Raw genomic sequence first — 53,292 nt, forward strand, 5'->3', positions numbered from 1 at the left:
CAGCCAGACCGTGATCGGGTACCACCAGCCGGACCGGCGCTTCCGCCGGGATGGACTGGATGGCCTTGTAGACCAGGGTCGGCTGGCTGAGTCGCAGGGTGTCGCGGAAGGTCGCGCCCTGAATCAGACGCAGGGGTACACAGGCCGGCTGCATGGCTGGCTTCTCCAGTGGCAATTGGTCAGGGGGTGATCAGGGGTAGTAGTACTGGCCGATATCGACGATTTCGATGGTCGCCGCCCACGGGGAGCCGCGCAGGCGCAGCCGGTAGGTCGTTTCACCGGGCAGGGTCACAATGTAGGGCGACTGCTCAGGACGCTCCGCAGTGGCGCCATCCGGGAGCAGGAAGGCCCATGCGCCCGCCACGTCGATGTTCAGCACCTGAGGCGCCCAGCTGCAGTCCAGCTCGATGTCGGTGTCGTAGGCGCGCTGCGGGCGATCCAGGAACGAGAAGGCCTGCATCTGTAGCGTGCAGGTATCCGAATCCGGCTCCCAGCGCCAGGTGATGCCCTGCTCATCCACCACCAGCAGGTTCTCCTCAACGCGCACAACCCCGCGCGGGGAGGTGGCAGCAGCCGTGGCAGCGGCGGCCGTGAAACGGGCCGCGATGCGCGTACCCGCCGGCCAGTCGAGCGGCTGGCTATTCACGCCGCGCTGCACGGTGCCGTCGCCGAACACACGCACGATCTCCCAGGCCGTTTCCACGCCACCCCCCACGGCGGCCAGCGTCAGCTCCATGTAGAGCTCGTCCCGGCTGAGCAGGTCCGTGATCTCGGCCAGGCGCTCCGGCGAGGCCAGGTCCTCGATCACGCCGCCCCCCGAGGCCGACAGCGGCGCTACCGTGGCGGCGTTCCAGTTATCGATGAATCGCTGGGTCATGGGGTCTCCTCAAATCCAGCAGGGGCCATCGAACGCCCCGGAGGCGTCGGTGACGATGATTTTCTTCTTCGGTTCGTAGGTCGAGACACGGGTGTAGATCTCGTTCTGCCCCTCTCCATCCCAGGAAGCACCGGTCGCCAGAACACGTGTCGTGTAGGCCTCGAATACCTGGGTCGACTCATTCCTGAGGCTGACACCAACGGCCACCACCTGATTGCAGTGACGCTGGACCGAGAACACTGCGTCCTCCCAGCCAGTCAGGCTGTCCAGCCTCCAGATCCATCGACCGTTGTAGAGGTGCGAGTTAGGCCGCGACGCGCTCGTTAACAGAGGCCCCGAGAACGCCCGCGGACCGAACTGGCTCCCGCCCGGATAGTCCACCGTGTGCTCCAGTGTTTGAGCACCACGGATCTCCAGCCTCGCCGTCGTGGTCAGTGTCCAGTGATCCTCGGCGGCAACGTCGCTGCCACGCCGCTCAGTGCCGGACTGGGCCGCGCTCCATGTCACGCGCTCCACCTCTACGCCATCCAGGCGAATCACCCAGTCCACCGTCGTGTAGGAGTTGGTCGGCCTGCTCATCTCCCAGACCAGCGTGCTCGGCGTGCTGTCGCTGTAGAGGTACCCACTGGACGTGAAGGTGAATTCGGGGAAGCTCCCGGTGCAGGAGCTCTCGGCCGACAGCGTGAAGGTGCGAATCTCGTCGAGCTCATCGAACACCACCGTGATGATCCGCCCCGCCCAACGCTCAACCACGTCAGGGCTGCCGATCGACACATCCTCGCGGCCTTCGCCGGCGCCGACGTAGTTCAGGCCGGTGTACCAGGTTCGGGTGACCATGTTCCCGCTTCCCGGGGGCAGCTCGATGACGTCGGATTCCGCCTCAAACACCCATCCCTTCAGCTCGCTGCGCGGCCCCTCCTCCTCCCATTTCGGGAAACAGTCCGCACGGGTGTAGAGAACCTCCAGCACCGGCGTGAACGTCGGCCCATTGCCCTCCAGGGTCAGGAGCAGGTAGCCAATGGGAAACGCCGATCGGGTACCCGTGAAGTTCCAACGGTTGCGGATGTAGACGATGACCCGCCGACCGTCGCTGGAAATGGAATTGATCCCCAACTGAAACAGCGAATTGACGGGCGGCTCATATGTCGGTATCGCAGCCTGGCCGATATCCTCCAGAGTGCCGGAGAACTCCACCGGCGCCGATGGCGCCTCATCAAGGTAGCCGAACGGAAGCACTCGAAAGTTGAAGGTGGCGGCCTCGCCGGGGGTCACCTCGCCACCGGTAAAGCTGGTAGCGCCATACGTCCGCACCAGCCAGCGCTTGCCGGCCGGGTCGATACAAACCCACCCACCCAAGGCCTGACCGAACAGATGCAAGCTACCGCCAGAGATCAGCGCATAGTTCTGCCAGGCCCGACCCTCGGCCAGCTCCGCCGCCAGCTGCTCCTCAGTCAGTGGTACCGCACCGATGCCGGGGGCCTGCAGCAGGTGGGTATCGCCCAGCGAGTCGATATCCCCGCCGAGGGGTGTCGACGGTGCACTGAAAGGCAATGTGCGCTTCACACCATTGATGGTGATCTTCGGATTGTACGATCCGCCCTCTGCCAGGCCGTGCCAGGTGAAACCGAACGTCTCGATCTCATCCAGGGGGTGAAAGTGGCTTTCGATCATGGCGTCACCGACGGGTCTGCAAACACCTGTTTCACCTCAGCGTCGTTCGCATCACGCTGGGTGATTTCCTTGATCGGCTGCACCCGGAAGGACAGCAGTCCGTCGGAGCTGAGCAGCGTCCGCTCCGCCCAGTGCGTCCGGTCGTAGTAGGAGGTTTCCGTCAGCGGGCTGGCGATGCCGCCGCCTCCACTGGAAACCGGTACCAGGCTCACGGTGCCCCGGCCCAGCGTTGCCGGGCGGGCGCCGCGCTGCTCGACCCGGGCCAGGGCCTGGCGCTTGCGCTGGGTGGTCTCCAGCGAATTCAGGTCTCGCTGCAGGGTTTCGCCGCGCCGGGCGGCCTCCATGGCCGTGCCGATGGCGCGCCGGGCGGCCTCGTTGTTCTTGCCGATCGCGCGGCGCGACTCTTCCATGGCCCGGCCGCTCGCGCGCCGGGCGTCTCCGAGTGCCATAGGGTCAGCTCCTGGTCAGGTTGGATCAGAACTCCACCAGGTCCTCAGGGATGGCTACCCGGTAGGCGGCCGCCTGGGTCACCGCGTACTCGTCGCGGTGCTCCGCCGGAATCTCCGGGGACATCAGGTTGAACCGAACCTCGAAGGGATCCTGGCTGGAGTTGTAGTTCGCATAGTTGCCGCTGAAGCCCAGCAGCTCCTCGTCGTAAGGTGGGCTGTCGAGGTGCCCACTGAACTGGCTGGGCAAGATAATCAGCGACGGCGGAGAGCCCGGTGGCGTGCTGGGCGGAATAGCGGGCGGCAACAGTGGATCTACCTCGGTACCTCCGCCCTGGCTGACCGCCAGCACAACGGTGGTAATGGCCGCGCCACTGTCGAGGTCCCACTCGTCGGTGATGCTGAACACCTTCGCCCGGCACTGCACCGGATAGCCGAGGACCACGTCCTGTACGTGCAATGTCTGGTCAAGCTGGAACCCCAGCGCATCCGAGGTAGGCAACTGGAACGGCACCCTGTCACCGCGGTGAGCAGCGAGAATCGCCGTCGCCGCCATATTCAGTCTGCAGGTGATGGCAGCAGCGCGCCGGCCCTCTTCGCGGAGATCCACCACCCAATCCTCCAGGGCATCCTGAGTGGCATCCGGCTCCGGGGTAGTGAAGTCCGCATCCAGGAACTCAGCCTCCCGATCGCTCTCAGTCTCGATCGCCAACCGATCCCGCTCCGTCACCTCGCCGGCCTGGGCCACGCTGGACGGAGCTTCCACGCGCAGCTTGTATTGCTCCGTCACTCGCTGAGCCCAGCGCGTCGCGCCAGTCCAGTCAGCGCCCAGCAGCAGGTCTTCATACTCGTTCTGCCAACTCACGGGCGGCGTGCAATAAATGCCATTCGGCGGCAGGGTGAGCCAGAAGGCGCCGTCGAGGATGGATTCGAATCCTCCGTTCTGGGTGGCTTCGCGAATGGTCTCCTTGTTCGGCAGGTCGCCGGTATCGGTGTGCCAAATGCAGAAGCTGTTGTCGATCGACTCCCCGGCGATGTCCGGATGCCGCCAGGAGAAAGCCTGGTGCCGTTCGCGCAGCCGAATGAAGCGGTAGTCCGCCTCAATCTCGACCACGTTGGTGCGGTCGCTGAGTTCCACCGGCAGGTACTCCAGGCTTCCATCCAGCACCGCCCCCGGCGGGATGATGAAAGCAGCCGACCCGGACGCCCAAAGCGTCTTCTGCAGTTCGCCCTCGACACTGAGTTGCAGACTGGCCGGCTGGGTGCTCATGCGCTCGGCGGCATAATCCCAGCGGGAGCGGCCGTCGATGGGTTCGAACACATCCTCGGACCACATACCGCCCGTCAGGGCGTTGATCGCCGCGACCTCCATCGCCTCTACCTTCTCCTGCAGCTGGTCGCTGCACTCGCAGGAGAGCAGACGCGACTGCAGGCTGAAGCCCGGCTTGACGATCTTGCCTTTGAATTTAAGGGTCTCGCGCCAGCTACCCAGGAAACGGTCGCGGTAGTAGATCTCCACGTCCTGGCCGGTGTAGCTGGACGGGTTCACCGCGCCGGCATCGAGCAGCAGCGTAAAGTCCGCCAGCCGGCGCACACCTTCCTGGGCAACGATGCGCACACCGCCCGTCAGCAGATGGCTCATGTTGACGCCATTGAGCATCAGGCGCGGCGCCCAGATCACCGAGACCACCGGCACGATGGTGACGGACTCGTCCCCACCAGCCGCCGCACCGTTCAACTCGACGGCGTTCAGCTCGGAACCATTGAGCTCCATCAGACTTCCTCGGCGGTAAACGACCAGGTGTGAGTGTTGTTGGACGGATCCATGGCCCGGCGCGGCGGCCTGCAGAACACCGTGAATACCGGCATCCAACAGACCTGGTACTGCAGCGCCCCAGGCACTGCGGTGATGGTGAAGTCGAGGCCGTCCATGGCTACAGGGGTCGCCACCCAATCACCGTCGACGTAGGCCAGGGCCCAAGGTGCCTTGTCCGGTCGCGGGGTGCCCGGGAGGGTTCCCGTCAGCGACGAGGTCGTGAGGGCGTCCTGCTGGGTGCAACGCAGCTCAAGGGGCTCGCTGAAATCCAGCCCCTCGAACCCCGCCCCCATCCAGCCGGTGCCGCTGATGGCGATCACCGCCTTCGTGTAGTGCGTCATCTTCACGGCTGCGCCGCCGGAACGACGCAAGACCGTGGAGCCCGACTCCAGCACGTCGTACTCCTGCTGGGGCGGGCCGCTGTGCAAACGTATGGGAATCCCGCCGAGCATTACGTCCATCAGGGTTTTCTCCTACTGTTTCGGCCTGCCTGGCGAGCGCGCAGATGCGTCAGATCCTCGAAGGTGGAGCGCTGCATCAGTGCGGGGAACTCACTACCGCCATCGCTGATGGTCACCATGCCCAGGTCGTCCCAGCCGGCGAACGGCTCAGCAGCCGCTACCACCGCTGGCGACGGCGTGGGGATCGAAGGAAGCGAGCCCCCTCGAACCAGCCCACCATTGGCATAGCCCGGGGCTTTGTTCCTGATCATGGAGGACAGTTCAAGCATCGTGTTGCGAAAGCCGAAGTGGCGGATCCGCTCCAGGAACTGCAGGGCCCCCGGCTCGTTCACCACTTCCTTTGGCTGGACGTGCTCGTCGGCATGTACCACCCCGGCTGGCATGTACTTGCTGCCAGGCCCTGTCCAGCCGCCGCCGGAGAAGCCAGGGGCAGCTGCATCCGAGGCGGCAACGCCAACAGGGACCACCGGGACCGGAATGGTCATCTGCTGACGGAACTGGGCAGACATCGCCTTGATCGTCTCGGCAGCAATCGCCGCGGCCTTCTCGTCGACCTTCATCGTCACATCGACGGGCGGCAGACTGGTGGAGGTATCGCTGTCCTGCTGGATGGCCTTCGGCCGGATGGTCACGTCCACCGGCGGGAGATTGGTCCAGCTGTTCTCCCCCTCCTGACGAATACCCTTCGGAGCAATGTCAGCCTCCACGGGCGGCAGGTTGGTAAAGCTGTTCTTCCCATCCTGGCGAATGCCCTTCGGCTTGATGTCGGCGTCCACAGCCGGCAGGTTCGTGAAGCTGGCTGGGCCTTCCTTCAGGATCTCGTTGGGCTTGATATTCGCCTCAACCGTTGGCAGTGCGCTGGGATCCTGGGCGACCTTAGCCGGTTTCAGCGCCATCGGTACCTGGACCTGGGTCTGCGGACGAACCTTGGCGCCAGTGGTGCTCTCGGGCGCCAGCAGCGGCGCGTGCCAGGCCGCAGGCGTGAGGGTGCGAGGATCGATCTTGATGTCCTTGCCGATCATCTTCGCCCACTTCTGCATCTTCGCCGTGGCATCTGCCAGGGCCTTGTCGTCGATGGTGGGCGTGATCTTGAAGTCCTTGAGCTCCTCGAACTCCTCCTTCCACTCACGGGTCTTGGCGCGCGCCTCGTCCCGGGCTTTCTGCTTCTGGTCGACGACCTTCTGGTCGGCCTCCTGCTCGATCGCCTGCAGGCCCTTGATGATGCCGGCGAAGCCGTAGGTGTTCCCGCCCTCCTCGCCGATCTTGATCAGCATGTCCAGGGCGGCCTGGGCGTTCTTCTTCGCGCGCTCGAAGTCGCCCTGCTTCAATGCCGACCGGGCGGCGGTCTGCAGCGCCTGGGCATTGCCGAAGCTGGCCGGCCCGAGCGCGCCGATACGCAGTTTCTCCAGCGCATCCTTGTAGCGTTTCGCGGTCTTGAGCTGCTCGTCGCGAGCCTTCGACAGTTCACTGTTGGCCTTGGTCTGAGCGGCGACCTGGTCCGCCAGGGCCTGCTTGAAGTCCTTGGCCAGGCTCTTCTGGATGTCGTTGAAGTTGGTGGCATAGGCGCGCATCTCCGACAGGCGCTTCTCGCCAATGGAATGAGCATCATTCGTTGCCTTGTCCTGGGCTTGCGTCTGCTCATCCAGGGACTTCTCGGTTTCGTCGCTCAGCCACCGCCAAAGGTCGACTGCCTTGCCCCAAGTCACCATCCACCCAGTGACTGGATTGAACAGCTGCCAATCCTCGCCGACCTTCGATAGAGCGTCTGCCGCCCTCCCCTCCGCAAGGTGATCCAGGGCAACGGAGAGGCGGTCGATATGCTCGACCGCATAAGCCGATGCACCAGTTAGCGAGTCGATCGCGCCGACCAGCTTGCCCATCTTGTCGTAGAAGGTGTTCTGCGCATCACCGACAGTGACTCGCATGTTATCGGCCAGCCTCAGCAACTCGTCTGACTGGCTGGACAGGGCCGTTACGAACTTCTCAGTGGTGATTTCGCCGGCTTCAGCCATGCTGATCAGTTCCGCCCTGGAGACCCCCAGTCCCCGTGTTAACGCATTGATCAGAGACTGAGAGTTCTCCAACACCGCCCCGAAGGCGTTACCTCGGATGACTCCAGTCTGCAAACCCTTGTTGAGCTGATCCAGAACAGCGACTGCCCGCTCTCCGGTAACCCGATCCGCCACCAGACCAGCCGCCAGGGCGGCCGTCATATCCGCCGCAGACTTGGCGGAGAAACCCATCTCGCGCAACGGGCTGACAGATCCGAGAAACGACTCGGTGACAGCCGCAATGGGGACGCGAACCCGCTCCGAGATCTCTTCCAGGCGAGCCTGGGCGCGCTCGTAATCCTCTTGGACTGGCAGCGCATTGCGCATCCGGTCCTCGATCTCACCAACAGCATCCGCGGTACTGAAGAAGCGCGTGGCCAATTCCTTCGCTGTATAGGATGCAGCCAGCAGTCCGGCCATGCGGCTCTGAAGTCCGCCCCAGCCGGCCGCGCCACCCTCAAGCTCTCCGTCTTCCAGGTTGGCAATTGCCTTCCTGGTCCTGGCCAACTGGGCTTGGTAGTGAACCTCGGCCGAAGCTCGCTCAGTGGCAGACAGAACGCCCGCCTGCTGCACGCGCTTGTAGTCCGACTGCAGTGCCACCAGTTGGGCACGCAGCTCGCGCAGCCGGGTGATCCCGAAGCGATCGACCAACTGGCTGATACCGGCGTCCGCCTGGCCGCGACTCACCGCCGAAGAGAGGGACTTCTGCAGGCGCTCCTGCTCGGTGGCGAGATTGCGAGTGTCGACGCCGGCTGCCTTCAGTTCGGCGCGCTGATCGCGGACCTGGGCTTTCTGGCGCTCGAACTGCCGAGTGGCTGCCGCCAGCGCCTGCTGGGCCTTGGCATACTCCCGACTCAACCCCTTGACCGGCTGACCAGCTTGCTCAATGGCGCGCTTGAGATCATCAACCCGCTTCTTCGCTTCGAAGTAGGTGGTGCTTGCAGCCTTGGCGGATTCCTGGGTTTTCCGGAAGGCGTCGATCTGGCGGAGCGGGCGCTCAATGGCCTTGACCAGTTCGACGTACTCCTTGCGGAATTCCTTGGTGGCGCTGGTTGCCCCGGAAGTGTCGGCAGTCAGTTTGATTTCGTACTCGGCCACGGTCACTCCTTAAGGCATCTCAGAAAGAGCCGCCACGGATAGTTGATTGCATTGGGGTGTCCTATTCGGCCAAGCAGGGCCAGACACTTTTCAAGTTCTCTCAGGACTTCGGACGCGCTTCGGCCATCCTGGCCATCGCGCCGAAAAAATCCGGATTAAGCTCCTTCGCCTTGGCGAGAATCTTGCGAAGTTGGCTGGGTGGAATCTCATCGAAGTCCGAGACTTTCAAGCCAGTAAAAATCGCCAGATCCGTCAGGCGGCAATCGGGGAAAAGATGGCTGTCGATCTGGTAGCCGGCGAAGGCCTCAGGGTCGCCGTCCTCACCGGGCCAGGGGTTCGCGAGGATCACTTGCCGCATCTGCGCGGGCGTCAGCTCGGACACAACGATGTCGCGCTTGGAGTCACCCTCCCCAATGGTGACAACACCCTTTGCCGCCATATCGCTCATACTTTTCTCCAGAAAATAAAAAACCCGCCGAAGCGGGTCTATTGAAAAATAAAAAACTAGAAGAGGCTCATATCTGACCCAACCCAGTCATTACCATTTCCATCACGCCGAACTGTTATATAGAAATTCGTTCGCAACATAGCACCGAAAGAATTCTGCGAGTCGACATGACTCGCCACCCTAAACCTACAACCACCCAAGGGCTGAATGCTTACTTGGTCAACCCCATCGACTGCAAACTTTGCAGAAGAAGGTGATTTCAGGTGCTTCTTAATTATTAACTTTGCAGCCTCATACGCCTGATAATCGCGACATTCGTTATCTGGCTTATCAAAATAAATGACGGCAGCAATGAAAAACAGAACAGGTGTCACGGTCATCCAGATTTTTCTGTTGACTCTCCGTTCCTTCTCTTCTGGCGTTTCCTTCCTTTCTGACATGGCATTCCCTCCCAACTGAATGGGAGGGAATGTAGCCCACGCGGGCCCAGGCGGTCACGCGGCCGGCAGTTCCTTCTTGATGCGGAAGTACTTCGAGGTACCGGCGCCAACCTTGGTGTTGTCGCGCAGCACCTTGGCCGTGGCCTCGAAGCCGCCGAAGTCCTCGGTGTTGAGCCAGTCCATCTGAGTGGCCGGGTTCAGGCGGCACTGCCAGAAACGAGCCTCGACGCGTTTCTGGGTACCGGCCGCGTTCTCGCCCTCGAAGAGGAACTCGAACACCTTGCCGCTGTTGGTCAGGGCCTCGATCACGTCCACTGCGGCGGAGCTGTAGTCGACACTGACCTTGTACGGCGTACCCGGGGCGGCCGCGAGGATCGCAGCCTCCAGGGCACCGCCGGACACCACCTCGATGCCGGAGCCGGTCATCACCCAGTCGTCGAACTCGTCGAAGTCAACATCGCCGGCCTCGTTGGAGACACCGGAGATGGACAGCGGCATCTTGTCCAGGGCGATGGTCCCATCCACCGCGGCAACCTGCAGCTCGCCCGTTACAGTGGTGGCAGCCACGCTGGTGGCGTCACCCCATACCAGGGCAGCCAGAACCCAGGTGAAGATCTCGCGGAAGTTGATGCTCAGGGTCACGCCAGTCACCCGATCCAGCGAGTCGTACTCACCACCCTGCGGCGTCGTGGTATCGGCCAGGGTCAGGGTGTTGGTTTCAGTGGCGTGCTGAATGGTGGAGACCAGGCCGACCTTCTGGAACGGCACATTGGTACCGGCGAGGCGTGCCTTCAGGTGGCCGCCGATGACGACCGTTTCTTTCTTGATGCCCATGGCTTATTTCTCCTCGGCGGGCTGATCGACACGAACAGCAGGCTTGCGCAGCGCGCCGGCCTCCTCGAGGAAGGCCCTCTGCTTCGCAGTCACTTCGATGGTGTCGCCGGCCTGGTAGTCCTTGCCGGCATGGGTATGGGGCTTCGCCAGAACGACGGCGACCCGCTCGACGGCTTTCGCGGTCGAGTTCTCGTTGGGCTTGGTCATGATTTGTCCTGGATGATGGTGTGGACGTGAACGGGGATCAGGACGCCGGCGTACTTCTGGCCGCTGCCTGGGGGAAAGTGCTCCGGGGCGCCAATGGTGATGCCGCTGAAACCACTGGAGCGCGGCAACCATTTGCAGGGCTGACTATCGGGAGGTACCAGCGACTCCAGAAGGTCGAGTTCCATGTCATCGAGCATGTCCTGGTAGTTGTCGAGACCGACACTGGCCAGGCCGATGACATAGAACCCCTTGAACACCTTCAGGGCATGCGGCCCTTTCTGCGGCGGCAAACCAGAAGCCATCTGGATAACGCTCAGGGCGGAAGGTAGCCCCTTGGTACCGAGGATCTCGCTCAGCCAGCCGATGCAGAGGTTGGTGCCGATATCCGTGCGGCTCCCGTTGGCCAGGGTGACTGTCTGGATCCGCGCCTCAATGGCCTTCCGAGCCCGGGTGAGAGGGTTGGTGGATAGACTCATTCGTCCTCCATGCAGGCAGCAGTTACCAGCGATCCGTCGTCAGACACGATTTCTTCTACCGTGTAGCGCTTCGCGCCGATGAAGAAAATTCCGCCTCGCACATCTGCACAGGGCACCGCGGTCTTACTCCACGTAATGCCCACGGCATCCGTGATCAGCATTCCTTCCGGCCCTGCCCTCACTACGCTGTGATCGATGATCAGCGGAATATTTGACGCCACATGGAGACCGGTGGCGTCGTGGTAATCGCCGCAACCATCGCTGAAGGTGTCGAGGAGGATGGAATCCACCTCCTCGGCCTGGTCGGCGAAGGAGACCATGGTCAGTCTCCGGTCGCGCCGGCGTCACCGCCGACCTCGTCGCCACCATCACCACCCTCGTCGCCGGCGCCGCCTGCGCCATCATCACCACCAGCGGGCGGGGTGAGCAGGTCCGTGGCCGCAGGAGCCTGGGGCTTGCGGCCCTCCGCAGCGCGAATGGCCGCCTGCGCCGCAGGGTCCTTCACCGGGGCGATCACGCCGGCTTTCAGCAGTTCGTCGAGCAGCTTGGTGGTGGGCGGGGCGTAGACCGAGCCAGGCAGGAAGGTCTCGCGACCCTCCTGAATGCAGCCGTCGATGACGATGAACTCGCCTTTCTTGGCCATGTCACACCACCTTCGCATAGACGAATGCGTCGGGTTCCAGGAAGCCAGCCAATGCGGCAGCCTGCAGTTTCAGCCAGCGAGCACTCGGCTCCGGAGTCACCCAGGATTTCGGGAAGCGGCGCGCCTCCACCAGGCCGCTCTCGATGGCGTCCAGGTCTTGGATCGCACCGTAGAGCATGGCGTTCTGGGTATTGGTGGAACCGAGGATCAGCCCGCCGTCCGGGATCATGGGCTGCTCGACACCGCTATCGTCCAGGTACCACTCGTCGTAGCTGTACAGGTCGATGCCCGGGTCGTTGAGGTAGCCGAGGTAGGTGACACCATCCGGCAGCTCTTCCGGCTTGATGATGCCCAGGTCGACGCGGCGGGTGTTGAGCTGCTTCATCACCAGCTCGTTGGCCTGGAAGGCATCCACCGCAGCGCCACTCAGCACGCCAACGTTGGCAGTGCGACCGGAGTCCTTGGCGATCAGGCCGCGCTTCCACTGACGCAGGTTACCGATGGGGTCGGAACCCGAGGCATCCCACTTACCGGTGCTCAGGGTGATCTTGTGGCTGGCTTCCATCAGGAAGTTGATGGTGTCGTCGACGCCCTCGCCCAGCACACGCACGCTGCCGGTGGTCAGCGCCTGGGCGCACATCCACTCCTCGCGGCGGGTGATCTCGTCATCGAGATCCGCCAGGTCACGTCCCAGGCGCTCGCCGGCACGCTGGGCCGGCGTCTTGGCGGCATACGGGTTTTCGCCAGCACTGCGCTTCAGGATCAGCTCAGCGGTGGTCTCGCGCTTGGGCTGAATGTACGGCGGCTTGTAGGTGTCGGCGCGGAATCCCTCGCGCAGCGACACGCTGCCCGGCAGGGTCGGATGGACAAAGGGGGCCATCTTGCGCTTGCCCTTCACGATGTCGATGTCGACGCTGGTGGTGGCGAAGGTGCGCGGGTTGGCGCCATTGAAGAAGGTATTGAGCAGGAAGCGGCGCGCCGGCTTCATCTGCTCAACGGCGTCGAGCATGGTGCGGGTATCGAACAGATCCATGGAGAGTCGCTCCTATCAGCGCACGAAGATGGACAGGGGGCGCAGCGCCTTACGAACCGCTGCCAGGGTGTGACCAGTGCCGAGGGTCAGGGCCGAACCCAGCACCTCGCCGGTCAGGAGCAGCGGAGCCGGAGCCGCGCCAGCGGTGGTGTCGATGTCCTCGTCGAGGATCACGGACGGAGTCTCGGAGCCGTCGCTCGCGGCGCTGGCCGACAGCTTGTACTCGCCGGAGGCGGTGACCTCGCCCATCACGGAGCCACGGACAAGCTGCTGGCCCGCAGCGATCACGCCGGAGCGTTTTACGACCGGGAAGTGGCCGGCCATCAACTGATCCGGCACGTAAGTGTTGCGTTCGGGGTTCGGCATCTCGGCTCTCCTCAGCGGGCGTTAGCGCCGGCCACGATGTAGCTGGTGGCGGCTTGGCGGTCTTGTTCGGCCTTGTCACCGGCCGGCGGGGTGGTAGTGGTGGCACCGGTGCTGTCCAGCTTGATGCCGGCCAGGGTGATGCCGCGCTCGCCGGCCGCCTTGATCAGTTGCAGGGCGGTGGCTTCGACGGAGGCGCCACTGTCGATGGCTGCTTCGATTTCCTTCTCGAAGCCCTTGGACGCCAGGGCGTTGATGCCCTTCAGGCGCTCGCGCTCGGTCTTCGCACCTTCGGCGCGAGCCTCGCTGCGGATTTCGTCCAGGTTGGGCTGAGCCGCGATCTCGATGGTGTTGGGATCGGTGCCGGCAGCAATGGCGGCACGCAACTCCGCCGTGGTAGTGACGGTGGTCATGCTGGGTTTCCTCAGGGTGGTTGCGGCCGGTTTGGCCAGTTCAGTGATCAGGGATTCGAGCGAGCCGAGGCGGTGGGCCAGGCCGTGTTCGATGGCGGCGACGCCGACGCGCAGGCCGCCCATGTCGCCCATCTCGGGGAGCTTGGCGACTTCCACGCCGAGGTTTCGGGCCACCTTGGCCTCGAACACATCGGACAGGGCATCCACTGTTTCGGCGACCTTGGCGCGGCCTTCCTCGGTGCGGAGGTCGGGACGCTTGTTCGGGGCATTGCGGCTGACGATCTGGTAGCGCTTGCGTCCACCGGCATCCTCGCCCTCCACGACGGCCTCGATGACCGTGCCAATGCTGCCGGCGACCGCCGTGGCATCAATCACGATCTCGTTGGCGGCCGAGGCGATCCAGTAGGCCGCACTGGCCACCGTGCCGCCGCCGTAGGCCACGATGCGCTTGCGCGCCCGGCCCTCGTAGATCATCTCGGCCAACTCGTTGATGCCGGAGGCAATGCCGCCAGGGCTGTCGATGTTGAGGATGATGGCCTTGATGTTCGGGTCATCGAGGGCGGCGCGAATGTCGGTGGCCAGCACCTGGGTGCTGGTGGCGCCGCTGATCTCGGTGAAGAGGTTGGCGTAACGGAAGATCGGCCCGACCACCGGCACGATGGCCACGCCATCGCGAACGGACACGGTACGGGCCGACTCCAAGCGCTGCCCTTGCTTGGTCACCAGCGCCGCCGGATCGCCCATGCGATCAGCAATGGCCAGCAGGTTATCCAGGGCGTGGGGCAGCATCAGCCAGGGCTGCGACGCAGCCAGCTCGAATGCGCGGGGCATGGTTATTCCTCGTCGGGTTGTTTCGGCTCAGGGGGCGCCGACTCGGCACCCTTGGGCGGGGTATACAGACCGGCCTGGCGCCGTTGCTCGACCTCACGGGCGCGCTGGCGGAACACGACCTGCCAGGGCTCGCCCGTCATCGCCGCCGTCTCCAGGTGCTCGTTGCTGACGCCAATCTCGATGCGTTTGCCGGCGGCATTGGCCTCCTTCAGCTCGTCGATGGCGCCGCGAGCCGGGCCGATCCAGAGCGCCTGCAGGTAGGCCCTGCGCTTGGCTGGGTCACCATAGCCCGGCAGGTCGATCAGCCCCCGGGCCACCGCCTCGTCGATCACCAGTTCGCGACCGGGCTGGCAGAAGTCGCAGGTCAGCCACCAGCGACGCAGGCTGTAGAAGCGCCAGGCCTGCAACATCGCCGCGCGGGCAGCGCTGTAGCTGGTGTTGTAGAGCAGCAACAGCTCGTCGCGCGGCAACTCCAGCGCCGCACCAATCTGGGTGACGACAGAGAGGAAGAACGGGTCGAACTGCGCATTCGGCCGCGCCGGGTTGGCGATGACCGGTTCCTCGCCCTGCCCCAGGTCGACGATGGCGCCCTCGCCCAGCTCGATGTCGCCGGAGCCGACGTCGTCGGTACTGGCACCTGCGCCCTCATTCACCAGAGCGGACAGCGGCAGGTTGCCGGTCTGGAAGTCCCCGGTCTTCTTGATGAACACCGTGAACATCGCCGAGACCACCGCCGCCATCAGCTCGGCGCTGCTGTAGCGCTCCAGCTTTTGCAGCGGCTCAAGGATCGGCGCCAGGTAGGGCGCGCCACGCTTCTGCCCTGGCCGCGTCTTGTCGGCCATCACATGCAGAACCCGGCGCCGCCCCGTGACCGCGCCGAATACCGGCAACCGATCCCAGATCATTTCGTTGCCGGCAGTCAGGTCTCCGGGGTAACCGCGGCAGACATGGAAGGCCACCGGAGCGCCGAGCCGGTCGAACTCCACCCCATCCACCAGCCCCTCGCGGTCTGGGGCGAAGTTGGGGTTGCTTACCCGGTCGCCCTCGATCAGCTGCAACCTGGTGCTGAACAGGCAGCCGGGACGTTCCACATCCGGGGTGGCCACCAGCAGGTCACCGCTGACCATGGACGAGACCAGCGCCAGAGCCTGGAGCTGGTAGTGGTTGAGCTGCCCCTCGGCATCACACTCCAGCGGGTTGTCGGCGTAGATATTCCACACCCAATCCAGCTGGGCATTGAGCCGTTCGGCTTCGGCCTCGCTGATGCCAAGCGCCATCTGATCGACCTGCGCCCGGCAGACCAGGCCGGTGCCCACCACGTTGGTACGCAGCCGGGACATCACGCCCTTGGCCAGCAGGTGGTTACGCATGGCGTCGTGCGAGCGGGCGATCAACATCCGGCGCTCGTTGCTCGGCAGATCACGGCGCGGGCTGCCCAGGCCGGGAATCCAGCTGGCCATGCTGCGCAGCACCCGGGAGGCACCCCGCCAGCGGGTCTCGACACCGCCACCGCCGCCCTGGGCGACGACCTGGCCCGGCGATGCGGTGGCCTTCGCCAAGCGCAGTGCCTCCCGCATGAGCAGCTCAGCGGGGTCCTTCTTGAACAGGCCCATGGTCAGATCCTGGCGTAGTTGATGCGATTGCGGCCCTTGCCGGCCAATGCTGCCCTCTCGCGGGCGACTTCTTCCTGAGCCTGGGCCAGCAGCATGCGCAGGCTGGCCAGTTCGGCGCGGTCGAGCTGGCGGTCACCCTTGCGGAACCGCTGGCCCTTGCTCAGCACCTCGTCGATGGAGGCCTGGATGCGCGCCACGCGTTGTTCTGCTTCTGTCGTCATGGTGTACCTCTATCGGCCTGCGCGGCTGCGGGTGCCACGGCGACCGACCGCGCGGGCCGGCACCGGGGCAGTGGGTTGATCGCCAGCGAACAGCGTGGGCTGAAGCAGTTGCCGCTCCAGTTGGTCCCATTCGTTGTCGCGCAGCAGGTGGGTTTTCAGGCTTCTCGCGGCGTGCAGGGCATACACCTCACAGTCGAGCGCCTCGTTGCGCCGGCCGGCCTTCTTCTGCCAGACCATCTTGCTGGGGGTACGCGGGTGCGGCGCCAGCACCTCGTTGGTGAGCTGCTCGTAGTAGTCCGCGCGGATCTCGCTGTACCAGTGCATCCGCCCAGGCCCCGAGCCCTTCAGGCGCAGGCGCCCGTCGATCAGGGTCTTCGCCTTGTGCGTACCCACGATGTAGACGCGCAGCCCGTACTTAGCCGCCTTGGTGTTGTCCTGGGTGGTGTCGGCGGTGGCCGGCGGCTTGGTGAAGATTTCCTTGTCGCGGTTGTCCACCGAGGCGCCCTTGATCGCCATGATGTTGAACTGCTTGCGATCACGGACGTAGGTGTACACCGCGTGGTTGGTGTTGCCGTCCGAGCTGTCGATGCTCATGCCGGCGATGGCCAGGCTGTAACCGGTCTCGCAGGGGATTGGCTGGGCCAACAGCTTGTCCAGGTCGGTCCATACCGGGTCGTTGGGGTCGATGGGGTTGCCGGGCAACTCACCCCAGTACAACCGCCAGGACTCCTCTCCCCTGCCCCAGCCCACGATGACGACAGCCAGGCGGTCGCCCTGCACGTCGACACCCGCCGTCACCAGCAGGACGCCCTTGGGCGCCGTCAGCTCGGCATACGGCTCGGCGCGCTTCTCCAGCTCGTCGGTCTTCGGCGCATCGCTCTTGTAGGCGTAGCTCTCGCCCTTCGAGCTGTTGACGTAGGCGATCATCGGGCCGATGTTGCCCCGCGCTGCCGCGTACTCGGCCTGCAGCTTCTTCTCCATCAGCACGGCGAATCGCGAGCCGTAGAAGGTGGCGTAGAGCTCGTTGAGGATGTACCCGGCAATCCCGCGAAACTCGGCGGTCGCCAGCCAGCGGCCACGCTGCAGGTTCGCGTTCTTCTGGTTGTCATCCCAGCAGGAACCACAGTGCGGGCAGGCGTAGTAGGCCGACTCCGGGCGCTTGTGGCCGTAGACCTCGTGGTTGTAGTCCGGGTCATCCGGGCACATCAAGTTGTCGAAGCTGAGCGCGTGTTCTTCGCCGCAGTCATGACAAGGCACCAGGCCAATGCGCTTGTCCGACAGCTCCAGCTCGGCGTCGATGGCCGAGAGGCCCTCGATGGTCGGCGTGCCGCCGATGATGATCTTGGAGCGGCGGAAGGTCTTCAGGCGCTCCTTCGCCAACTTGATGCTGTCGCCCTGCCCCCGCAGGTTCAGGTTGCAGTCGTCCGGCTCCTCCACCGCCACGCGTGGCACCGGAGTGGATTTCACGCTGGCCGGGCTGTTCGAGCCGACCAGCTTGAGGAAGCCCCCCGGAAACTTCTTGAAGTCCTGTCGCTGCTGCAGCTTGCGGCTGCGCAGGTCGACCTTCTTCTTCAACCGAGGCGTGGCCTCGATCATCGGCTCCAACTTTTCGGCCACGTACTGCTTGGCCGCCTCGGCCTTGGGGAACAGGACCAGGATCGGTGACGGATCGATGTCGATCCACTTGCCGAGGGCGTTGCCGAGTACGCCGGAGGTCCAGGCCACCTGGGCCGACTTGCGGCAAACGATCTCGCTCACTTTCGGATCGTCCAGTGCCTCGAGCGGACCGCCAGGCCACACCAGGTGCGGTGTCACATGGAAGCGGTACTTGCCAGGGCGCGCCGCCTCTTCAGGGGCCAGCCACCGATACTTCTCCGCCCATTCGATGATCGTCATCCTGGGGGGCGGTGCCCACTTCTTGGCAGCGCGCCGAATGGCCTTAATCGCTGTCTTCTTCAGCTGCCTCCGGATCGTCCGGCTCGTCAGCGTCCCCGGCTGACGGGTCATCGTCATCAGGGTCATAGTTGGAGAGCTCCGTGAGGATCGCCGCAATGGGTTCGCGGATCAGTTCCACGTCCACCTCAACGCCATAGCGGGCGGACAATTCCGTGGCGAGGTTTTCGGGGAAGGTGTTCAGCAGCTCGAGCTTGGCGGCGGTGATCATCGCTTCGAAACGCTCGATCATTTCCGCGGCGACCACGACCTCTTCCAGGTCCTTCGCCAGCGCCACCTCTTCGCGGTCGCCACGCAACCGGTCGAGCCGATCCCGGGCACTTTCTTTCTTGCCGTTGAGCGCCGCGACTTGGACCAGCCAGTTGATCACCTCCTCGGTGTCGTACCGGTTTTCGTTGCCACGCCCCAGACCGAACTCCTGCACCGGCATCCCTTCGTTCTGCCAGCGGCTCAAGGTGCGCTCGTCTCGGCCAACAATTTCGCCAAGCTCGGCCTTCGTAACTTGCTTACCCATGACCAACCTCAGGAAAGACGGACATCCCTGCCCAGACCTCAGCTAGAGAGAAAACGTGGCTCGAATTACCCGTACCCCCTGCCGGCCCCGGGGGAGGACCCGCCACTGGCCGGCCCTATAGGCGGCGCGTGGCCAGCGCCTGGGCCATCGCCTTCTCGAACTCGATCGGCAAGGCATCCTCGGCTACCCGCTCGGCGATCTCGAAGAAGTCCAGGGTCTTGCGGTAGGTAGGTTGACGCGCGAAGGCCAGCACGATGCGCAAGCCAGCCCGGCCCTTGCCCGTCCGCTCCGCCACCGCGAAGGGTTGCCGGTTGGTGTCATGCATGACGAAGTAGCGCTTGGCGTTTCCCTTCTTGGTGCTGCGGTCGCTGTCCGTCGCGTTGGCGTTGTAGCCTTCTTCAGTGAAGAGACCAGCGCCAGACAGGATCTTGTTGAGCAGGCCGCGATCCAAGTTGCCGTACGCGTCCAGATTCATCTTCTCGCCGGGCACGATGTACTGGCCTGGCTTGAGCACGCCCTTGCGCAGAAGCATCGCCTCGATGCCCTTCTCGCTGCGCGGGCCGCCATAGATCTGGGGCGTCAGCCACTTCGACGCAGCCCGTCCTTTCCCCCAGCGCCCAGCCTGCCCAACCACTCGGCCGCCCGCCGAAACGCTGCGCCCATCCTTGATCCACACGCGAGCCTCCATCCGCTGCTTGGTCGCAGGCTGAATGTAGAGGCTGTTGAGGGTCGCAGGAGTGGGCCGATCGAACACCACTTCCATCTCTTCACGAATCCGGCCAGCGACTACCTGCGCGGTTCGGGTCAGGGCCAGCGCTGCCGCGAACGGCAATTGCTCACGCTCCAGGCGGTCCAGCGTCTGCAGTCGCTCCCGGAGGCCGCGGAATGTGACCTTGATCATTTCCGCTTCTCCATCGGGCGTCAGCTGTCCTGCTCGGCAGAGTCGTTGAGGCGGCGGCGCTCGAGATCTTCGAGGCCCGCGCGCTTTGCCAGGTAGCGGGTGTAGAACGCACCAGCGATGTCCGCGCCCAGCAGGCCGGTAATGATCCCGCCTGCCCCCGCCATGTATGCCGGCTGGTCCAGTGCCAACAGGATCAGCAGCGTAGCCATGCCAAACAGTGTCGAGCTACCGAAGCGCAGAGTGATCCGCTTGAGTATTTCGGCCAGGGCGACACCAGGCACATCCGCCTGGCGCATCTCGCCCACCAGGCCAGCAAGCGCCACCAGGATCAGCACGAAGGTGGGCACATCCGCCAATGCCTGCGGGGTATCACTCATCGCATCACCTCGAAGAAAAAAGCCCGCTGCCCGCGGGCGGAGCGCTTCGGGCATTCGCAGACCCTAGGCGGAAAAGAAAAGCCCCGCCGAGGGCGGGGCTTGGGGTGAGGCGTGACCGGTGGAGCGGCCTACCTCTGTGGTGCACAGCACGTGCTCTGTTGGGCGCCTCGTCTAGGCGCAACTCTCAAATCGTGATGACTTTCTACAGCCGGAACGCAATGGCGACAACCGGGAAAAAACGCCATGTCTATTCGCTGCCGGTTCGCTGTCTGTTCGCTGCCGGTTCACTGCATCGCACTCCGACGAACGGTCATGCCGCGCGGGCCTCGGCACGCACTTTCAGCCCATCCCGCACCCGCTCGTGCAGCTCCTGCACCCGCAGGTCATAGGTGCGCCGGCCATCGATCTTCACCCGGCGCATCTGCTGCTCCACCAGCGGCATGGGGTCGGTCAGGTAGCGCACCCGGGCCAGCAGCACCAGTTGGGTCTCCAGGCAGAACGGAGGCCGCCCACTGTTCCCTGCCTCCACCCAGGCCGCTGCCAGTTGTGCGTCCTTCTGCTCGCCCTGACGCCCCAGCTCTGCCAGCACCGCATCCACCTCAGCAGCCGCCAGGTCGACACCCGCACTGCTGATCAACGACTTCGAGCCGTAGCCAGAACGCGGCGGCGCACCCTGCCATTCCATCAGCGCGCCCAGGGTGCTGGCCAGGCCGCAGCCCATGCCAGAACGACGGCATTGTTCGCCCCAGTGCTGAAGCAGCCCCTCAATCTGCTTATTCATCCCCACTCCCTCCGGCCAGAACGCCAACCCAACACAAAACAGCCCTACCCAACACAAACCCAACACACACAAAACCCTTTAAAAACAAGCTATTGCTTGATCCTGTGTTGAGTGTGTTGGGTGTGTTGGGTTTTCCGGGGCTCGCGTAGAGAAAAAAGCAGTCGCCGGATGCCGCTACGGCAATCATGTATGCACACGCCTGCGCGCACGGGGAAACCCAACACACCCCACACACACCGCCACAAGCCACGCCGCACGCGGCCTCCGGCTGTGTTGACTGCGAAAAACCAACCCAACACAACCCAACACAACCCAACACACTTTCGAGCGGATTCATGCGGCGGCTCCCTTCAGGTGCTCCCAGGCGTCCACGTCCCACCCCGCCAGCCGGGCAGCCGCACGCCACGCTGTGACCTGCTTGCCCAGGTCGGCCGAGCTGAGGGAAGGCGGCAAGGCGGCGCCAGGGTCACGCGGGAAGAAGAAGGCGGCGAAGCGTCGATTGTTGCCATCGGTCCAGGGGATGGCCCGCGTCTTCTCGACCTCGGCACTGATGAACAGGCTGAACTTCGTCTGGCTCATGGCGTGCTCCTTGTTGCGCTGGCACCACTCGAGGAACAAGGCGTACAGGTCAGTCGACAGGCAGCAGCCCCACAAGCCACTGCCCAGCTCGCCGGCCTGCCAGAGATGCAGGAAGGTCTGCCAGCCTGCCCGGCTCAGCGCCACCAGCCGTTCACGGGCGTCCGTCTTGGGCGGGCGGGTGCGCTCATTGAAGTCGCCGAGGTCCACGTCGCGCAGCCAGGCATAGAACGCCTCCAGGCCACCGTTCTTCAACTCCCGCTCGATGGCCACCTGGCGCTCCGGCGGCAACGTTGCCAGCGGCCACACCACCAGCAGGCGCCGGTCGTTCTCGCTGATCGGCCACGGCAGGATCTCGTTGGAGAGGAAGACCGCGTTCATGTGGTTCGACTCTTCCCAGCCATTGATGAACTTCGACTCCATGCGCACCGTCTTGCCGGTGATCAGGTGCTTGATCTTGCCCACCTGGTTATAACGCTGGTCCCGCGAGACGACCTCTTCGAACACCGCCCACAGCTTCCGGCTCTGCCAGGCGTTAAAGTTGCTCTCCAGCTGGGTCTGGCCGACGGTGGCCGCGTACTGCCCATAGATGCCGCCCATCACGTCGGAGAACAGCCAGCTCTTGCCCGAGCCCTCCATGGTCGAGTGCATGAGCACCGCCGTATCCATCTTCGCGCCCAGGTGCTGCAGGGGGTACGCCAGCCAGCGCGTCAACCACTCGGTGGCCGCCGCGTCTTCGTTGCACAGGAACGGCAACAGCCAGCGCAGGTTCTCGCAGGCCGCATCGTTGCGCACTGGCTCCAGGGGCAACCCCTCGAAGGTATTGATGTAGATGGACGGGTCCTTGCGCATGGTCGGGTCGAACACAATGTGATCAACATCCACCACGCGCCGCTCCGGGCTGTTCAGCCATAGCGAATAGGCATCCCCCAGCGCCATCTTCACCGCACCCTCGGCGATGCGCCGCTTCTTCTCGCGGTCCCACACGTCCTTGGTGCCGTCGATGTAGACGTAACGCTCGGTCGGCGGCATGCCCAGCGCACCGCCCTTCTTCCCGGCAATCCGCTTGGCGTGCTCGTAATCGCGCACCGCCTCAGCGGAGATCAGGCCCTTGTCCGGGTGGTCCATCCACGTCTTGGCCAACGCCTTGCCCACGCGCGCTTCGAACGCCGACTTCTTCATCACCAGGAACTTGTCTTGGTCCCAGATCTGCGTGGTGCCTTCCACCAACACATAGCGCCTACGCAGCTGGTCAAGCGTCAGGCCCTCCCCCGCCCCCCCGGTTTCGGAGGAGTTGCCGCCGGCGGGCTCCAGGTCAGATGGGGCTGGGGGAAGATCGGCCTCGCCCAGCGCCGGACGCACCGCCGGTTCCATATCGAGCGCCAACAGCAGCAGCTCGCGCACCGCGTTCAGCCCGGCAGCCTGGTGCAGGTCATTCCAATCCTTGCCATCGGCGCCGACGGGGAACACCGCCACGCCACCGACTTCCAGTGCCGCCGACTCGGCCTTGGTGCGACCGGGGTTGCCAGCCACCGCAGGGTCATCATCCCCGCACAGCACCAAGCGCGCGGCGGGGTGCAGGGCACGCACGGCCCGCGCCACGGCGGCCAGGTTGCCCGAATCCACCGCCATCACCATCGGCCAGCCGACCGCCTCGCGGCAGCTGGCCGCCGTGGCGTAACCCTCGGCCAGGCCGATTACCGCTGCTCCAGCGGCATCGCCCAGCACGTGGAAGCATCCGCTCTTGCGGCCGTACTTCGGAAACAGCTTGGTGCCAGAGCCGCTGATCAGCTGCAGGGAGTGGATCTGCCCGGCCTCATCGCGCAGCGGAATCACCAGCTCGCCGCGCCGCAACACCAGCATCGACAGGTGCGCCGGGCGCGGCTTCGGCAGGTTCCTCAGGTAGGTCTGCGCATCGGCGCCGGCCCATAGCTGGCAGCGTTCGGCCTGGTCGTCGATCTCCAGCACCACGGTGCGGCGCATGAAGCCCACGCCATGAGCCTGCACGCCCTTGCGCTGCAGGTACTCGCTCGCGCCGTCCGCCTGCACATGCTGCGCCCACACCGTGGCGCAGGCATCAGCCACCGCCGTGCGCATTTTCACCGCGCGCGCCTCGTCGGCTTCGATTTCAGCCTGGCGGGCACGACGGCGGGCTTCGTGTTGTTCGGCCAGACGGCGGCGATCCTCACGGCTCAGCTCACGCTGCTCGGGCTTCCAACCGTTGTCCTGGGCCATCTTGATCACCGTGCCCAGGCCTACGCCGCCCTTCTTGAAGCCGCGCCACACGGTCTTGGCGTCCCGCAGGTTGTAGCCGGTACCGGTCTGGCTCCAGGTGTCCCACGCATCGAAACCGTTCTGGCCGAACTCGGCCTTGATGCCCATGCCGACCCGCCACCACGTCTCACGGTCGGAGGCCGGGATATAGCTCAGCAGCAGGGGCAGGTCGGACAGTTCCAGGGGAATGCGTTCATGCACGACGCACCTCCCGCCGTCCCTGGCATTCGATACAGGTCTGCACCCCGGGAACCGCCACACGGCGCGCCTCGGGGATGGGTTCATCGCAGTCTTCGCAGAACTCGGCACTCACGGCCGACAGGTTGCCCTTCTGCAGCTGACGCTCTAGGGCTTCGTTCAGGCGCAGCTCGACCAACTCACTGGCCATTTCCACCAGGTCAACCATGGGCCTGGCCCTCCAGCGCCTGACGGGCCCCGGCGACGATGCCCATCAGCTTGCCGATCAGGGCATGGGCCTGGCGCTCCAGCTTGGCCACCTCGTGTTCGTCCCACTGGCCATCGGCAGCGCCGTCCACCAACGACTCGACGAAATCGCCGTTGCAGCCCATGACGCGGGCCACTTCGCGCAGCGTATCGGCACTGGCCTCGACGGCCGCCGGCTGATAGCAGACCACGGCGTAGAGCTGCTGGAACCACTCACGCACGGCGTCGCCCTGGACCAGCTCGACCACGCGCTCGAAGTCGTTCAGATACAGATGGTGTTCAGGGTAGGAAACGGAAAGGCGTTTCTGGAAACCGTCATACGGCTCGCCGAGGATGGCGCAAACCGCCTTCAGGCCGCCCCGGTAGTCGCGGCAATCGCGATCCAGGGCCTGTTCAAGGGTACGGGTGGGACCAATGTCCCGGGTTGGATCGATTCGCATGGCGTTAAAACTCCCGCCACGCCATAGCCAAGACCGGGACGCTGTCCTAGTATTGGGCTACGACGTGGTGCACGTGCTGTGGTACGGCGTCGAGCCGGCGGGGGAACCGTGGAGGGGGAACCCGTCGGCACCTTCTCAACTTGCTTTGAGGGAAACCCCGTCAAGCAAGCCGTAATGCTCCAAGACCTCATTCATAGAGACGCGCCCTTCACTTCCCTGTGCCAGAGCCCTGATGAGCTTCACGCTCGGCTCTTTCGTTGCATAGCGGATATGGGTGTTTAGGTAGTTGGCAGTGGTGCCACAGCGGGCCGCATACTCTTCGACCTGCTCCGGCGACAGGGAACCGATGTAGTCGCGCAGCTTCATGATGGATACCTCCGGAACAAAAGATACCTATGAGGTAGGTTGCCCGCAATACCTAACAGGAAATTTACCTGACAGGTATGCCACCAGCAAAATAGCTGGCATGACGATCTATCAAACACGCCACGCCAAAGTCCGGCGCCTCCTAGGTGAACGCAAACTGCTGCTGAAGGATTTTGCCCATGTGCTGGGCAAGGCCCCGGCGCAGGTTTCCGCGTTTGCCGGGGAGAAGCCTCACAAGAACATCGGGGAGCAGATCGCCCGGGAAATCGAGCTCGCGCTCGGACTCCCGCGCGGCTACCTTGACACCCCCGAAGATGGCGCGAATGCGACAGTTCTCGGCAGTACAGGAAGGAAGTTGCCAGTGATCGGCTCAATTGCCGCAGGCACCTGGTGCGAGGCCATAGACCAGTTCCACCCAGGTGACGCAGAAGAATGGATTGAAGCCCCAGGACCCGTGGGCCCTAACGCCTTCATACTGAAGGTCGATGGGCTAAGCATGATGCCGCTTTTCCAAGACGGCGACAAAGTAGTCATAGACCCGGCGTTAGAGGCCCTCCCGGGCCACTACGTAGCAGCCAAGCGGTGCAGTGATCAGGGCGTGACTCTCAAACAACTACGCCAGGAAGGCGGCGAGTACTACCTCTATGCCGTCAACCCAGACTGGCCAGAGCGCATCATCCGAATGACGGAAGAGTGGCACATCTGCGGCAGGGCCCGCTGGAAGATCACGGACCTGTAGCCAGCTCACCGGGATACCTCACAGGTGAATTAAAACTACCTTTAGGTATTGCTAACTACCTAACAGGTACTATACAGTTGCCTCATACCCCTCCACGGTATGAGGCAACGACATGCACAGCACAGCACCCCACCGCTCCAACCGGCTCTGCCTGATTTACCTGCACCCCGCAGCGGCGAGCAGCCCTGACAGCATCCGTCGCATCGAGGCCGCCACCGGCAAGGTGGTCACCATCCGCTGCGGTAAACCCCAGCTCCAGCCGTCCAACACCCTGCCCGCCTTCGAGGACTTCGGCCCTTGGGGAGGTGCGGCATGAAACAACTGCTCATTGGCCTCCACGGCCTCGCCCGCACCGGCAAGGACACCACGGCTCAGTACCTGGCCGCTCACTTCGACCTGATCGCCTTCGCCTTCGCCTACCCGCTCAAGGCCGCCCTGGCTCAGATGTTCCACCTGACCGCTGCCCACCTGGACGGCGAGCTCAAGGAGGTTCCGCTGCCCGGTGTCGGCAAATCTCCGCGCGAGCTGATGCAACTGCTCGGCACCGAATGGGGCCGGCAGATGGTGCATCCCCAGCTCTGGCTGCTGCTGGCTCGCCGGCACCTCGACCACATGCTGGAGCTGCGCGACGGCCACATCCCCGGCTTCGTCATCAGCGATGTTCGCTACGAGAACGAGGCGCAGTGGATTCGTGACCAGGGTGGCGTGGTGGTGCACATCCAACGACCAGACGCCCAGGCGGTGGCTGCGCACTCCAGCGAGAGCGGGATCGGCATCCACGACAACGACTTCGTGGTGCGCAACGACGAGGACCTACAGCACCTCTACAAGCAGCTGGACCGTTTGATGCTGATCCTCATGCGCCGGCAGGCACTGCGAAACGCCGCCTGAGGTATCCACCATGAACCGAACCCTGGACCAGGCCGCCGCGGTGCTGGGGCAGAAGCCTCGCGCCTTCCGCAAGCGCCTCCGCGCCATCGGAATCCTCACCCCACTGGGCGAGCTGGCGTGCAAATACCGCGACAAGGGTCACCTCTACGTCGACACCCGCCAGCGCTGGAACCCGGCGATCAGAGGCTGGAGCTACTACGGCGTGGTGATGGTGACGGAACAGGGCATCGGCTGGCTGGCCCAGCAACTCGGCATCACCGTGACCCACCCGAACAAGGACGCAGCGGCATGAAACCGAACCCGATCACCGACGCCATCGGCGTGCTCAAGCTGGCCGACATGCACTTCAACAACCCCACGGCCGTGGACGCGGCCACCGTGCACGACGCCTCGGTCGAGTGCATCCAGCGCCTGGAAGCCATCGACCCGCGTGCGCTGGAACTGGTGGAGCTGTACAGCCAGCTGTTCCGCCTCACGCCGACTGGCTGGCTGCCTCACGTCACCCTCACCGAAAACCCGGTGCGCCCCTACGGCGCCGTCATCACCGACGAGGCCGGCAACGTCGCCGCTCATGGCACCGGCAAAACCATCACCGGGCTGGCCTGCCTGATTGGCGCCCGCTTACCGGTGGGGCGCGGGGAGGCCACGGCGTGAGCACCCTGGAACAACTGCGCAAGCGCTATTCGGCCAACTACATCACGGTTGAACAGTTCCTGGCCGACCACATGCCCCACATCAGCAGCGTTCGTTACTTGCGCGCCGAGGTCCGCGCCCAGCGCGTGAAGGTCAAGCTCTCGCGCCTGCAGGACACCAAGCGCGCGCCGCTGATTGTTTACCTGACCGACCTGGCCGAATTCCTCGACCAGTGCGAAGCCGCCGCAGCTGACGCGGCATAACACCACCCCAACGGGAGTACAGCACGATGAAAGCAACTGATATCGCTGATTTCTTCAGCTCACTGAATGCCGGCGTGTTCGCCCAGCAGGTCGGCGCCGCCTTGTCCGAGGTCGGCGGCGGCGTGGTCGACCACGGCAAGAAGGGCAAGGTGGTCATCACCCTGGAGCTGAGCCAGATCGGCGAATCCAACCAGGTGAAGATCAACCACAAGCTCGACTACCTGGTGCCCACCAAGCGCGGCAGCCGCCGCGAGGACACCGCCCTCGACACGCCCATGTACGTCACCGCCAACGGCCTGGAACTGTTCCAGACCGACCCCACGGCGCAGATGTTCAGCCGTGATGACGCGCCGGTACCGGCACGCACCTGATCCCCCTCCACCTTCGAAAACCCACAGCACAGGAAATGCACCACATGCTTAACAAAGACGCTCTGCAACTGATCCTCGACCAAGCCCTGGCCGCCTCCGGCAAGGCGCTGGACACCGAGACCCCGGTGGCCCTGGTGCCCGACAGCGCCAAGGTCGTGAACTTGGAGAAATTCCAAATCGGCCGCTCGCGCTTCCGTGGCGCGTTGGACACCGCTTCACTGGAAGACTTCTGCACCTATGTGAAGGACCGCTACGACGCCGGCACCCAAGGCTTCGTCGATCAGGACGCCATGAGCTGCCGCGTGTTCTTCAACCTGGGCGACATCGAACACCCCGGCCACGCTGACGACACCGCCAGCCTGAAGCTCAAGCCGACTGCTGCCTACAAGGCCCTGACCGCCATCGCCGGCTCCTCGCTCACCCAGAAAGACCTGGCCGAATGGATGGAGGACTGGGGCCAGTTCCTGACCGCCACCGTGGGCGAAGAGAAGATGGGCCTGGTCCAGGCCATCGCCGCCGTCCGCAACATCACCATCAAGGCCGCCTCCGAGCGCAACCACCAGGAAGGCAACTTCAATGCCTCTCGCAGCGCCATGGACCGCATCGAGGCCGAAAGCCAGGAGAAGCTGCCGGATGCCCTGCACTTCGCCTTGGTGCCTTACGAGGGCCTCGGCCAGCGCGTGTTCACCCTGCGCCTATCGATCCTCACCGGCAGCGACAAGCCGGTACTCAAGCCGCGCTGGGTGGGTGAAGAGATCCAGCGCGAGGAAATCGCCCAGGAGTTCAAGCGCGTGCTGAGCGAGCAGCTCGGCGAAGCCGCAACCCTGTACCTGGGCACGTTCAACCCGGGCAACTGACGCAACCCGCCGCCGGCCCGCCCTCCACCTCAGCGGGCAGGCGGCACCACGAAGGGACACAGCACATGCAACAGACCACCACAATGCAGCTACTCGCCGCACTGCTCGTGATCGTCAACATCGGCTGGACGCTGCTCGCCATCCGCATGGCCCGCACCGCCCGCTCTGCAGGCTACGACGAAGGCCACGAGATCGCCCACAACGCAGCCCAGGAACGCATTGCTCTGCTCAACGCCGACCTCTGCGAACTGGCCAACAAGCGCGCAAACGACCGGGCGCGACACCAGCAGGATCGCGAAGAGCTCCTGCAGGACGCCGACCAGCGCATCGCCGCTTACGCCCGCCGCGCCAATCCCTTCACTGAGCAGGACCTGTCCGCGCTGGCCGGTACCGTGAAGACCCTGGAGTTGGCCCGCAATACCTTCTCCGGCCTCCAAGCCCTGGACAAGCAGGCCGAGGCAGCCAGCCAACTGGCCAGTACCCGCGACCTGCACGACCGCCTGCAGGAAGTGCTGAAGAACCAGAACGCCGAACTGCCCGCTACCCGACGCCGGCCGATCGAGGGCACCCCCACAGCCGTGAGAAGCCACCTGGTGTACGGCCCGCAGGGCTGCGGAAAGACCTGCAACGCCCGCGCCATCGCTGACGCCTTGGGCCTGACGGACATCCTCGACGACTGGCACATCGGCATGCCCTTCCCGTCCTTCAACGTTCTGGTGCTGACCTACGAGAACGGCCCATTCACGGGCATCACCCGTCACACCCTCAGCTACGAGAAAGCCATGCAACTGGTCGAAGCCAAGCGCGCGGAGGTGGCAGCATGAGCCTCGTCCACGCCCATCACTTCGTCGTCGATCTGGAGACGGAATCCACCGCCCCGAATGCCGGCATCACCGCCATCGGCATCGTCTACCTGCATGTGCCAGCGGGCCCACTGTCCGCCCCGGTGCTGCTCGAGTTCTATGTCCGGACTGATCACGCCGGCACCGGCCATGTCGACCCGGGCACCCTCGGATGGTGGGAGCAGCAAAGCCCCGAGGCCCGCGCTGAGGTCGACGGCAGCCTACCGCGCACCTTAATCGGCGATGCACTTGCCCAGGTCGAGCGGTTCATGACCTCGCTGGTACCGCGCAAGGGGGACCGACTGGTCTGGGGCAATGGCAGCAGCTTTGACAACGTCATTCTGCGCGAGGCCTTCAGCACGCACGGACAAAAGGCCCCCTGGGAGTTCTGGAACGACCGCGACCTGCGCACCCTGCTGGCCGTCTTCCCGAGTGCCAAGGGCGCTGCCTTCGAGGGCATCAAGCACCACGCTCTGCACGACGCCAGGCATGAAGCCAAGGCGCTGCTCGCCGGGCTGACTGCACTGAACCGCCTCGAGGCCAACGCCGAAGAGGAGACCACGGCATGAGCTGGATACTCACCCGCAGCGGTCGCAAGTTCGACCTCTTCAAACCCACCGCCGACATGGTGGACCCGACCGATATCGCTCACAGCCTGAGCATGCAGTGCCGTTTCAACGGCCACACCAGCAGCTTCTACAGCGTGGCCCAGCACTGCTACCTGGTGGCAGACCTCGTGCCGGACGAACACCAGCTCGCAGCCCTGCTCCATGATGCAACCGAAGCCTACGTGGGCGACCTGGTGCGCCCGCTAAAGGAGGAGATGCGCATTTACGCCTCCGCCATGCAGGTTGACTGCGTCTACAACGGCGTCGAGCACCTCATCTGGCTGGCCATCTGCGACCGCTTCAACCTTTCGCCTGAACTGCCCGCCTGCGTGAAGCACGCCGACCTGGTGGCGCTGGCCACCGAGAAGCGCGACCTGATGCCCCACCACTCGGAACCCTGGGCCTGCCTCGACGGCATCGAACCGTTCGCCGGCGTCATCGATCCGTGGGCGCCCAGCTACGCCGCCATCCACTACCACCACCGCCTGCTCCAACTGCTGGCGACCACTCACCGTGGGAGGGCTGTGGCATGAGTACCATTCGGAAAATACTACGGCAGATCATCGACCTGATTAGCTTCATCCAGGCAGGCATCAATGTACTCACCCACCACCTCACGGACGCTATCTTCTGCCCGATAGATATCAGGCCATCCCGCGCGCGGCGCACCATGAATAATCGTCCACGGGTGATCGCCGCCAGAGTGGGGCGGAACAACCTGAATCATGACCTTGCGGGGGAAATCTCCCTCGCGCACGTGGTACCAGTAATACCGCCGGTAAACCTTGAAACCAGCGATCGTGTACGGCGGAATGAAGCGCTCATGGCCTTGCCCTCTTGCTTGGGCATCTACGATTTCATCCTTCACTCCGTGCGGCACTGGAAGGCCGGCGCGAATCAGGGAAAGAAGAGCTCTTTTAGCTCTGAACGTCTCCAGAACCCCCGGATGCGAACTGCCTTCTTCAATCCATTTAGGAAGCAGGCTGGCTACGTTCGCTCCAAACTGGACAGCGTTGAGCATCTTCCCAAACTCAGATGCCTTGGCAGGGGGTATCTCGGCAACAGGAACCTGGCCGAGACTGGCGAGCAATGGCTCCCAGTCTCGTTGCCGATGGTGCTCCAAATATGCACGCATATTCGACACTTCATGCTCGGGAAGGACGAATGTATTGCTCAGCAGCCACATGGACTCCAGTCCCTCATCTGCCAGCACCCGCATCAATTCAAGAAGGCGAGTCTCACGCTCTTTTTGCATTACAGAGGAGTGCCAGATGGGGAAGAACCCAGCTGCGACAATAGCAATCACAGAGCCGAAGGCCTGCACCCAGCCCGATGCACCTTCCGCCTCCCAAGGAAGCAAGAGCAAGCAGTAGACGGCGATAACCGCTACCGGCGAGACAACCAAAAACTTCCCGACATCAGCGAGAGTGAACTTCCACGTGATCTCTTTGTGCAGCATCCGACTGCCCTGACTCCGGTAAATGCTGGCAGCTTGCCGTGCTTTTCCATCTCGGTCTATGGGAGGAAAGCATGAGGAAGCGCAAGCCCTATAACCACCGAGCCAGACTCCAGTCCTACCTCAAAGCCATGCTGCGCACCAACCACGTGGCGGTGGTCGACGCCGAGGCCAGCAATATCCAGACGCTGATCAATTGGAAGAAAGTGGCCTTGATCACCTCCAACAGCCGCCCTGCCATCGTCGACGCGGTGTGCGACATCCCTCATCGGTGGTGCATCTACCTGGCCGCGCTCTGCCGGGAACACTCGGGCGAACGCTACATGAAGTCCGTCGAGGTAGCGCCCCAGGGCGTCTACCTCGCCAAGGACCTGGAGCAGGTCATCGAGACGTACAGCGTTAAGCTGAGAGATGGTTGCAACCCACAACACCTGCAGGGCATGGCCTGGATCGCGATCCCGGACACCGTTTCCCTGGAAGAGTCCCAGGCCGCCCGCGTCTTTGAGGCTGTCGGCGCCTGGCCGGCAAAGGAGGCAGCATGAACAACAGGCCACTCGACCGTCTTATCAAGATCGAAGAAGTCATGCTGCAGATTGGAATGGGCCGAACCAAGCTCTACGACATGATCCAGCTAGAGGAATTTCCCGCCCCCATCAAGCTCGGCCGCTACTCACGGTGGTCGCAGATTGAGGTGCAGGATTGGATTGAGCAGCAAAAACAGAGCCGGGCGGCCTAACTCGCCCGGCGCTTATTCATAGTTCAACTCGCCGAATAGCCCGTACATCAGGTCGCCATCAAGCACTTCGAACGGGAGCTCAATATAGTCGTCTGGGTGGCGCGGTAGCGCTCTCCCATCGTGAGGCGCGTTTTTAGTATGGCCCTGCACCTTCTCGCCACCCTCCTTGATATATGGCAGAACAACTATACGGCCGTGGTTCTTGGACAGGATTGTTCCCTCTCGCCAAAGCGCCTCACCATCAGCCGCCGCACCCGCCGCACCAACCTGCTTGACCACCCACTGCGGCACCTTGCCGTCCTCGTACCAAAAGACGAACTCTCCTACGATCAACACACGCTGCCCGCGATGAAGGGCATCGGCTAGCAAGCGTTTGACGCTGGCGAGGTGCAGGAGTTTGTTTGCACGCGGGAGAAGCTCATCCCTGATTGCAGCCTTGGTCTTGCCCCAGTGATCGGTACCACTGAACCCGAAGCCCCTGGCGATTTTCTCCCGATAGCAGAAGGTTTCTGCCTTGTTATTCACTCTACCGTAATTCAGCCAAGTGAACTCTCCGTCACGCTGAAGGACCAGACCATATTGTCCTAAGCATGCCCAGCGAATGTATGGATATGTTTGAAGTTGTGCATGCAGCGCGATTCGCACTGTATCTGGAAAGTCGGCCACTTCGAGGTCTTGAAGACTGGGCCGAGGATCATCTGCATGTCTTCTCACGGCCTCAGCCAGCATGAGCCGCTCCTCGCTGGACAAACGCTCGGCTGCAGTCAACGCCTTCTGAACCTTTAGTCGAAGCGACTCCCGCTGGTCTATCGGTAATGGCAACAGATCTATGATGCTGGCTAGTTTGATGTTCGTCGACTTGGCCTCAGCGATTGCTTCCTCATAGTCGTGGTAGGTGATCGGCCCAAAGTCGCCCTGCCCTTTATCGGTGCCGCGCAGAAACCAATCAAGTTGCCCATCAGGCCTTAGCTGCAGTTCTAACATGTGCCAGACGGACTCATGCAACCCAGATTCTTGCGGCCAGCACCCCAGGATAGGCAAGCTTTTACGGTGTCGCTTCAGTGATCTCATTGCGGTTCCCTCCAGCCTGTTGAGACCCAGATCTTACGCAGAAGCTCTCCCACCAGGCCATCATCTCAACCCGCTCCCTCCAGTAGAGCGCATGGTTGTAAGCCGCCTTCGTTTTGTTATCTTCCGCATGGGCCAGTTGCATCTCAATCACCTCTCCCCGGAAAAGGCCTGACTCGTAGAGATGCGTGGAAGCGGTAGCCCGGAAGTCGTGGCAAGTGAAGCCTTTCATGCCGAGCCGCTCGAGTGCACGGTTGAAGGTCGAGCCATCCACCGGCTTGTCGGGGTGCCGCAGTCCGGGGAACATCAGGCCGCGCCCACCGGTGATGGAATGCAACTCCTTCAGCAGTTCGACCGCCCGCGGCGGGAGCGGTACCAGGTGGCGGCGCCGCTTCTTCATGAGCTCAGCCGGGATATCCCAGAGCGCCGCCTCAAGATCCACGTGCTCCCACCGTCCGCGCCGAATCTCCACTGTCCGTAGGAACAGCAGCTGCATCAATTCTAAGGCGATGGTGTTAGTCCGAAATCCGCCATAGGTCTTCAGCTGCTCTCGGAAGTGAACCATATCCGCTACCGACATCGGTCGGCTGTGTTCAATGGGCTGCCGCACGAATGCGCCATACAGCGCGGATGCCGGATCAGCGTCGGCCCGCAGCGTACGAACGGCAAAACGGAACATCTGCGAAAGCCAGTTGCACAGCGATATGGCGTAGTAGGTCGCCCCACGCTTCTCCATCCGCCGCAGGCATTCCAGCAAATGTGCAGCCGTTACGTCCCGAACCGGCATCTTGCCCACATAGGGGAACAGGTTCTTGGTGAAGGCCCGCGTCAGTTGGTTGCGGTAGCTGTCGCTGATTTCGACCTTGCTGTTGATCCATTCCAGGGCGACCACCTTAAAGGAGGACTGATTCGCCAGGGACTGCCGCGCCCGATCAGTGCGCCGCACGTGCGCCGGGTGTCGCCCTTGCTTCACCAGGGCCCGCGCCTTGTCCCGCTCAGCCCTTGCCTCAGCCAGGCCCATCTCGGGATACTCGCCCAGAGCAAAGACGTTTTCCTTTCCGTCGATCTTGTACCGGTACCGCCAGTACTTGCCTCCGGTCGGCCGGATTTCTACGAACAACCCGCGCTCGTCAGTGAGCTTACGAGGCTTGTCGCCCGGCTTGGCCTGCCGGACCTGGACATCTGTGAGTGGCATAAGTGGGTATCGCCTAGCAGGTAAAAATACCCCGCTTTAATACCCGCTTTTTTATTGACTGGGACAGCACGCCACGGAACGCCAGCGAACACAGAAGCCGCGCAGCCCGCAGCCCGCGCGGGTGAAAAGAATGCAAAAAGACGACTGAGAACGACCTGCGCAGTCAATGTGGATGATCTTTCGTTGCGGCATGGCGATCGGTGACGCGCGGGCGGTTCGGGGAGCTGGCGATGATACCGCAGCCCACGCCTGCTCCAGCGGCTCTAGCGCACGGCCGAGCAGCGCCTCGGCAGCTCTCCCGATTGCTAAATATTTGAGGGAAAAAGAATTTTTCTGCGAAATCGTTTGACAGCCCCTCGCAGAGCTGTAGAATTGCCGCCGCGGGATGGAGCAGTCTGGTAGCTCGTCGGGCTCATAACCCGAAGGTCGTTGGTTCAAATCCAGCTCCCGCAACCAGTTTTCCAAAAGGCCACTCTTCGGAGTGGCCTTTTTCGTTTGGGTCGAATTAAGTATTTGATTCAAATGACAGAAATCGTTTGACAGCCCTCCTCAGAACTGTAGAATTGCCGCCGCGGGATGGAGCAGTCTGGTAGCTCGTCGGGCTCATAACCCGAAGGTCGTTGGTTCAAATCCAGCTCCCGCAACCAATTTTCCAAAAGGCCACTCTTCGGAGTGGCCTTTTTCGTTTCGCCTCCGTCCGTCAAGGACGCTCATCAGGCCCCTATCCGGCAAGGGCCTGACTTCTATACTTGAAGCGCACCTTTCCACCTTGTGGAGGTTCGCCATGTCCGGTTACTGCGCCTCCAGTGAAGAAGTCGAATACCTGAACCGCGCGCTGCGTACACTGAGCGGCTGCAATCGAGCCCTGCTACGCGCCGAAGACCCGTGCTTCCTGTTCAAGGAAATCTGCCGGGTGGTGGTGGAGGAAGGTGGCTATCGCATGGCCTGGGTCGGGCGCGCCGAGCATGACGAAGCACAATCGGTGACACCCCTGGCTTACGTTGGACTCGACAAGGAGTATGTCGAGTCGCTCAACATCACCTGGGCCGATCGCGAGCGCGGACGCGGCACCACCGGTACCGCCATCCGTACCGGCGTCCCGACCATCACGCGCAACATCCTCACGGACCCCAAACTCAGCCCCTGGAGGGAGAGCGCCATCGACCACGGCATCGCCTCGGTGCTATCCCTGCCCCTGCGGGTAGACGGCGAGATCTTCGGCGCGCTGGGCATCTGCGCCAAGGAGCCGGATGCCTTCGGTGAACGGGAACTGGAACTGCTCAGTGAAGCCGCCGACGACATGGCCTTCGGCCTTCAGGCCCTGCGCATCAAGGCCCAGCGCCGGCAGGCCGAACAGCAGGTGGAAGCCCTCAACCGTGCCCTGGCCACCCGGGTGGCGGTCAATCATGCAGTGATCCACGCCACCAGCGAGATACCCTTGCTGGAGGAAATCTGCCGGGTCCTGGTGGAGGAATGCGGCTATCGCCAGGCCTGGGTCGACTACCGCCAGGACGACCCGGCGCCCCCATACAAGGTGATGGCCTGCAACGCGGCCGATGGCATCTGCCAGGGCTGGGGGGCGGGCGGCCATGACAGCAGCTTCCATGGCCAGCTGGAAACCGCCTTGCAGGCAGGCGATCCGCTGGTACTGCGTGACCTGCTCAACGACCCGGAAGCCGCGCTCCATGAGGAAGCCCGCGAGTACGGCTTTGCCTCGGCGCTGGCCCTGCCCCTGCAGGTGGACGGTGCGCTCATCGGCATGCTGGTGATCATGGCCGAGCGCGCCGATGCCTTCGATTCCAAGGAAGTCGAGCTGCTGCTGGCGATGGCCAATGACCTGGGTTTCGGCATCACCACCCTGCGCACCCGCGCCCGCGCCCTGGAGGCCGAGTCGACCATCCGCCGCATGGCCTACGAAGACGCCCTGACCGGCCTGCCCAACCGCGTGCGCCTGCGCGAGCTGCTCGAAACCGCCATCGCCACCGCCCGCCAGGAGCGCCGCCCCTTCGGCCTGTTGCATCTGGAGATCGCCCGTAACCAGGAAATCAATGAAACCCTCGGCTATCGCGAAGGTGACCGCCTGCAGATCGAAATCGCCACCCGCCTGACGCAGGCCGTGGGGCCGGAGCGCACAGTGGCGCGGATGGGCGAGTGCGAATTCGCCGTGCTCATGCCCAACGGCGGCGCCGAGCACGCCACGCAACTGGCCAAGCAGATCCTCATGGCGCTCTACGACCCGGTTGAACTCTCCGGCCTCTATCTGGAAGCGCGGGCCAGCATCGGCATTGCCCTCTACCCCGGCCACGGCACGGCGCCGGAAGCCCTGATCCGCCGCTCCGGCAGCGCCATGGAACAGGCCAAGCGCTCCAACGCCGGCTTCGCGGTGTTCCAGGGGGATCTGGACCAGGAATGCGCCCAGCACCTGACGCTGATGGGCGACCTGCGCCGCGCCATCGACCGCAACGAACTGCTGCTCTACTACCAGCCCAAGGTAGAGATCGCCAGCAACCGCGTGTGCGGCACCGAGGCCCTGGTGCGCTGGCACCATCCCCAGCACGGCATGCTGCCGCCCGACGAGTTCGTGCGCCTGGCCGAGAACACCGGCCTGATCACTCCGCTGACCCTCTGGGTGCTGGATACCGCGCTGGGCCAGCGCTATGCCTGGCACGAGGAGGGAGACGAACGCCCCATTTCGGTCAATCTCTCCGCCCACGACCTGCGCGACCCGCGGCTGCTGGAACGCATCCGCGGTTCCTTCGCCACCTGGGGCGCCAAACCCCACTGGATCGAGTTCGAGCTGACCGAAAGCGCGCTGATGGAAGATCCAGTGGCCTCCCTGCAGACCCTGTCGGCACTCAAGGACCTGGATGCGCACCTGACCATCGACGACTTCGGCACCGGCTATTCGTCCCTGGCCTATCTGCAAAGGCTGCCGGTGGACTCGCTGAAGATCGACCAGTCCTTCGTCAGCGACATGACCAGCAACGCAGGGTCGGCGAAGATCGTCCGCTCCATCATCGAACTGGCCCACAACCTGGACCTGACAGTGGTGGCCGAAGGGGTGGAAGACCAGTTGACCTTCAACCAGCTCGGCCAGTACGGCTGCGACATCGCCCAGGGCTACAAGATCAGCCAGCCGATCCCCGCCGAACAGTTCCGCGACTGGGAGAGCCGCTCGGTCTGGCGCTGACCGGGGGCCGTCGCGCGGCCAATCGCCGCCCTCTCCTGGCGCTCTCCGCCTTCCCGCTGCGACGGGACTGCTCGCTCGCCTAGACTTGCCGGTGCACCCGGCCGATTCGCACGCTTGACCATCGAAGGGCCGACGAAGAGAAAGTTCTGTCAGACACCTGGAACTTGCTGTCGGCGCCCGCACTCAGTGGCGCACATTGCCCAGAGGTACTCGATGCGCGCCACCCTTCCACCAGTGGAAAAGCCGGCCGACGGCCAGGTCGGCGAAGAATCCGCCCAGATCCGCTGGCTCGACAATCTCACGGCCTACCGGCAGTGGATCGTCGTCGCCTTCATCCTGCTGGTGTTCACCCTCGGCCTGCTGGCCTGCCGGCACCTGCTGCGGGAACTCGACCCCAACGCCCTGCGCTCGGCGATTGCCGCTGTACCTGGCACCAGCCTGCTGCTGGCCCTGGGCGCCACCGCCGTCGGCTACCTCGCCTACGTTGGCTACGAATGGTCCGGTTGCCGCTTCGCCGGGGTGCACCTGCCCTTGCGGCGCATGGCACTGGGCAGCTTCTGCGCGTCGGGCGTGGGCAATGCCGTCGGCCTGTCGATGCTCACCGGCGGCACTGTGCGTTTCCGCTTGTACGGACGCGACAACCTCGGCGCCGGCGACATCGCCCGCATCACCCTGTTCGCCAGCCTGGCCCTGGGCTCGGCGCTGCCGCTACTGGCAGCGCTGGCAGCCCTGAGCGCCCCGGGCGCAGCCTCGATCGCCCTGGGCCTGCCGGAACGCCTTGTCGTCTTCATCGCCCTGGGCGTGCTGCTGGCCGGTGCCGCCCTGATCTTCTGGATTTCGCGCCAGCGCACCCCCGAGCCGCCGGTGCCCGGTTGCATCGATATCCGCCTGGGCAACCGCAGCGTGCGCCTGCCCGGTCTGCGCCTGTCGGCGCTGCAACTGCTGATCACACTGGCGGATGTCTGCGCCGCCGCCTGCGTGCTCTACGTACTGCTGCCCGACGCGCCGCCGCTCGGCGCTTTCCTGCTGGTCTACATGCTGGCCCTGGCCGCTGGCGTACTGAGCCATGTCCCGGGCGGGGTCGGCGTGTTCGAAGCCGTTCTGCTGGCGGCCTTCGCCGGGCAACTGGGTGCCGCACCGCTGGCGGCCGCCCTGCTGCTCTACCGCCTGATCTACGTCGGCCTGCCACTGGTGCTGGCCTGCCTGCTGTTGCTGGCCAATGAGGCGCAGCGCCTGTTCCCGGCCGGCCGCCAGGCTTTGCGCGCCGCCTCCGGCCTGGCCGCACCTGTGCTGGCGCTGCTGGTGTTCATGTCCGGCGTGGTGCTGCTGTTTTCCGGCGCCACCCCGGCGGCGGACACCCGCCTGGAACACCTGAGCTTCCTGATTCCCCACCGTCTGATCGACGCCTCGCACCTGGCCGCCAGCCTGGTCGGGGTGCTCTGCCTGCTGCTGGCCCACGGCTTGCGCCATCGCCTGTCGGCGGCCTGGGCGCTGACCCTGGTGTTGCTGCTGAGCGGCGCCGTCCTGTCGCTGCTCAAGGGCTTCGACTGGGAAGAAGCCAGCCTGCTGAGCATCACCGCCACGCTGCTGGCGATATTCCGTGCCGCCTTCTACCGCCCCAGCCGCCTGCTGGAGATGCCCTTCTCGCCGATCAACCTGGCGGCCAGCGCCTGCGTGCTGATTGCAGCCCTCTGGCTGATGTTCTTCGCCTTCCAGGATGTGCCCTACGACCATGAGCTCTGGTGGCAATTCACCGTGGACGGCGACGCGCCGCGCGCCCTGCGCGCCTCCCTGGCCAGCGGCCTGCTGCTGGCCGGCATCGCCCTGGCCTGGTTGCTGCGTCCGGAGCCGCCGACCATCCACGAGCCGACCAGTGAAGAGCTGCAGCGCGCCGCCGAGGTGGTCCGCAGCTCAGACCAGCCCGATGGCGGCCTGGTGCTGACCGGCGACAAGGCCCTGCTCTTCCATCCCCAGGGCGACGCCTTTCTCATGTATGCCCGCCGTGGCCGCAGCCTGGTGGCGCTATTCGACCCCATCGGCCCGGCCAACCGCCGCGCCGAGCTGATCTGGAGTTTCCGCGACCTCTGCGACCATCACCACACCCGGCCGGTGTTCTACCAGGTCCGTGCGCAGAACCTGCCTTATTACATGGATATCGGCCTGACAGCCCTGAAGCTCGGCGAAGAAGCGCGGGTAGACCTGACCCGTTTCGACCTCGATGCCAGGAACAAGGCCATGAAGGACCTCCGCTACACCTTGAGCCATGGCCAGCGCGGCGGGCTCAGCCTGCAGATCCACGAAGCCGGAACCGCGCCCCTGGCGCAGTTGCAGAGCATTTCCGACGCCTGGATGCAGGGCAAGCAGGCGCGGGAGAAAGGCTTCTCCCTCGGCCGCTTCGACCCGGACTACCTGAAGCATTTCCGTATCGCCACCATCCAGTTCGAGGGCAAGCCGGTGGCCTTCGCCAACCTACTGGAAACCGAAGGCAACACCCTGGCCAGCATCGACCTGATGCGCGTGCATCCTCACGCACCGAAGCTGACCATGGAATTCCTGATACTCAGCCTGCTGCTGCACTACAAGGAACACGGCCATGCCGGCTTCAGCCTGGGCATGGTGCCGCTCGCCGGCCTGCAGCCCCGTCGGGGCGCGCCGCTGACCCAACGCCTCGGCGCCCTGGTGTTCCGCCGCGGCGAACAGTTCTATAACTTCCAGGGCCTGCGCCGCTTCAAGGAGAAGTTCCAGCCCGATTGGGAGCCGCGCTACATGGCCGTGCCCGCCGGCCTCGACCCGCTGGTGGCGCTGGCCGACACCGCCGCACTGATCGCCGGCGGCTTCACCGGCCTGGTCAAACGCTGAGGTGCTCATGCCCAAGCACAACTGGCGACACCTGCTGCTGATCCTGATCGTCCTGCTGGTGGGGGCGATCCTGCTGCTCTGGAACCGTCCCACGCCCCAAGCGAAGGCGGAGCGCCCGAGGGCCCCGGATGGCAGCCCCATCGCCCTCGCCAGCCCTGCCGGCACCATCGGGGAGCACCTCGAGCGGCCGGGCGGACAGCATTACGACGAGAACGATCCGGCATTGGCGGAGAAGCTGCTGGCAGCGGCTGCGAAACGCCAGGTGTCCGCCGCAAAGAATTGATACAGGTTCAGATTCGCTTAAGGCAACTCGGTTATCCTGCCCACCGTTTCGCCATATAACGAGCAAGAGGTACCGTGATGAGTCTCAACAACGCGCCTTCCCGCTATGGAAGCCTGTCCATCGCCCTGCACTGGCTGATGCTGGTACTGATCGCAGCCGTGTACGCCTGCATCGAACTCAAGGGCAACTTTCCCAAGGGCAGCGAACCCCGCGAGCTGCTCAAGCAGTGGCACTTCATGCTCGGCATGGCGGTGTTCTTCCTGGTCTGGCTGCGCCTGATCGGCCGCGTGATCTCCCCCGCCCCGGCCATCCAGCCCACCCCGGCGGGCTGGCAGAACGCTGTTGCCAAGCTCATGCACCTGGCGCTCTACGCCCTGATGATCGGCGCGCCCCTGGCTGGTTGGCTGATCCTCAGCGCCGCCGGCAAGCCCATCCCCTTCTTCGGCCTGGAACTGCCGGCCTTGATCGGCCCCAACAAGGAACTGGCCGGAGAAATCAAGGAACTCCACGAACTGGCGGGCACCGCCGGCTACTGGCTGATCGGCCTGCACGCCGTGGCGGCGCTGTTCCACCACTACGTGAGCCGCGACAACACCCTGGTGCGGATGCTGCCAGGCAAGAGCTGATACCCCCTTCCCCGCAGGGTGCGCCACGCACGGCGCACCCTGTCGGCACCATCCCTCCCTATATTTCCACCTGTGTCCCCAGTTCGATCACCCGGTTCAGCGGCAGTTTGAAATACTTCAGATTGCTGTTGGCGTTCTTCAGCAGGAAGGCGAACAGCGCCTCACGCCAGCGCGCCATGCCAATGCGCCTGGTGGGGATCACCGTCTCGCGGCTGAGGAAATAGGTAGTACTCATCGGGCTGAAGTCCAGCTCGTTGAGATGGCAGAGCTTCAGCGCTGCCGGCACGTCTGGCTCCTCGGTGAAGCCGAAATGCAGGACCACCCGGAAGAATCCGTCCCCGTAGGCATCCACCTCGAAGCGCCGATCCGCCGGCACCCGCGGCGTGTCCTCGCTCACCACCGTCAGCAGCACCACCTGCTCGTGCAGCACCTGGTTATGCAGCAGGTTGTGCAACAGGGCATGGGGCACCGCGTCCGTGCGAGCGGTGAGGAATACGGCCGTACCCTGCACCCGATGGGGTGGCTGCGAACGGATGCTGCTGATGAACAGCGGCAACGGCAGCACCGTTTCGTCCAGGCGATCCACCACGATCTGCTTGCCGCGTTTCCAGGTGGTCATCAGGACGAACAGCGCCGCACCAGCCACCACCGGGAAAGCGCCGCCCTGGAAGATCTTTGGCACGTTGGCGGCGAAGAACAGGCTATCGACGAAGAGGAATCCCAGCAGCACAGGCACGGCCAGCCACCAGGAGGTCTTCCACAGCAGCAGCATGACTACCGACACCAGCAGGGTAGTGACCAGCATGGTGCCGGTCACCGCCACCCCGTAGGCCGACGCCAGCGCGCCGGAAGATTCGAAACCCAGCACCAGCACCACCACGCCCACCATCAGCGCCCAGTTCACCGCACCGATGTAGATCTGTCCCTGCTCCTGCTGGGAGGTGTGCTGGATGAACATGCGCGGGATATAGCCGAGCTGCATGGCCTGGTGGGTCAGGGAGAAGGCGCCGGAAATAACTGCCTGGGACGCGATCACCGTGGCCAGGGTGGCCAGCAGCACCATCGGCAGCAGCGCCCAGCCCGGCGACAGCAGATAGAAGGGGTTACGCGCGGCGGCAGGGTCGGCGAGGATGGCCGCACCCTGGCCCAGGTAGTTCAGCACCAGCCCCGGCAGCACCAGGAAGAACCAGGCGCGGGCGATGGGCTTGCGGCCGAAGTGGCCCATATCGGCGTAGAGCGCCTCGGCACCGGTCAGCGCCAGCACCACCGCCCCGAGGATGACCACGCCCACCCCCGGATGGGTGATGAAGAAGTGCACGCACCACCAGGGATTCATCGCCTTCAGCACCTCCGGCTGCTGGACGATGCCGTAGATCCCCAGGGCACCGAGCACGCTGAACCAGAGCACCATGATCGGCCCGAAGAGAGTGCCGATGCGCGCCGTGCCGTGCTTCTGGATCAGGAACAGTCCCACCAGCACAATCAGCGACAACGGCACCACCCAGTGGCTGATGCCATCGAACGCGAGGTCCAGGCCTTCGATGGCGGAGAGCACCGAAATCGCCGGGGTGATCATGCTGTCGCCGTAGAACAGTGCCGTACCGAACAGGCCCAGCAACAGCACCGCCGCCTTCAGCCGCGGCCAGGTCCTGGCGGCACGCTGGGCCAGGGCGGTCAATGCCATGGCGCCGCCCTCGCCTTCGTTGTCGGCACGCAAGACGAACAGCATGTACTTGATCGAGACCACCCAGATCAGCGACCAGAAGATCAGCGACAGCACCCCCAGGACCCCGTCGTGATTGACCTGGACGCCGTACTGCGGAGAAAAGACCTCCTTCAGGGTGTACAGCGGGCTGGTGCCGATATCGCCGTAGACCACACCTGCAGCGGCCACCAGAAGGCCGAGGGCGGAGCTGGCATGTCCGGCGTGCGGTTCGGCGGATTGCGTGATGCCTTCACTCATCTGAACCTTCCTGCCGATGACAATTGATGCGCATCCTCTGCTAGGCCTTCCGGGCAACGAGAAGCCTCCCGCATCCGCTCCGCCAACTTCCTACAGGCTAGCTGTGAAATGACAACAGATGAGAGTGGAAATGGCAGACGTCTGCCGCTAGAATTGCGCACTTTTTGATCAGAGGCGCCCTCCCGAGCGCCCATCGAGGTTAGCCGCAATGTCCACCGCCACCCCCAAAGTCGGATTCGTCAGCCTGGGTTGCCCGAAGGCCACCGTCGACTCCGAACGCATCCTTACCCAGCTGCGCATGGAAGGTTACGAAATCGTACCGACCTACCAGGATGCCGACGTGGTCGTGGTCAACACCTGCGGTTTCATCGACAGCGCCAAGGCCGAGTCCCTCGACGCCATTGGTGAAGCCATCGCCGAGAACGGCAAGGTGATCGTCACCGGCTGCATGGGCGTGTCCGAAGATTCCATCCGCGACGTACACCCCAGCGTGCTGGCCGTAACCGGCCCGCAGCAATACGAGCAGGTGGTGAGCGCCGTTCACGAAGTCATTCCGCCCAAGGCCGACCACGACCCCTTCGTCGACCTGGTTCCGCCGCAGGGCATCAAGCTGACCCCGCGCCACTACGCCTACCTGAAGATTTCCGAAGGCTGCAACCACAGCTGCAGCTTCTGCATCATCCCCTCCATGCGCGGCAAGCTGGTCAGCCGCCCGGTGGGTGACGTGCTCTCCGAGGCCGAGCGCCTGGTCAAGGCCGGCGTGAAGGAACTGCTGGTGATCTCCCAGGACACCAGCGCCTACGGCGTCGACCTCAAGTACAAGCTGGATTTCTGGAACGGCCAGCCAGTGAAGACCCGCATGCTGGAACTGTGCGAGGCGCTTTCCGCCATGGGCGTGTGGGTACGCCTGCACTACGTCTACCCCTACCCCAACGTGGACGACGTGATCCCGCTGATGGCCGAAGGCAAGCTGCTGCCCTACCTGGATATCCCCTTCCAGCACGCCAGCCCGAAAGTACTCAAGGCCATGAAGCGCCCGGCCTTCGAGGACAAGACCCTGGCCCGCATCAAGAAATGGCGCGAGATCTGCCCAGACCTGACCATCCGTTCCACCTTCATCGTCGGCTTCCCCGGCGAGACCGAGGAAGACTTCCAGTACCTGCTGGACTGGCTGACCGAAGCCCAGCTCGACCGCGTCGGCTGCTTCCAGTACTCCCCGGTGGAGGGCGCCCCGGCCAATGACCTGGGCCTGGAACCGGTACCGGACGATGTGAAACAGGACCGCTGGGAGCGCTTCATGGCGCACCAGCAGGCCATCTCTGCCTCCCGCCTGCAGCAGAAGATCGGCCGCGAAATGGACGTGCTGATCGACGAAGTGGACGGTGAAGGCGCCGTGGCCCGCTCCTGGGCGGACGCGCCGGAAATCGACGGCAGCGTGTTCATCGAAACCACCAACGTGCAACCGGGCGACAAGGTGCGCGTGCGCATCGTCGATGCCGACGAATACGACATGTGGGCCGAGCTGGTCTGAGTCGAGAGCTGGATGGAAGGGCCCCGCTGATGCGGGGTCTTTTCTTTTGGGCGAACGCCAGCGCCCTCCTGGTCGTAGGATGGTAGAGCGCAGCGATCCCCATCACCGGAGCCTGACCATGCTCAAGGTCTTCTACGACGGCGCCTGCCCGCGCTGCATCGCCGACCGCCGCTGGTACGAATCCCTCCCGCGCGCCGCCGAGGGCGTGGAATGGATCGACATCAGCGGTCGTGACGCCGAGTTGCGCACCCTGGGCATCGACCCCTACCTGGCCCTTACCGAGCTCCACGTCCAGGACGAAGCCGGACGAATCCATCGCGAACTGGACGCCTATATCCTTCTGCTCGCCCGGGTTCCCAGGATGGCGCCGCTGGCCTGGCTGATCGGCTTGCCCCTGGTCAGGCCACTCCTGTCACGTTTTTACCGCCGCTGGGTGCTGCACCGCTTGCGACGGGACGGCAGGCTTTAGGCGCTGCGTCTAGACTCGCAGCATCCATGCCCCAAGCGGAACCGCGATAATGACCGACCAGAACCGTCAGGTAACCCTCTATCACTGCCCCTACACCCGCTCCACCGGTGCCCTGACACTGCTGGAAGAGCTCGGCGCGGACTTCAAGCTGCATGTGATGAACATGAAACTCGGCGAGCAGCGCCAACCCGAGTTCCTCGCCATCAACCCCATGGGCAAGGTCCCCACCATCACCCACGACGACGCGGTGGTCACCGAACAGGTATCGGTCTACCTCTATCTGGCCGATCTCTACCCCGAAGCCAGGCTGGCACCGCCTATGGGCGACCCGCTGCGCGGCCCCTACCTGCGCTGGATGGTGTTCTACGGTTCCTGCTTCGAACCGGCCGTGGTGGACCGGGTGCAGAACCGCGAGCCGATTCCGCAGGCGCGCTCGCCCTATGGTGACTTCGACAGCGTGATGAAGACCCTGGTCAGCCAGCTCAAGCAAGGGCCCTGGCTGTTCGGTGAACAGTTCACCGCCGCCGACGTGCTCTGGGGCAGCGCGCTGAACTGGACGACCCAGTTCGGACTGATTCCGGAAGTGCCGGAGATCAAGGCGTACATCGCTCGCTTCATCGAACGTCCTGCCTACAAGCGTGCCCTGGCCAAGGACGCCGAGCTGGCCGCCGCCCAGGCAGCCCCCGCCTGACAAGGCCAGTGCGTATCGCACCTCGATAACGCCCTGGCCCCGGCCACACCGGGGCCAGGGCAAGGGTCTTTCCAGGCACAGCCGCGAGGTTCGCCCTGGGCTTCCACCTGTAACCGGTCTATTGCGCAGCGCCCGGTGCAGCGCTAGGGTAGCCGCGCATTTCAGCGGAAATACCCCATGCGTCTCGCCCTCCTGCCCCTTCTGCTCATCCTTGCCGTCCCGAGCTTTGCTGCGCCGGCGCCCTTCTTCATCTGGCAGAGCAAGCTGGATGGCGCGCTGACCTGCGCCCAGGCCACGCCCGGCGAAGGCTGGCAGCGCCTGGGCGGCCCCTTCCGCGACGCTGGCTGCCGCGTGCCTTACTGACATGCAGCACAGCATTTCCCCGGTCGGCTACATCCGTTCCTGCTTCAAGGAAAAATTCGCCATTCCCCGCCAGCCGCACCTGGCGCCAGCTGCCCGTGGCGTGCTGGAGCTGGTGCCGCCGTTCGATTGCGGCGATGCCGTGGCAGGGCTGGAGCAGGTCAGCCACGTCTGGCTGCTGTTCCTGTTCCACCAGGCCCTGGAAGACAAGCCGCGGCTGAAGGTGCGCCCGCCACGCCTGGGCGGCAATCAGTCCATTGGCGTCTTCGCCAGCCGCTCCACCCACCGCCCCAACGGCATCGGTCAGTCGGTGGTGAAACTGGAAAAGGTCGAAGCCGGCCGCCTCTGGCTGTCCGGCATCGACCTGCTGGACGGCACGCCGGTCGTGGATATCAAACCCTACGTGCCCTACGCCGACCGTCAGGAAGACGCACTCAACGCCATCGCCGACGCCGCGCCGCAACTGATTCCGGTGGAATGGACGCCAAGCGCCCTGCTCCAGGCCCGCGAACACGGGCAGCGCCTTGGCGAACCCCTGGCCGAGCTGGTGGAACAGTGCCTGGCCCAGGACCCGCGTCCGGCCTACCAGAAGCCCGAACCCGAACGCCGCTACGGCGCCCGCCTGTGGGACGTGGACGTGCGCTGGCACTACCCCGAACCGGGGCGGATTCGCGTGCTGGAGATCGCGCTGGGCTGAGTTTTCTGTGGGGCGATTTCAATCGCGAATGAATTCGCTCCTGCAACCGCTTGTCAGCGGGCCGGGTTGAGCACCAGGGAGTCAGCCTCGATGCAGTCCTGCTCAAGGATCAACGGGTCTACCAGCGGGCGGCTGGCGAGGAAGTGCCGAGTCCGCATGTGCGCTTCGAAGGCGGCTTCGTCGGTGTAGACCTCATAGAGCCAGACCAGATCGGGATCGCTGCGATCCTGCATTACATCGAATACCAGGCAACCGGGCTCGTCGCGCACTGAAGCGGCGGCGTTGACGCGCATGGCGTCCATGAAGGCGTCCAGGCTACCTGGGCGCAGGCGGGTCTTGAGAAGAAGGCAGTACACGTTGAACTCCGTTTTGTCTTATATTTCTCAAAAATTGTATACAAAAATGGAGACAAAGAAATGCCCACTCGCCCGAGTCGCCTCAACGGCCTGCGCCATATCGCCATCGTCGTGCCCAATCTGGAGGAGTGCGAACGCTTCTACGTGGAAGTGCTGGGTATGGAAGTCCTCAACCGCGCCAACGAAGACCTCGTCTACCTCACCTGCGGCAACGACAACCTGTCCCTCGGCCGCGCCTTCGCACCGGCCAGCGGCGTGCAGGCGGTGGATCATTACGGCTTCGTGGTGGACAGCCTGGAAGAGCTGGAGGCCTGGTACCAGTACCTCAAGGCCAAGGGCGTGACCATGCTCGACCGCCCGTTCGCCCATGGCGACGGCGCCCACAGCTTCCACGTGCTGGACCCGGCCGGGAACAAGATCCAGCCGATCTACCATCCGGCCATCTCCGGGCAGCGTTTCAGCTCCCCGGTCTGATCCCCGGAAACGACAAGGCCCGCCAATTGGCGGGCCTTGCTGGGTAACGCTTGCGCTTACTTCTCGACGAAGGCGCGCTCGATCAGGTAGTCGCCCGGCTCACGCATGCGCGGGGAGATCTTCAGGCCGAAGCTGTCGAGGACCTGGCTGGTCTCGTCGAGCATGCTCGGGCTGCCGCAGATCATGGCGCGGTCGTCCTGCGGGTTGATCGGCGGCAGGCCGATGTCTTCGAACAGCTTGCCGCTGCGCATCAGGTCGGTCAGGCGGCCCTGGTTCTCGAACGGCTCGCGGGTCACGGTGGGGTAGTAAATCAGCTTGTCCCTGACGGCATCGCCGAAGAATTCGTTCTGCGGCAGGTGCTCGGTGATGAACTCGCGGTAGGCGACTTCGTTCACGTAACGCACGCCGTGAACCAGGATCACTTTTTCAAAGCGCTCGTAGGTTTCCGGGTCCTGGATCACGCTCATGAAGGGTGCGAGGCCGGTGCCGGTGCTCAGCAGGTACAGGTGCTTGCCCGGGTTCAGGTCGTCGAGGACCAGGGTACCAGTGGGCTTCTTGCTGATGATGATCTCGTCGCCTTCCTTCAGGTGCTGCAGCTGGGAGGTCAGCGGACCGTCCGGCACCTTGATGCTGAAGAACTCCAGGTGTTCTTCCCAGTTCGGGCTGGCGATGGAATAGGCGCGCATCAGCGGACGGCCATTGGGCTGTTGCAGGCCGATCATGACGAACTGGCCATTCTCGAAGCGCAGGCCCGGATCACGGGTGCACTTGAAGCTGAACAGCGTGTCGTTCCAGTGATGAACGCTGAGAATGCGCTCGGAGTTCATGTTGCTCATTTACGGGGCTCCGAAAATTTGAAGTCGCCAGCGCCGCACAGGAAGGGGCGCAATTGCGCGACATTGTAATGACCACCACAATATCTGTTAACTGGATTATCAAGATATAGGTTATCGGTTATATAGATATGCGATTTACCCTCCGTCAGCTCCAGGTATTCGTCGCCGTCGCCCAGCAGGAGAGCGTTTCCCGCGCTGCCCAGCAGCTTTCCCTGTCGCAGTCGGCCGCCAGCACTTCCGTGACGGAGCTTGAGCGGCAGTCGGGCTGCCAACTGTTCGACCGCGCCGGCAAGCGCCTCAGCCTCAACGCCCTGGGCCGCCAGTTGCTGCCCCAGGCGGTAGCCCTGCTGGACCAGGCCCGCGAGATCGAGGACCTGCTCAATGGCAAGACCGGTTTTGGCTCCCTCGACGTTGGCGCCACCCTCACGGTAGGCAACTACCTGGCCACCCTGCTCATCGGCTCCTTCATGCAGGCGCATCCGGAATGCCAGGTGAGCCTGCATGTGCAGAACACGGCGAATATCGTCCAGCAGATCGCCCTCTATGAGCTTGATCTGGGTCTAATCGAAGGCGATTGCCAGCACCCGGATATCGAAGTGCTGCCCTGGGTGGAGGATGAGCTGGTGGTGTTCTGCGCACCACAGCACCCGCTGGCTGCCAGGAGCCAAGCGAGCCTGGCGGAGCTGAGCCGCGAGGCGTGGATTCTACGGGAAAAGGGCTCGGGCACCCGCCTGACCTTCGACCAGGCCATGCGCCACCACCCTACCCCGCTGAACGTCCGCCTCGAACTGGAGCACACCGAAGCGATCAAGCGCGCCGTGGAGTCGGGCCTCGGCATCAGCTGCATCTCGCGGCTGGCCCTGCGCGACGCCTTCCGTCGCGGCAGCCTGGTGCCGGTGGAAACGCCCGGAATCGACCTGCGCCGACAGTTCTACTTCATCTGGCACCGGCAGAAGTACCAGACGGCAGCCATGCGCGAATTCCTCGATCAGTGCCGGGCACTGACCGCCGGAGTGAAGCGCAGTGACGAGATCGTGCTGCCGCCGATTGCCTGAATATCAGCCCAGGAGAATGGTCGCCCAGACCACCGTGACCAGGGTCAGCGCGATGAATTGCGCGGCGCTGCCCATGTCCTTGGCGTTTTTCGACAGCGGATGGCGTTCGAGGGAAATGCGGTCGATGGCCGCTTCCACCGCCGAATTCAGCAGTTCGACGATCAGCGCCAGCAGGCAGACGCCGATCATCAGCGCGCGCTCGCCACGACTGACATCGAGGAAGAACGACAGCGGGATCAGGACCACGTTGAGCAGCACCAACTGGCGGAAGGCGGCCTCGCCGGTGAAGGCGGTACGCAGCCCGTCGAGGGAATAACCAGCGGCGTTGAGAATGCGTTTGAGGCCGGTCTGGCCTTTGAATGGCGACATAAAGAGAAAGGGCTGTTGAAAGGAGCGCGCAGCCTAGCGCAACGCGCTTCAAAATTGCGTGAAAAGCCCGGTGTCAGGACGAGGGAATCGACTCCATCTGTTGCAGCAGCAGCGCGGCCTGGGTGCGGGTGCGCACGTTGAGCTTGCGGAAGATGGCGGTCACGTGGGCCTTCACCGTGGCTTCCGAGACGTTCAGTTCGAAGGCGATCTGCTTGTTCAGCAGGCCCTCACAGACCATGGTCAGCACACGGAACTGCTGGGGCGTGAGGCTGGCGAGTCCCTCGCTGGCAGCCTTGGCTTCATCGGAAAGGGCCTGTGCTTCTTCCAGCTGCGGCGGCCACCAGGTATCACCGTCGAGCACCGCACGTACCGCGTTCTGGATCACTTCCAGCGGGCTGGACTTGGGAATGAAGCCACTGGCACCGAACTCACGGGAACGGGCGACCACCGAGGCTTCTTCCTGGGCAGAGATCATCACCACCGGAATCTGCGGATACTGACCGCGCAGCAGCACCAGGCCGGAGAAGCCGTAGGCGCCGGGCATGTTCAGATCGAGAAGGACAAGGTCCCAGTCGGCGCGCTCGGCCAGGCGGGTCTCGAGCTCGGCAATGCTCGCCGCTTCCACCAGCCGCACCTCAGGCCCCAGGCCCAGGGTCAGGGCTTGCTGCAGGGCACTGCGGAACAGCGGGTGGTCATCGGCGATGAGAATTTCGTATGAGGCCATGGGCATGTCCTTTTTGTGATGGGCCCAGACACGCCTTTCCGGGGTGTGGAAAGGCATTTCGGCACGACGGGATACGCTGGCCAGACCCGAAGCTTGATACGGGCGGGCCGCAAAGCGGCGCTCAGCATGCCGAGGCGGGACGGGGTGGTCAAGTCGAACGCTTTACGGCAAAGTTCTCGGCTTTTCCCGTCGAGAAATACCATGCGAAGCCAAGCTCTGCGCGCCGATATCCTGATGCTGATCACCGCCGCCATCTGGGGCGCGGCCTTCGTCGCCCAGCGACTGGGGATGGACGCTGTCGGCCCCTTCCTCTATACCGGTCTGCGCTTCAGCCTTGGTGCCCTCATCCTCCTGCCGCTGCTGCTGATCCTGCCCCGGCCGGCCGTGAAGCAGCCACTGAACCGCGGCATGCTGCTGGGCGGGCTGCTCATGGGCCTGGCCCTGTCGCTGGGGATCAACCTGCAGCAGGTAGGCCTGTTGTTCACCACCGTCACCAACTCCGGCTTCATCACCGGACTATACGTCATCATAGTGCCGCTGCTCGGCCTTTTCCTCGGCCATCGCACCGGCATGGGCACCTGGCTCGGCGCCAGCCTGGCGGTGGTGGGCATGTTCCTGCTCAGCGTGGGTGAAGGTTTCCACGTCGCATCCGGCGACTGGCTGCAACTGGCCGGCGCCTGCGTCTGGGGCGTGCATGTACTGCTGGTGGGTTATTTCGCCAGCCGCTATGACCCGATCCGCCTGTCCATCCTGCAGTTCGGGGTCTGTGCAGTGGTCAGCCTGGTGCTGGCCGTCGTGTTCGAGGAAATCAGCGTCGGCGCCATCATCCAGGCCGGCCCGGCCATCCTCTATGGCGGCGTCATTGCCGTCGCCATCGGCTACACCCTGCAGGTGGTGGCGCAGCGTCACGCCATCGCTTCCCACGCCGCCATCATCCTCTCGCTGGAAGCGGTGTTCGCCGCCATCGCCGGTGCCCTGCTGCTGGATGAATCCCTGCACGCGCGTGGCTACATGGGCTGTGCCCTGATGTTCGCGGGCATGCTGGTGGCCCAGCTCTGGCCGCAGAAACACGAGCCGCAGGCGGCACTGGCCAAGGCCGAAGCCTAATCAGAGATAGCGGCTGAGCGCTTCGTGCGCCGGGCTCGCCTCGTCCAGAGGTAGAGCCCGCTTGGCGCCCAGGTAGCGTTCGGTGAATACGTCCAGGTAGGCGTTCAGCGCGCCGCCGGCCTCTTCGTCACCTGCCAGTTCCAGGCACAGCGCCCCGACCTCCGCCGTGCACAGGTGCTCTTCGTTCTTCCTGCGACGCAACCGATAGCGGGAAATCTGCTCCGGCGTCAGGCTGAGGACCGGGAAGCGGTCCAGGTAGGGGCTCTTGCGAAACATCTTGCGTGCTTCGGTCCAGGTGGCATCGAGCAGGATGAACAAGGGCCGCTTGCCCTCCGCCACCTCGACGCTGTCCACCACGCGCTCGGGCGCTGCGTACTCACCAGGAAACACCAGATAGGGTTGCCACTGCGGGTCTTCCAGCAAGGCGAGCAGCGCCTCGTCCACCTCGGTACGCGACCAGCCGAACGCCCAGGTGTCGGGCACGAGATCCGCGATCAGCCAGCCGGTGTTGCTCGGTTTCATCGGCTCGGAGTAGTACATCATCAGGCACACGCCGGAACGCACCGGCACCTTGGGCCGCCAGGCACAGAAGCAGTAGTCGAAGGCGACCCGGCATTCCGGACAGCGCGGCGCGCGCGATCCACGGGCGACGAAGGGGCGGGTGCTGCGTGCAAGGCATTCGGCGCGCAGGCGGAAGACGGCGTGACTCATCGAAACGGGTTCCAATACAACGGCTGGCCGCCCTCGCAGACCGAAAGGCAGCGGGCGGAATCGGGATGGCAAGAAGGATCGCGCGATTCTACCAGAGACGCCGTGCGCTGATTTTTCACGCGACAAGCACGGCCTGCGAACGCACAATTGCCGCGCTGGTCAAACAGCTACTTTTCGTTAGGAGATACACATGCTGCGCCTCACCGCCATCGCCGTCTGCGCGACCCTGCCCTTCTTCGCTCAGGCCGCATCGCTCAAGGACTACGAACTCGGCAAGATGCTCGAGAAAGTTGCCAAGGAGAGCAGCGTCGGCACGCCCCGCGCGATCAACGAGGACATCCTCGACCAAGGCTACACGGTCGAAGGAAACGAGCTGGTGAATCACCTCAGCGTGCGCGAGTCCCATGCAGCGCAGATGCGCGCCAACCCCGACGCCGTGCGCACACAACTGGGCGCCAGCGTCTGCCGTAATACCGGCTACCGCCAGCTGCTGGCGCGTGGCGCCGGCCTGCGCTACGAGTTCAGCGAATACAAGACCAATCGCCCGGTGACGTCCGAGCGCTTCAGCGCCCAGGATTGCGGCCTCAAGGCCAGGCCCAACTGATCGCCTTGGCGGCGCTTCTCTCCAGGAGCGCCACGCTCTCCTTTCTCCCTGAAGTCCGCGGCCTACGCTCACTCCACACTAATCCGGACAGCTTGCCGCGGTTCATTCAGGCAGCGGTGTACTGGAAAAGATCCAGCCCCTGCCGCAAGCTGTAATTGAG

Annotated in this window: 62 protein-coding genes and 2 tRNA genes; 28 read left to right on the top strand and 36 right to left on the bottom strand. The window is 64.0% G+C overall.

The window, feature by feature from the left end:
• Positions 1–190 precede the first annotated feature (190 nt).
• From ACFW0B_RS20750 to ACFW0B_RS20880, 27 genes are all read right to left on the bottom strand, one after another.
• Entirely contained in the window at positions 191–877 is a 687-nt protein-coding gene (locus ACFW0B_RS20750) for a hypothetical protein (protein ID WP_449150871.1), read from the bottom strand.
• 9 nt (positions 878–886) lie between these two features.
• The gene (locus ACFW0B_RS20755; RefSeq protein ID WP_449150872.1) at positions 887–2,548 is read right to left on the bottom strand and encodes a hypothetical protein; all 1,662 of its coding nucleotides are present in this window, start codon (positions 2,546–2,548) and stop codon (positions 887–889) included.
• The gene (locus tag ACFW0B_RS20760) at positions 2,545–2,997 is read right to left on the bottom strand and encodes a hypothetical protein (RefSeq protein ID WP_449150873.1); all 453 of its coding nucleotides are present in this window, start codon (positions 2,995–2,997) and stop codon (positions 2,545–2,547) included. Before ACFW0B_RS20760 ends, ACFW0B_RS20755 begins: the two co-directional genes overlap by 4 nt.
• A gap of 25 nt (positions 2,998–3,022) precedes the next feature.
• Entirely contained in the window at positions 3,023–4,768 is a 1,746-nt protein-coding gene (locus tag ACFW0B_RS20765) for a hypothetical protein (protein WP_449150874.1), read from the bottom strand.
• Positions 4,768–5,271 carry a hypothetical protein gene (locus tag ACFW0B_RS20770; protein ID WP_449150875.1) on the bottom strand — a complete coding sequence of 168 codons (504 nt, stop codon included), beginning with the start codon at positions 5,269–5,271 and terminating at the stop codon, positions 4,768–4,770. The genes ACFW0B_RS20765 and ACFW0B_RS20770 overlap by 1 nt, the downstream gene beginning before the upstream one ends.
• Positions 5,271–8,420 carry a tape measure protein gene (locus ACFW0B_RS20775; protein WP_449150876.1) on the bottom strand — a complete coding sequence of 1,050 codons (3,150 nt, stop codon included), beginning with the start codon at positions 8,418–8,420 and terminating at the stop codon, positions 5,271–5,273. The genes ACFW0B_RS20770 and ACFW0B_RS20775 overlap by 1 nt, the downstream gene beginning before the upstream one ends.
• Before the next feature lie 100 nt (positions 8,421–8,520).
• Complete coding sequence (locus tag ACFW0B_RS20780) at positions 8,521–8,868, bottom strand: hypothetical protein (RefSeq protein WP_449150877.1); 348 nt, start codon at positions 8,866–8,868, stop codon at positions 8,521–8,523.
• A gap of 56 nt (positions 8,869–8,924) precedes the next feature.
• Positions 8,925–9,308 carry a hypothetical protein gene (locus ACFW0B_RS20785; RefSeq protein ID WP_449150878.1) on the bottom strand — a complete coding sequence of 128 codons (384 nt, stop codon included), beginning with the start codon at positions 9,306–9,308 and terminating at the stop codon, positions 8,925–8,927.
• A gap of 54 nt (positions 9,309–9,362) precedes the next feature.
• Complete coding sequence (locus tag ACFW0B_RS20790) at positions 9,363–10,142, bottom strand: phage tail tube protein (protein ID WP_449150879.1); 780 nt, start codon at positions 10,140–10,142, stop codon at positions 9,363–9,365.
• Between the two features lie 3 nt (positions 10,143–10,145).
• A complete protein-coding gene (locus ACFW0B_RS20795) occupies positions 10,146–10,349 on the bottom strand; it encodes a DUF7210 family protein (protein ID WP_449150880.1) in 204 nt (67 codons plus the stop codon).
• Positions 10,346–10,825 (bottom strand): hypothetical protein, encoded by a 480-nt coding sequence (locus ACFW0B_RS20800; protein WP_449150881.1) that lies wholly within the window; start codon positions 10,823–10,825, stop codon positions 10,346–10,348. The genes ACFW0B_RS20795 and ACFW0B_RS20800 overlap by 4 nt, the downstream gene beginning before the upstream one ends.
• Positions 10,822–11,145 (bottom strand): hypothetical protein, encoded by a 324-nt coding sequence (locus ACFW0B_RS20805; RefSeq protein ID WP_449150882.1) that lies wholly within the window; start codon positions 11,143–11,145, stop codon positions 10,822–10,824. The genes ACFW0B_RS20800 and ACFW0B_RS20805 overlap by 4 nt, the downstream gene beginning before the upstream one ends.
• A gap of 2 nt (positions 11,146–11,147) precedes the next feature.
• A complete protein-coding gene (locus ACFW0B_RS20810) occupies positions 11,148–11,468 on the bottom strand; it encodes a hypothetical protein (protein ID WP_449150883.1) in 321 nt (106 codons plus the stop codon).
• A gap of 1 nt (position 11,469) precedes the next feature.
• Positions 11,470–12,501, bottom strand: coding sequence for a major capsid protein (locus ACFW0B_RS20815; RefSeq protein WP_449150884.1), 1,032 nt, complete (start codon positions 12,499–12,501; stop codon positions 11,470–11,472).
• A 15-nt stretch (positions 12,502–12,516) separates the two neighbouring features.
• Positions 12,517–12,867, bottom strand: a complete 351-nt coding sequence (locus tag ACFW0B_RS20820; RefSeq protein WP_449150885.1) for a head decoration protein — start codon at positions 12,865–12,867, stop codon at positions 12,517–12,519.
• Between the two features lie 11 nt (positions 12,868–12,878).
• Positions 12,879–14,108 (bottom strand): S49 family peptidase, encoded by a 1,230-nt coding sequence (locus tag ACFW0B_RS20825; protein ID WP_449150886.1) that lies wholly within the window; start codon positions 14,106–14,108, stop codon positions 12,879–12,881.
• Between the two features lie 2 nt (positions 14,109–14,110).
• Positions 14,111–15,721: a phage portal protein gene (locus ACFW0B_RS20830; RefSeq protein WP_449150887.1), complete on the bottom strand. Its 1,611-nt coding sequence runs from the start codon at positions 15,719–15,721 to the stop codon at positions 14,111–14,113.
• 2 nt (positions 15,722–15,723) lie between these two features.
• Complete coding sequence (locus ACFW0B_RS20835) at positions 15,724–15,942, bottom strand: hypothetical protein (RefSeq protein WP_449150888.1); 219 nt, start codon at positions 15,940–15,942, stop codon at positions 15,724–15,726.
• A 9-nt stretch (positions 15,943–15,951) separates the two neighbouring features.
• Positions 15,952–17,838, bottom strand: a complete 1,887-nt coding sequence (locus ACFW0B_RS20840; protein WP_449150889.1) for a phage terminase large subunit family protein — start codon at positions 17,836–17,838, stop codon at positions 15,952–15,954.
• Between the two features lie 43 nt (positions 17,839–17,881).
• Entirely contained in the window at positions 17,882–18,409 is a 528-nt protein-coding gene (locus ACFW0B_RS20845) for a terminase small subunit (protein ID WP_449150890.1), read from the bottom strand.
• A 115-nt stretch (positions 18,410–18,524) separates the two neighbouring features.
• Entirely contained in the window at positions 18,525–19,310 is a 786-nt protein-coding gene (locus ACFW0B_RS20850; RefSeq protein WP_449150891.1) for a hypothetical protein, read from the bottom strand.
• A gap of 20 nt (positions 19,311–19,330) precedes the next feature.
• Complete coding sequence (locus tag ACFW0B_RS20855) at positions 19,331–19,687, bottom strand: phage holin family protein (protein WP_449150892.1); 357 nt, start codon at positions 19,685–19,687, stop codon at positions 19,331–19,333.
• A 310-nt stretch (positions 19,688–19,997) separates the two neighbouring features.
• Complete coding sequence (locus tag ACFW0B_RS20860) at positions 19,998–20,468, bottom strand: hypothetical protein (protein ID WP_449150893.1); 471 nt, start codon at positions 20,466–20,468, stop codon at positions 19,998–20,000.
• 333 nt (positions 20,469–20,801) lie between these two features.
• The gene (locus ACFW0B_RS20865) at positions 20,802–23,519 is read right to left on the bottom strand and encodes a DUF5906 domain-containing protein (RefSeq protein WP_449150894.1); all 2,718 of its coding nucleotides are present in this window, start codon (positions 23,517–23,519) and stop codon (positions 20,802–20,804) included.
• Positions 23,512–23,724, bottom strand: a complete 213-nt coding sequence (locus ACFW0B_RS20870; RefSeq protein WP_449150895.1) for a TraR/DksA C4-type zinc finger protein — start codon at positions 23,722–23,724, stop codon at positions 23,512–23,514. The genes ACFW0B_RS20865 and ACFW0B_RS20870 overlap by 8 nt, the downstream gene beginning before the upstream one ends.
• Positions 23,717–24,202, bottom strand: a complete 486-nt coding sequence (locus ACFW0B_RS20875) for a phage regulatory CII family protein (protein WP_449150896.1) — start codon at positions 24,200–24,202, stop codon at positions 23,717–23,719. The genes ACFW0B_RS20870 and ACFW0B_RS20875 overlap by 8 nt, the downstream gene beginning before the upstream one ends.
• A gap of 135 nt (positions 24,203–24,337) precedes the next feature.
• A complete protein-coding gene (locus ACFW0B_RS20880; protein ID WP_449150897.1) occupies positions 24,338–24,568 on the bottom strand; it encodes a hypothetical protein in 231 nt (76 codons plus the stop codon).
• Here ACFW0B_RS20880 and ACFW0B_RS20885 point away from each other — a divergent pair.
• The 11 genes from ACFW0B_RS20885 (at position 24,567) to ACFW0B_RS20935 (ending at position 30,305) form a co-directional block, all read left to right on the top strand.
• Entirely contained in the window at positions 24,567–25,307 is a 741-nt protein-coding gene (locus tag ACFW0B_RS20885; RefSeq protein ID WP_449150898.1) for a LexA family protein, read from the top strand. The genes ACFW0B_RS20880 and ACFW0B_RS20885 overlap by 2 nt on opposite strands.
• Before the next feature lie 112 nt (positions 25,308–25,419).
• Positions 25,420–25,623: a hypothetical protein gene (locus tag ACFW0B_RS20890; RefSeq protein WP_449150899.1), complete on the top strand. Its 204-nt coding sequence runs from the start codon at positions 25,420–25,422 to the stop codon at positions 25,621–25,623.
• Positions 25,620–26,198: a deoxynucleotide monophosphate kinase family protein gene (locus ACFW0B_RS20895; protein ID WP_449150900.1), complete on the top strand. Its 579-nt coding sequence runs from the start codon at positions 25,620–25,622 to the stop codon at positions 26,196–26,198. The genes ACFW0B_RS20890 and ACFW0B_RS20895 overlap by 4 nt, the downstream gene beginning before the upstream one ends.
• A gap of 10 nt (positions 26,199–26,208) precedes the next feature.
• Complete coding sequence (locus ACFW0B_RS20900) at positions 26,209–26,490, top strand: hypothetical protein (RefSeq protein WP_449150901.1); 282 nt, start codon at positions 26,209–26,211, stop codon at positions 26,488–26,490.
• Positions 26,487–26,852, top strand: coding sequence for a hypothetical protein (locus tag ACFW0B_RS20905; protein WP_449150902.1), 366 nt, complete (start codon positions 26,487–26,489; stop codon positions 26,850–26,852). Before ACFW0B_RS20900 ends, ACFW0B_RS20905 begins: the two co-directional genes overlap by 4 nt.
• The gene (locus tag ACFW0B_RS20910; protein WP_449150903.1) at positions 26,849–27,094 is read left to right on the top strand and encodes a pyocin activator PrtN family protein; all 246 of its coding nucleotides are present in this window, start codon (positions 26,849–26,851) and stop codon (positions 27,092–27,094) included. The genes ACFW0B_RS20905 and ACFW0B_RS20910 overlap by 4 nt, the downstream gene beginning before the upstream one ends.
• A gap of 26 nt (positions 27,095–27,120) precedes the next feature.
• The gene (locus ACFW0B_RS20915; protein WP_449150904.1) at positions 27,121–27,465 is read left to right on the top strand and encodes a hypothetical protein; all 345 of its coding nucleotides are present in this window, start codon (positions 27,121–27,123) and stop codon (positions 27,463–27,465) included.
• 44 nt (positions 27,466–27,509) lie between these two features.
• On the top strand, positions 27,510–28,322 hold the full coding sequence (locus tag ACFW0B_RS20920; RefSeq protein ID WP_449150905.1) for a YfdQ family protein: 813 nt from the start codon (positions 27,510–27,512) through the stop codon (positions 28,320–28,322).
• A gap of 65 nt (positions 28,323–28,387) precedes the next feature.
• Entirely contained in the window at positions 28,388–29,146 is a 759-nt protein-coding gene (locus tag ACFW0B_RS20925) for a P-loop NTPase and SpoVK domain-containing protein (RefSeq protein WP_449150906.1), read from the top strand.
• Entirely contained in the window at positions 29,143–29,733 is a 591-nt protein-coding gene (locus ACFW0B_RS20930; protein WP_449150907.1) for a 3'-5' exonuclease, read from the top strand. The genes ACFW0B_RS20925 and ACFW0B_RS20930 overlap by 4 nt, the downstream gene beginning before the upstream one ends.
• A complete protein-coding gene (locus ACFW0B_RS20935) occupies positions 29,730–30,305 on the top strand; it encodes a phosphohydrolase (RefSeq protein ID WP_449150908.1) in 576 nt (191 codons plus the stop codon). The genes ACFW0B_RS20930 and ACFW0B_RS20935 overlap by 4 nt, the downstream gene beginning before the upstream one ends.
• Positions 30,306–30,322: 17 nt before the next feature.
• Here the strand turns inward: ACFW0B_RS20935 and ACFW0B_RS20940 are convergent, their stop codons facing one another.
• A complete protein-coding gene (locus tag ACFW0B_RS20940) occupies positions 30,323–31,231 on the bottom strand; it encodes a hypothetical protein (RefSeq protein WP_449150909.1) in 909 nt (302 codons plus the stop codon).
• Positions 31,232–31,302: 71 nt separating this feature from the next.
• On the opposite strand from ACFW0B_RS20940, the gene ACFW0B_RS20945 reads away from it, so the two are divergent.
• Positions 31,303–31,770 (top strand): hypothetical protein, encoded by a 468-nt coding sequence (locus tag ACFW0B_RS20945; protein ID WP_449150911.1) that lies wholly within the window; start codon positions 31,303–31,305, stop codon positions 31,768–31,770.
• Positions 31,767–31,964, top strand: a complete 198-nt coding sequence (locus ACFW0B_RS20950) for a helix-turn-helix transcriptional regulator (RefSeq protein ID WP_449150912.1) — start codon at positions 31,767–31,769, stop codon at positions 31,962–31,964. Before ACFW0B_RS20945 ends, ACFW0B_RS20950 begins: the two co-directional genes overlap by 4 nt.
• A 12-nt stretch (positions 31,965–31,976) precedes the next feature.
• Here the strand turns inward: ACFW0B_RS20950 and ACFW0B_RS20955 are convergent, their stop codons facing one another.
• Positions 31,977–32,948: a hypothetical protein gene (locus ACFW0B_RS20955; protein WP_449150913.1), complete on the bottom strand. Its 972-nt coding sequence runs from the start codon at positions 32,946–32,948 to the stop codon at positions 31,977–31,979.
• A gap of 61 nt (positions 32,949–33,009) precedes the next feature.
• Positions 33,010–34,227 (bottom strand): tyrosine-type recombinase/integrase, encoded by a 1,218-nt coding sequence (locus ACFW0B_RS20960; RefSeq protein WP_449150914.1) that lies wholly within the window; start codon positions 34,225–34,227, stop codon positions 33,010–33,012.
• A 379-nt stretch (positions 34,228–34,606) separates the two neighbouring features.
• On the opposite strand from ACFW0B_RS20960, the gene ACFW0B_RS20965 reads away from it, so the two are divergent.
• From ACFW0B_RS20965 to ACFW0B_RS20990, 6 genes are all read left to right on the top strand, one after another.
• Positions 34,607–34,683, top strand: a tRNA-Met gene (locus tag ACFW0B_RS20965).
• A 114-nt stretch (positions 34,684–34,797) separates the two neighbouring features.
• A tRNA-Met gene (locus ACFW0B_RS20970) sits at positions 34,798–34,874 on the top strand.
• Positions 34,875–35,011: 137 nt separating this feature from the next.
• Positions 35,012–37,417, top strand: a complete 2,406-nt coding sequence (locus ACFW0B_RS20975) for a bifunctional diguanylate cyclase/phosphodiesterase (RefSeq protein WP_449150915.1) — start codon at positions 35,012–35,014, stop codon at positions 37,415–37,417.
• 213 nt (positions 37,418–37,630) lie between these two features.
• Positions 37,631–40,276: a bifunctional lysylphosphatidylglycerol flippase/synthetase MprF gene (mprF, locus tag ACFW0B_RS20980; protein WP_449150916.1), complete on the top strand. Its 2,646-nt coding sequence runs from the start codon at positions 37,631–37,633 to the stop codon at positions 40,274–40,276.
• A gap of 7 nt (positions 40,277–40,283) precedes the next feature.
• Complete coding sequence (locus ACFW0B_RS20985; RefSeq protein WP_449150917.1) at positions 40,284–40,559, top strand: hypothetical protein; 276 nt, start codon at positions 40,284–40,286, stop codon at positions 40,557–40,559.
• Positions 40,560–40,636: 77 nt separating this feature from the next.
• Positions 40,637–41,185 (top strand): cytochrome b, encoded by a 549-nt coding sequence (locus ACFW0B_RS20990; protein ID WP_449150918.1) that lies wholly within the window; start codon positions 40,637–40,639, stop codon positions 41,183–41,185.
• A 58-nt stretch (positions 41,186–41,243) separates the two neighbouring features.
• On the opposite strand, the gene ACFW0B_RS20995 is transcribed toward ACFW0B_RS20990, so the two are convergent.
• Positions 41,244–43,148 (bottom strand): potassium transporter Kup, encoded by a 1,905-nt coding sequence (locus tag ACFW0B_RS20995; protein ID WP_449150919.1) that lies wholly within the window; start codon positions 43,146–43,148, stop codon positions 41,244–41,246.
• A gap of 208 nt (positions 43,149–43,356) precedes the next feature.
• Here ACFW0B_RS20995 and rimO point away from each other — a divergent pair, with 208 nt between their 5' ends.
• The 5 genes from rimO (at position 43,357) to tsaA (ending at position 46,896) form a co-directional block, all read left to right on the top strand.
• Positions 43,357–44,679, top strand: a complete 1,323-nt coding sequence (rimO, locus tag ACFW0B_RS21000; protein ID WP_449150920.1) for a 30S ribosomal protein S12 methylthiotransferase RimO — start codon at positions 43,357–43,359, stop codon at positions 44,677–44,679.
• A 118-nt stretch (positions 44,680–44,797) separates the two neighbouring features.
• Positions 44,798–45,148: a thiol-disulfide oxidoreductase DCC family protein gene (locus tag ACFW0B_RS21005; RefSeq protein WP_449150922.1), complete on the top strand. Its 351-nt coding sequence runs from the start codon at positions 44,798–44,800 to the stop codon at positions 45,146–45,148.
• 49 nt (positions 45,149–45,197) lie between these two features.
• The gene (locus ACFW0B_RS21010; RefSeq protein ID WP_449150923.1) at positions 45,198–45,839 is read left to right on the top strand and encodes a glutathione S-transferase family protein; all 642 of its coding nucleotides are present in this window, start codon (positions 45,198–45,200) and stop codon (positions 45,837–45,839) included.
• 177 nt (positions 45,840–46,016) lie between these two features.
• On the top strand, positions 46,017–46,202 hold the full coding sequence (locus ACFW0B_RS21015) for a hypothetical protein (RefSeq protein WP_449150924.1): 186 nt from the start codon (positions 46,017–46,019) through the stop codon (positions 46,200–46,202).
• Between the two features lies 1 nt (position 46,203).
• Positions 46,204–46,896: a tRNA (N6-threonylcarbamoyladenosine(37)-N6)-methyltransferase TrmO gene (gene tsaA, locus ACFW0B_RS21020; protein ID WP_449150925.1), complete on the top strand. Its 693-nt coding sequence runs from the start codon at positions 46,204–46,206 to the stop codon at positions 46,894–46,896.
• A gap of 53 nt (positions 46,897–46,949) precedes the next feature.
• On the opposite strand, the gene ACFW0B_RS21025 is transcribed toward tsaA, so the two are convergent.
• Positions 46,950–47,252 (bottom strand): putative quinol monooxygenase, encoded by a 303-nt coding sequence (locus tag ACFW0B_RS21025; RefSeq protein ID WP_449150926.1) that lies wholly within the window; start codon positions 47,250–47,252, stop codon positions 46,950–46,952.
• Positions 47,253–47,312: 60 nt separating this feature from the next.
• Here ACFW0B_RS21025 and ACFW0B_RS21030 point away from each other — a divergent pair, with 60 nt between their 5' ends.
• On the top strand, positions 47,313–47,726 hold the full coding sequence (locus ACFW0B_RS21030; protein ID WP_449150927.1) for a VOC family protein: 414 nt from the start codon (positions 47,313–47,315) through the stop codon (positions 47,724–47,726).
• Positions 47,727–47,782: 56 nt separating this feature from the next.
• Here the strand turns inward: ACFW0B_RS21030 and fpr are convergent, their stop codons facing one another.
• Positions 47,783–48,562 (bottom strand): ferredoxin-NADP reductase, encoded by a 780-nt coding sequence (gene fpr / locus ACFW0B_RS21035; RefSeq protein ID WP_449150928.1) that lies wholly within the window; start codon positions 48,560–48,562, stop codon positions 47,783–47,785.
• A 128-nt stretch (positions 48,563–48,690) separates the two neighbouring features.
• Between fpr and ACFW0B_RS21040 the strand changes: the two genes are divergently transcribed.
• The gene (locus ACFW0B_RS21040; protein ID WP_449150929.1) at positions 48,691–49,617 is read left to right on the top strand and encodes a LysR family transcriptional regulator; all 927 of its coding nucleotides are present in this window, start codon (positions 48,691–48,693) and stop codon (positions 49,615–49,617) included.
• A gap of 3 nt (positions 49,618–49,620) precedes the next feature.
• On the opposite strand, the gene ACFW0B_RS21045 is transcribed toward ACFW0B_RS21040, so the two are convergent.
• Both ACFW0B_RS21045 and erdR read right to left on the bottom strand, forming a co-directional pair.
• Positions 49,621–49,986: a diacylglycerol kinase gene (locus ACFW0B_RS21045; protein ID WP_449150930.1), complete on the bottom strand. Its 366-nt coding sequence runs from the start codon at positions 49,984–49,986 to the stop codon at positions 49,621–49,623.
• 73 nt (positions 49,987–50,059) lie between these two features.
• Positions 50,060–50,710 (bottom strand): response regulator transcription factor ErdR, encoded by a 651-nt coding sequence (gene erdR / locus ACFW0B_RS21050; protein ID WP_449150931.1) that lies wholly within the window; start codon positions 50,708–50,710, stop codon positions 50,060–50,062.
• 126 nt (positions 50,711–50,836) lie between these two features.
• Between erdR and ACFW0B_RS21055 the strand changes: the two genes are divergently transcribed.
• Positions 50,837–51,817 (top strand): DMT family transporter, encoded by a 981-nt coding sequence (locus ACFW0B_RS21055; RefSeq protein WP_449150932.1) that lies wholly within the window; start codon positions 50,837–50,839, stop codon positions 51,815–51,817.
• On the opposite strand, the gene ACFW0B_RS21060 is transcribed toward ACFW0B_RS21055, so the two are convergent.
• On the bottom strand, positions 51,818–52,528 hold the full coding sequence (locus ACFW0B_RS21060) for a tRNA-uridine aminocarboxypropyltransferase (protein WP_449150933.1): 711 nt from the start codon (positions 52,526–52,528) through the stop codon (positions 51,818–51,820).
• Positions 52,529–52,718: 190 nt separating this feature from the next.
• On the opposite strand from ACFW0B_RS21060, the gene ACFW0B_RS21065 reads away from it, so the two are divergent.
• Positions 52,719–53,132 carry a quorum-sensing-regulated virulence factor family protein gene (locus ACFW0B_RS21065; protein WP_449150934.1) on the top strand — a complete coding sequence of 138 codons (414 nt, stop codon included), beginning with the start codon at positions 52,719–52,721 and terminating at the stop codon, positions 53,130–53,132.
• Positions 53,133–53,292 lie beyond the last annotated feature (160 nt).

This window comes from Metapseudomonas phytobenefica, from assembly GCF_043392685.1.
GTDB lineage: Bacteria > Pseudomonadota > Gammaproteobacteria > Pseudomonadales > Pseudomonadaceae > Metapseudomonas.

What these genes read in the sequence shown, in the direction of transcription:
- ACFW0B_RS20750 (WP_449150871.1), bottom strand. Translation starts at nt 877, where the DNA reads ATGACCCAGCGATTCATCGATAACTGGAACGCCGCCACGGTAGCGCCG.
- ACFW0B_RS20755 (WP_449150872.1), bottom strand. Translation starts at nt 2,548, where the DNA reads ATGATCGAAAGCCACTTTCACCCCCTGGATGAGATCGAGACGTTCGGT.
- ACFW0B_RS20760 (WP_449150873.1), bottom strand. Translation starts at nt 2,997, where the DNA reads ATGGCACTCGGAGACGCCCGGCGCGCGAGCGGCCGGGCCATGGAAGAG.
- ACFW0B_RS20765 (WP_449150874.1), bottom strand. Translation starts at nt 4,768, where the DNA reads ATGGAGCTCAATGGTTCCGAGCTGAACGCCGTCGAGTTGAACGGTGCG.
- ACFW0B_RS20770 (WP_449150875.1), bottom strand. Translation starts at nt 5,271, where the DNA reads ATGGACGTAATGCTCGGCGGGATTCCCATACGTTTGCACAGCGGCCCG.
- ACFW0B_RS20780 (WP_449150877.1), bottom strand. Translation starts at nt 8,868, where the DNA reads ATGAGCGATATGGCGGCAAAGGGTGTTGTCACCATTGGGGAGGGTGAC.
- ACFW0B_RS20785 (WP_449150878.1), bottom strand. Translation starts at nt 9,308, where the DNA reads ATGTCAGAAAGGAAGGAAACGCCAGAAGAGAAGGAACGGAGAGTCAAC.
- ACFW0B_RS20790 (WP_449150879.1), bottom strand. Translation starts at nt 10,142, where the DNA reads ATGGGCATCAAGAAAGAAACGGTCGTCATCGGCGGCCACCTGAAGGCA.
- ACFW0B_RS20795 (WP_449150880.1), bottom strand. Translation starts at nt 10,349, where the DNA reads ATGACCAAGCCCAACGAGAACTCGACCGCGAAAGCCGTCGAGCGGGTC.
- ACFW0B_RS20800 (WP_449150881.1), bottom strand. Translation starts at nt 10,825, where the DNA reads ATGAGTCTATCCACCAACCCTCTCACCCGGGCTCGGAAGGCCATTGAG.
- ACFW0B_RS20805 (WP_449150882.1), bottom strand. Translation starts at nt 11,145, where the DNA reads ATGGTCTCCTTCGCCGACCAGGCCGAGGAGGTGGATTCCATCCTCCTC.
- ACFW0B_RS20810 (WP_449150883.1), bottom strand. Translation starts at nt 11,468, where the DNA reads ATGGCCAAGAAAGGCGAGTTCATCGTCATCGACGGCTGCATTCAGGAG.
- ACFW0B_RS20815 (WP_449150884.1), bottom strand. Translation starts at nt 12,501, where the DNA reads ATGGATCTGTTCGATACCCGCACCATGCTCGACGCCGTTGAGCAGATG.
- ACFW0B_RS20820 (WP_449150885.1), bottom strand. Translation starts at nt 12,867, where the DNA reads ATGCCGAACCCCGAACGCAACACTTACGTGCCGGATCAGTTGATGGCC.
- ACFW0B_RS20825 (WP_449150886.1), bottom strand. Translation starts at nt 14,108, where the DNA reads ATGCCCCGCGCATTCGAGCTGGCTGCGTCGCAGCCCTGGCTGATGCTG.
- ACFW0B_RS20830 (WP_449150887.1), bottom strand. Translation starts at nt 15,721, where the DNA reads ATGGGCCTGTTCAAGAAGGACCCCGCTGAGCTGCTCATGCGGGAGGCA.
- ACFW0B_RS20835 (WP_449150888.1), bottom strand. Translation starts at nt 15,942, where the DNA reads ATGACGACAGAAGCAGAACAACGCGTGGCGCGCATCCAGGCCTCCATC.
- ACFW0B_RS20840 (WP_449150889.1), bottom strand. Translation starts at nt 17,838, where the DNA reads ATGACGATCATCGAATGGGCGGAGAAGTATCGGTGGCTGGCCCCTGAA.
- ACFW0B_RS20845 (WP_449150890.1), bottom strand. Translation starts at nt 18,409, where the DNA reads ATGGGTAAGCAAGTTACGAAGGCCGAGCTTGGCGAAATTGTTGGCCGA.
- ACFW0B_RS20850 (WP_449150891.1), bottom strand. Translation starts at nt 19,310, where the DNA reads ATGATCAAGGTCACATTCCGCGGCCTCCGGGAGCGACTGCAGACGCTG.
- ACFW0B_RS20855 (WP_449150892.1), bottom strand. Translation starts at nt 19,687, where the DNA reads ATGAGTGATACCCCGCAGGCATTGGCGGATGTGCCCACCTTCGTGCTG.
- ACFW0B_RS20860 (WP_449150893.1), bottom strand. Translation starts at nt 20,468, where the DNA reads ATGAATAAGCAGATTGAGGGGCTGCTTCAGCACTGGGGCGAACAATGC.
- ACFW0B_RS20870 (WP_449150895.1), bottom strand. Translation starts at nt 23,724, where the DNA reads ATGGTTGACCTGGTGGAAATGGCCAGTGAGTTGGTCGAGCTGCGCCTG.
- ACFW0B_RS20875 (WP_449150896.1), bottom strand. Translation starts at nt 24,202, where the DNA reads ATGCGAATCGATCCAACCCGGGACATTGGTCCCACCCGTACCCTTGAA.
- ACFW0B_RS20885 (WP_449150898.1), top strand. Translation starts at nt 24,567, where the DNA reads ATGATGGATACCTCCGGAACAAAAGATACCTATGAGGTAGGTTGCCCG.
- ACFW0B_RS20880 (WP_449150897.1), bottom strand. Translation starts at nt 24,568, where the DNA reads ATGAAGCTGCGCGACTACATCGGTTCCCTGTCGCCGGAGCAGGTCGAA.
- ACFW0B_RS20890 (WP_449150899.1), top strand. Translation starts at nt 25,420, where the DNA reads ATGCACAGCACAGCACCCCACCGCTCCAACCGGCTCTGCCTGATTTAC.
- ACFW0B_RS20895 (WP_449150900.1), top strand. Translation starts at nt 25,620, where the DNA reads ATGAAACAACTGCTCATTGGCCTCCACGGCCTCGCCCGCACCGGCAAG.
- ACFW0B_RS20900 (WP_449150901.1), top strand. Translation starts at nt 26,209, where the DNA reads ATGAACCGAACCCTGGACCAGGCCGCCGCGGTGCTGGGGCAGAAGCCT.
- ACFW0B_RS20905 (WP_449150902.1), top strand. Translation starts at nt 26,487, where the DNA reads ATGAAACCGAACCCGATCACCGACGCCATCGGCGTGCTCAAGCTGGCC.
- ACFW0B_RS20915 (WP_449150904.1), top strand. Translation starts at nt 27,121, where the DNA reads ATGAAAGCAACTGATATCGCTGATTTCTTCAGCTCACTGAATGCCGGC.
- ACFW0B_RS20920 (WP_449150905.1), top strand. Translation starts at nt 27,510, where the DNA reads ATGCTTAACAAAGACGCTCTGCAACTGATCCTCGACCAAGCCCTGGCC.
- ACFW0B_RS20925 (WP_449150906.1), top strand. Translation starts at nt 28,388, where the DNA reads ATGCAACAGACCACCACAATGCAGCTACTCGCCGCACTGCTCGTGATC.
- ACFW0B_RS20930 (WP_449150907.1), top strand. Translation starts at nt 29,143, where the DNA reads ATGAGCCTCGTCCACGCCCATCACTTCGTCGTCGATCTGGAGACGGAA.
- ACFW0B_RS20935 (WP_449150908.1), top strand. Translation starts at nt 29,730, where the DNA reads ATGAGCTGGATACTCACCCGCAGCGGTCGCAAGTTCGACCTCTTCAAA.
- ACFW0B_RS20940 (WP_449150909.1), bottom strand. Translation starts at nt 31,231, where the DNA reads ATGCTGCACAAAGAGATCACGTGGAAGTTCACTCTCGCTGATGTCGGG.
- ACFW0B_RS20945 (WP_449150911.1), top strand. Translation starts at nt 31,303, where the DNA reads ATGAGGAAGCGCAAGCCCTATAACCACCGAGCCAGACTCCAGTCCTAC.
- ACFW0B_RS20950 (WP_449150912.1), top strand. Translation starts at nt 31,767, where the DNA reads ATGAACAACAGGCCACTCGACCGTCTTATCAAGATCGAAGAAGTCATG.
- ACFW0B_RS20955 (WP_449150913.1), bottom strand. Translation starts at nt 32,948, where the DNA reads ATGTTAGAACTGCAGCTAAGGCCTGATGGGCAACTTGATTGGTTTCTG.
- ACFW0B_RS20960 (WP_449150914.1), bottom strand. Translation starts at nt 34,227, where the DNA reads ATGCCACTCACAGATGTCCAGGTCCGGCAGGCCAAGCCGGGCGACAAG.
- ACFW0B_RS20975 (WP_449150915.1), top strand. Translation starts at nt 35,012, where the DNA reads ATGTCCGGTTACTGCGCCTCCAGTGAAGAAGTCGAATACCTGAACCGC.
- mprF (WP_449150916.1), top strand. Translation starts at nt 37,631, where the DNA reads ATGCGCGCCACCCTTCCACCAGTGGAAAAGCCGGCCGACGGCCAGGTC.
- ACFW0B_RS20985 (WP_449150917.1), top strand. Translation starts at nt 40,284, where the DNA reads ATGCCCAAGCACAACTGGCGACACCTGCTGCTGATCCTGATCGTCCTG.
- ACFW0B_RS20990 (WP_449150918.1), top strand. Translation starts at nt 40,637, where the DNA reads ATGAGTCTCAACAACGCGCCTTCCCGCTATGGAAGCCTGTCCATCGCC.
- ACFW0B_RS20995 (WP_449150919.1), bottom strand. Translation starts at nt 43,148, where the DNA reads ATGAGTGAAGGCATCACGCAATCCGCCGAACCGCACGCCGGACATGCC.
- rimO (WP_449150920.1), top strand. Translation starts at nt 43,357, where the DNA reads ATGTCCACCGCCACCCCCAAAGTCGGATTCGTCAGCCTGGGTTGCCCG.
- ACFW0B_RS21005 (WP_449150922.1), top strand. Translation starts at nt 44,798, where the DNA reads ATGCTCAAGGTCTTCTACGACGGCGCCTGCCCGCGCTGCATCGCCGAC.
- ACFW0B_RS21010 (WP_449150923.1), top strand. Translation starts at nt 45,198, where the DNA reads ATGACCGACCAGAACCGTCAGGTAACCCTCTATCACTGCCCCTACACC.
- ACFW0B_RS21015 (WP_449150924.1), top strand. Translation starts at nt 46,017, where the DNA reads ATGCGTCTCGCCCTCCTGCCCCTTCTGCTCATCCTTGCCGTCCCGAGC.
- tsaA (WP_449150925.1), top strand. Translation starts at nt 46,204, where the DNA reads ATGCAGCACAGCATTTCCCCGGTCGGCTACATCCGTTCCTGCTTCAAG.
- ACFW0B_RS21030 (WP_449150927.1), top strand. Translation starts at nt 47,313, where the DNA reads ATGCCCACTCGCCCGAGTCGCCTCAACGGCCTGCGCCATATCGCCATC.
- fpr (WP_449150928.1), bottom strand. Translation starts at nt 48,562, where the DNA reads ATGAGCAACATGAACTCCGAGCGCATTCTCAGCGTTCATCACTGGAAC.
- ACFW0B_RS21040 (WP_449150929.1), top strand. Translation starts at nt 48,691, where the DNA reads ATGCGATTTACCCTCCGTCAGCTCCAGGTATTCGTCGCCGTCGCCCAG.
- ACFW0B_RS21045 (WP_449150930.1), bottom strand. Translation starts at nt 49,986, where the DNA reads ATGTCGCCATTCAAAGGCCAGACCGGCCTCAAACGCATTCTCAACGCC.
- erdR (WP_449150931.1), bottom strand. Translation starts at nt 50,710, where the DNA reads ATGGCCTCATACGAAATTCTCATCGCCGATGACCACCCGCTGTTCCGC.
- ACFW0B_RS21055 (WP_449150932.1), top strand. Translation starts at nt 50,837, where the DNA reads ATGCCGAGGCGGGACGGGGTGGTCAAGTCGAACGCTTTACGGCAAAGT.
- ACFW0B_RS21060 (WP_449150933.1), bottom strand. Translation starts at nt 52,528, where the DNA reads ATGAGTCACGCCGTCTTCCGCCTGCGCGCCGAATGCCTTGCACGCAGC.
- ACFW0B_RS21065 (WP_449150934.1), top strand. Translation starts at nt 52,719, where the DNA reads ATGCTGCGCCTCACCGCCATCGCCGTCTGCGCGACCCTGCCCTTCTTC.